Source organism: Actinomycetospora corticicola (genome assembly GCF_013409505.1).
Classification (GTDB): Bacteria; Actinomycetota; Actinomycetes; order Mycobacteriales; family Pseudonocardiaceae; genus Actinomycetospora; species Actinomycetospora corticicola.
Window position 1 is genome coordinate 5,323,295 of sequence record NZ_JACCBN010000001.1, and the last position, 56,146, is coordinate 5,379,440.

The 56,146-nt window shown below is 73.8% G+C and carries 57 protein-coding genes (2 of these 57 cut by a window edge); 42 read left to right on the plus strand and 15 right to left on the minus strand.

Annotated elements, in window-relative coordinates; translation table 11 throughout:
- On the minus strand, positions 1-4 hold the 5' end (the start) of the coding sequence (locus tag BJ983_RS25895) for a DUF202 domain-containing protein (protein ID WP_179796446.1). Its footprint begins 314 nt before the window's first position; 4 of the gene's 318 nt are visible here — the first part of the coding sequence; the start codon lies at positions 2-4; its stop codon lies beyond the left edge, outside the window.
- Positions 1-372: a YidH family protein gene (locus BJ983_RS25900; RefSeq protein ID WP_179796447.1), complete on the minus strand. Its 372-nt coding sequence runs from the start codon at positions 370-372 to the stop codon at positions 1-3. Before BJ983_RS25900 ends, BJ983_RS25895 begins: the two co-directional genes overlap by 4 nt.
- Before the next feature lie 84 nt (positions 373-456).
- Here BJ983_RS25900 and BJ983_RS25905 point away from each other — a divergent pair, with 84 nt between their 5' ends.
- Positions 457-1,377: a DMT family transporter gene (locus BJ983_RS25905; protein ID WP_179796448.1), complete on the plus strand. Its 921-nt coding sequence runs from the start codon at positions 457-459 to the stop codon at positions 1,375-1,377.
- Here the strand turns inward: BJ983_RS25905 and BJ983_RS25910 are convergent.
- Positions 1,337-2,416: a sulfite oxidase gene (locus BJ983_RS25910; RefSeq protein ID WP_246325653.1), complete on the minus strand. Its 1,080-nt coding sequence runs from the start codon at positions 2,414-2,416 to the stop codon at positions 1,337-1,339. The two genes, BJ983_RS25905 and BJ983_RS25910, sit on opposite strands and share 41 nt — an antisense overlap.
- Positions 2,417-2,909: 493 nt before the next feature.
- Between BJ983_RS25910 and BJ983_RS25915 the strand changes: the two genes are divergently transcribed.
- Both BJ983_RS25915 and BJ983_RS25920 read left to right on the plus strand, forming a co-directional pair.
- Positions 2,910-3,506, plus strand: a complete 597-nt coding sequence (locus BJ983_RS25915; protein ID WP_179796449.1) for a hypothetical protein — start codon at positions 2,910-2,912, stop codon at positions 3,504-3,506.
- A 23-nt stretch (positions 3,507-3,529) separates the two neighbouring features.
- Positions 3,530-4,162, plus strand: coding sequence for a flavin reductase (locus tag BJ983_RS25920; protein ID WP_179796450.1), 633 nt, complete (start codon positions 3,530-3,532; stop codon positions 4,160-4,162).
- Here the strand turns inward: BJ983_RS25920 and BJ983_RS25925 are convergent.
- Positions 4,132-4,593: a thioesterase family protein gene (locus tag BJ983_RS25925; protein WP_179796451.1), complete on the minus strand. Its 462-nt coding sequence runs from the start codon at positions 4,591-4,593 to the stop codon at positions 4,132-4,134. The genes BJ983_RS25920 and BJ983_RS25925 overlap by 31 nt on opposite strands.
- Positions 4,594-4,623: 30 nt before the next feature.
- Between BJ983_RS25925 and BJ983_RS25930 the strand changes: the two genes are divergently transcribed.
- From BJ983_RS25930 to BJ983_RS25940, 3 genes are all read left to right on the plus strand, one after another.
- Positions 4,624-5,682: an LLM class F420-dependent oxidoreductase gene (locus tag BJ983_RS25930; protein WP_179798263.1), complete on the plus strand. Its 1,059-nt coding sequence runs from the start codon at positions 4,624-4,626 to the stop codon at positions 5,680-5,682.
- Between the two features lie 68 nt (positions 5,683-5,750).
- Positions 5,751-6,203, plus strand: coding sequence for a MaoC family dehydratase (locus BJ983_RS25935; protein ID WP_179796452.1), 453 nt, complete (start codon positions 5,751-5,753; stop codon positions 6,201-6,203).
- A gap of 150 nt (positions 6,204-6,353) precedes the next feature.
- The gene (locus BJ983_RS25940) at positions 6,354-7,565 is read left to right on the plus strand and encodes an acetyl-CoA C-acetyltransferase (protein WP_179796453.1); all 1,212 of its coding nucleotides are present in this window, start codon (positions 6,354-6,356) and stop codon (positions 7,563-7,565) included.
- Positions 7,566-7,675: 110 nt separating this feature from the next.
- Here the strand turns inward: BJ983_RS25940 and BJ983_RS25945 are convergent, their stop codons facing one another.
- The gene (locus tag BJ983_RS25945) at positions 7,676-8,473 is read right to left on the minus strand and encodes an enoyl-CoA hydratase/isomerase family protein (protein ID WP_179796454.1); all 798 of its coding nucleotides are present in this window, start codon (positions 8,471-8,473) and stop codon (positions 7,676-7,678) included.
- 193 nt (positions 8,474-8,666) lie between these two features.
- On the opposite strand from BJ983_RS25945, the gene BJ983_RS25950 reads away from it, so the two are divergent.
- Together BJ983_RS25950 and BJ983_RS25955 are read left to right on the plus strand one after the other, a co-directional pair.
- Positions 8,667-9,188 carry a MarR family winged helix-turn-helix transcriptional regulator gene (locus BJ983_RS25950; RefSeq protein WP_179796455.1) on the plus strand — a complete coding sequence of 174 codons (522 nt, stop codon included), beginning with the start codon at positions 8,667-8,669 and terminating at the stop codon, positions 9,186-9,188.
- Positions 9,185-11,914, plus strand: coding sequence for a DHA2 family efflux MFS transporter permease subunit (locus tag BJ983_RS25955; RefSeq protein WP_179796456.1), 2,730 nt, complete (start codon positions 9,185-9,187; stop codon positions 11,912-11,914). The genes BJ983_RS25950 and BJ983_RS25955 overlap by 4 nt, the downstream gene beginning before the upstream one ends.
- An 85-nt stretch (positions 11,915-11,999) precedes the next feature.
- Here the strand turns inward: BJ983_RS25955 and BJ983_RS25960 are convergent, their stop codons facing one another.
- A complete protein-coding gene (locus BJ983_RS25960) occupies positions 12,000-12,644 on the minus strand; it encodes a hypothetical protein (protein ID WP_179796457.1) in 645 nt (214 codons plus the stop codon).
- A 177-nt stretch (positions 12,645-12,821) separates the two neighbouring features.
- Between BJ983_RS25960 and BJ983_RS25965 the strand changes: the two genes are divergently transcribed.
- Positions 12,822-13,130 (plus strand): hypothetical protein, encoded by a 309-nt coding sequence (locus BJ983_RS25965; protein WP_179796458.1) that lies wholly within the window; start codon positions 12,822-12,824, stop codon positions 13,128-13,130.
- Positions 13,131-13,257: 127 nt separating this feature from the next.
- On the opposite strand, the gene BJ983_RS25970 is transcribed toward BJ983_RS25965, so the two are convergent.
- Positions 13,258-13,749 carry an inorganic diphosphatase gene (locus tag BJ983_RS25970; protein WP_179796459.1) on the minus strand — a complete coding sequence of 164 codons (492 nt, stop codon included), beginning with the start codon at positions 13,747-13,749 and terminating at the stop codon, positions 13,258-13,260.
- 110 nt (positions 13,750-13,859) lie between these two features.
- Here BJ983_RS25970 and dacB point away from each other — a divergent pair, with 110 nt between their 5' ends.
- The 9 genes from dacB (at position 13,860) to BJ983_RS26015 (ending at position 23,467) form a co-directional block, all read left to right on the plus strand.
- Complete coding sequence (gene dacB, locus BJ983_RS25975; protein WP_179796460.1) at positions 13,860-15,371, plus strand: D-alanyl-D-alanine carboxypeptidase/D-alanyl-D-alanine endopeptidase; 1,512 nt, start codon at positions 13,860-13,862, stop codon at positions 15,369-15,371.
- A 164-nt stretch (positions 15,372-15,535) separates the two neighbouring features.
- Complete coding sequence (locus tag BJ983_RS25980; RefSeq protein ID WP_179796461.1) at positions 15,536-16,603, plus strand: zinc-dependent metalloprotease; 1,068 nt, start codon at positions 15,536-15,538, stop codon at positions 16,601-16,603.
- Positions 16,600-17,565: a tRNA lysidine(34) synthetase TilS gene (tilS, locus tag BJ983_RS25985; protein WP_179796462.1), complete on the plus strand. Its 966-nt coding sequence runs from the start codon at positions 16,600-16,602 to the stop codon at positions 17,563-17,565. Before BJ983_RS25980 ends, tilS begins: the two co-directional genes overlap by 4 nt.
- A gap of 21 nt (positions 17,566-17,586) precedes the next feature.
- Positions 17,587-18,141 carry a hypoxanthine phosphoribosyltransferase gene (hpt, locus tag BJ983_RS25990; RefSeq protein ID WP_179796463.1) on the plus strand — a complete coding sequence of 185 codons (555 nt, stop codon included), beginning with the start codon at positions 17,587-17,589 and terminating at the stop codon, positions 18,139-18,141.
- 93 nt (positions 18,142-18,234) lie between these two features.
- A complete protein-coding gene (locus BJ983_RS25995) occupies positions 18,235-19,848 on the plus strand; it encodes an efflux RND transporter periplasmic adaptor subunit (RefSeq protein ID WP_179796464.1) in 1,614 nt (537 codons plus the stop codon).
- A 29-nt stretch (positions 19,849-19,877) separates the two neighbouring features.
- Entirely contained in the window at positions 19,878-20,567 is a 690-nt protein-coding gene (locus tag BJ983_RS26000; RefSeq protein ID WP_179798265.1) for an ABC transporter ATP-binding protein, read from the plus strand.
- Positions 20,564-21,784, plus strand: coding sequence for an ABC transporter permease (locus BJ983_RS26005; protein ID WP_179796465.1), 1,221 nt, complete (start codon positions 20,564-20,566; stop codon positions 21,782-21,784). The genes BJ983_RS26000 and BJ983_RS26005 overlap by 4 nt, the downstream gene beginning before the upstream one ends.
- Positions 21,785-21,803: 19 nt before the next feature.
- On the plus strand, positions 21,804-22,355 hold the full coding sequence (locus BJ983_RS26010) for a hypothetical protein (RefSeq protein ID WP_179796466.1): 552 nt from the start codon (positions 21,804-21,806) through the stop codon (positions 22,353-22,355).
- Between the two features lie 2 nt (positions 22,356-22,357).
- The gene (locus BJ983_RS26015; protein WP_179796467.1) at positions 22,358-23,467 is read left to right on the plus strand and encodes a glycosyltransferase; all 1,110 of its coding nucleotides are present in this window, start codon (positions 22,358-22,360) and stop codon (positions 23,465-23,467) included.
- Between the two features lie 22 nt (positions 23,468-23,489).
- On the opposite strand, the gene BJ983_RS26020 is transcribed toward BJ983_RS26015, so the two are convergent.
- The gene (locus tag BJ983_RS26020) at positions 23,490-24,101 is read right to left on the minus strand and encodes a Clp protease N-terminal domain-containing protein (protein ID WP_179796468.1); all 612 of its coding nucleotides are present in this window, start codon (positions 24,099-24,101) and stop codon (positions 23,490-23,492) included.
- 276 nt (positions 24,102-24,377) lie between these two features.
- Here BJ983_RS26020 and BJ983_RS26025 point away from each other — a divergent pair, with 276 nt between their 5' ends.
- The 13 genes from BJ983_RS26025 to BJ983_RS26085 all read left to right on the plus strand — a co-directional run bounded on the left by BJ983_RS26025 (position 24,378) and on the right by BJ983_RS26085 (position 37,199).
- Positions 24,378-25,943 carry a helicase HerA-like domain-containing protein gene (locus tag BJ983_RS26025; RefSeq protein ID WP_179796469.1) on the plus strand — a complete coding sequence of 522 codons (1,566 nt, stop codon included), beginning with the start codon at positions 24,378-24,380 and terminating at the stop codon, positions 25,941-25,943.
- A gap of 134 nt (positions 25,944-26,077) precedes the next feature.
- Positions 26,078-28,666 carry an ATP-dependent zinc metalloprotease FtsH gene (ftsH, locus tag BJ983_RS26030; RefSeq protein WP_179796470.1) on the plus strand — a complete coding sequence of 863 codons (2,589 nt, stop codon included), beginning with the start codon at positions 26,078-26,080 and terminating at the stop codon, positions 28,664-28,666.
- Positions 28,667-28,739: 73 nt separating this feature from the next.
- The gene (gene folE / locus BJ983_RS26035) at positions 28,740-29,387 is read left to right on the plus strand and encodes a GTP cyclohydrolase I FolE (protein ID WP_179796471.1); all 648 of its coding nucleotides are present in this window, start codon (positions 28,740-28,742) and stop codon (positions 29,385-29,387) included.
- Between the two features lie 53 nt (positions 29,388-29,440).
- Positions 29,441-30,262, plus strand: a complete 822-nt coding sequence (gene folP, locus BJ983_RS26040; protein ID WP_179796472.1) for a dihydropteroate synthase — start codon at positions 29,441-29,443, stop codon at positions 30,260-30,262.
- Entirely contained in the window at positions 30,259-30,666 is a 408-nt protein-coding gene (folB, locus tag BJ983_RS26045) for a dihydroneopterin aldolase (protein WP_179796473.1), read from the plus strand. The genes folP and folB overlap by 4 nt, the downstream gene beginning before the upstream one ends.
- A complete protein-coding gene (gene folK, locus BJ983_RS26050) occupies positions 30,663-31,256 on the plus strand; it encodes a 2-amino-4-hydroxy-6-hydroxymethyldihydropteridine diphosphokinase (protein ID WP_179796474.1) in 594 nt (197 codons plus the stop codon). The genes folB and folK overlap by 4 nt, the downstream gene beginning before the upstream one ends.
- Positions 31,256-31,726 (plus strand): DUF3180 domain-containing protein, encoded by a 471-nt coding sequence (locus BJ983_RS26055; RefSeq protein ID WP_179796475.1) that lies wholly within the window; start codon positions 31,256-31,258, stop codon positions 31,724-31,726. Before folK ends, BJ983_RS26055 begins: the two co-directional genes overlap by 1 nt.
- A gap of 58 nt (positions 31,727-31,784) precedes the next feature.
- Complete coding sequence (locus BJ983_RS26060; RefSeq protein WP_179796476.1) at positions 31,785-32,441, plus strand: DUF6779 domain-containing protein; 657 nt, start codon at positions 31,785-31,787, stop codon at positions 32,439-32,441.
- Between the two features lie 46 nt (positions 32,442-32,487).
- Positions 32,488-33,801, plus strand: a complete 1,314-nt coding sequence (locus tag BJ983_RS26065) for a PrsW family glutamic-type intramembrane protease (protein ID WP_179796477.1) — start codon at positions 32,488-32,490, stop codon at positions 33,799-33,801.
- A 260-nt stretch (positions 33,802-34,061) separates the two neighbouring features.
- Positions 34,062-34,988 (plus strand): DUF2520 domain-containing protein, encoded by a 927-nt coding sequence (locus tag BJ983_RS26070; protein WP_179796478.1) that lies wholly within the window; start codon positions 34,062-34,064, stop codon positions 34,986-34,988.
- Complete coding sequence (gene panC, locus BJ983_RS26075) at positions 34,985-35,902, plus strand: pantoate--beta-alanine ligase (RefSeq protein WP_179796479.1); 918 nt, start codon at positions 34,985-34,987, stop codon at positions 35,900-35,902. The genes BJ983_RS26070 and panC overlap by 4 nt, the downstream gene beginning before the upstream one ends.
- Positions 35,902-36,336 (plus strand): aspartate 1-decarboxylase, encoded by a 435-nt coding sequence (panD, locus tag BJ983_RS26080; RefSeq protein ID WP_179796480.1) that lies wholly within the window; start codon positions 35,902-35,904, stop codon positions 36,334-36,336. The genes panC and panD overlap by 1 nt, the downstream gene beginning before the upstream one ends.
- Before the next feature lie 14 nt (positions 36,337-36,350).
- On the plus strand, positions 36,351-37,199 hold the full coding sequence (locus BJ983_RS26085) for a type III pantothenate kinase (RefSeq protein ID WP_179796481.1): 849 nt from the start codon (positions 36,351-36,353) through the stop codon (positions 37,197-37,199).
- Positions 37,200-37,431: 232 nt separating this feature from the next.
- On the opposite strand, the gene BJ983_RS26095 is transcribed toward BJ983_RS26085, so the two are convergent.
- The gene (locus BJ983_RS26095; RefSeq protein ID WP_179796483.1) at positions 37,432-38,418 is read right to left on the minus strand and encodes a GlxA family transcriptional regulator; all 987 of its coding nucleotides are present in this window, start codon (positions 38,416-38,418) and stop codon (positions 37,432-37,434) included.
- A gap of 159 nt (positions 38,419-38,577) precedes the next feature.
- On the opposite strand from BJ983_RS26095, the gene BJ983_RS26100 reads away from it, so the two are divergent.
- Positions 38,578-39,795, plus strand: coding sequence for an MFS transporter (locus BJ983_RS26100; protein ID WP_218891592.1), 1,218 nt, complete (start codon positions 38,578-38,580; stop codon positions 39,793-39,795).
- A 33-nt stretch (positions 39,796-39,828) separates the two neighbouring features.
- On the opposite strand, the gene BJ983_RS26105 is transcribed toward BJ983_RS26100, so the two are convergent.
- Positions 39,829-41,313 carry a GAF domain-containing protein gene (locus BJ983_RS26105; protein WP_179796485.1) on the minus strand — a complete coding sequence of 495 codons (1,485 nt, stop codon included), beginning with the start codon at positions 41,311-41,313 and terminating at the stop codon, positions 39,829-39,831.
- Positions 41,314-41,574: 261 nt separating this feature from the next.
- Here BJ983_RS26105 and exaC point away from each other — a divergent pair, with 261 nt between their 5' ends.
- The 6 genes from exaC to BJ983_RS26135 all read left to right on the plus strand — a co-directional run bounded on the left by exaC (position 41,575) and on the right by BJ983_RS26135 (position 47,125).
- Complete coding sequence (gene exaC / locus BJ983_RS26110; protein WP_179796486.1) at positions 41,575-43,098, plus strand: acetaldehyde dehydrogenase ExaC; 1,524 nt, start codon at positions 41,575-41,577, stop codon at positions 43,096-43,098.
- A 35-nt stretch (positions 43,099-43,133) separates the two neighbouring features.
- The gene (locus BJ983_RS26115) at positions 43,134-43,574 is read left to right on the plus strand and encodes a DUF779 domain-containing protein (protein WP_246325654.1); all 441 of its coding nucleotides are present in this window, start codon (positions 43,134-43,136) and stop codon (positions 43,572-43,574) included.
- 92 nt (positions 43,575-43,666) lie between these two features.
- Positions 43,667-44,266, plus strand: a complete 600-nt coding sequence (locus BJ983_RS26120) for an isochorismatase family protein (RefSeq protein WP_179796487.1) — start codon at positions 43,667-43,669, stop codon at positions 44,264-44,266.
- A gap of 165 nt (positions 44,267-44,431) precedes the next feature.
- Positions 44,432-44,803, plus strand: a complete 372-nt coding sequence (locus tag BJ983_RS26125) for an Lsr2 dimerization domain-containing protein (RefSeq protein ID WP_179798269.1) — start codon at positions 44,432-44,434, stop codon at positions 44,801-44,803.
- A gap of 108 nt (positions 44,804-44,911) precedes the next feature.
- On the plus strand, positions 44,912-45,337 hold the full coding sequence (locus BJ983_RS26130) for a MarR family winged helix-turn-helix transcriptional regulator (protein ID WP_179796488.1): 426 nt from the start codon (positions 44,912-44,914) through the stop codon (positions 45,335-45,337).
- A gap of 3 nt (positions 45,338-45,340) precedes the next feature.
- Positions 45,341-47,125, plus strand: coding sequence for an ArnT family glycosyltransferase (locus BJ983_RS26135; RefSeq protein ID WP_179796489.1), 1,785 nt, complete (start codon positions 45,341-45,343; stop codon positions 47,123-47,125).
- A 1-nt stretch (position 47,126) separates the two neighbouring features.
- Here BJ983_RS26135 and BJ983_RS26140 read toward each other — a convergent pair whose 3' ends face one another.
- Together BJ983_RS26140 and BJ983_RS26145 are read right to left on the minus strand one after the other, a co-directional pair.
- On the minus strand, positions 47,127-47,756 hold the full coding sequence (locus tag BJ983_RS26140; RefSeq protein WP_179796490.1) for a glutamine amidotransferase-related protein: 630 nt from the start codon (positions 47,754-47,756) through the stop codon (positions 47,127-47,129).
- Complete coding sequence (locus tag BJ983_RS26145; RefSeq protein ID WP_179796491.1) at positions 47,753-48,214, minus strand: MarR family transcriptional regulator; 462 nt, start codon at positions 48,212-48,214, stop codon at positions 47,753-47,755. The genes BJ983_RS26140 and BJ983_RS26145 overlap by 4 nt, the downstream gene beginning before the upstream one ends.
- 82 nt (positions 48,215-48,296) lie before the next feature.
- On the opposite strand from BJ983_RS26145, the gene BJ983_RS26150 reads away from it, so the two are divergent.
- The 4 genes from BJ983_RS26150 (at position 48,297) to BJ983_RS26165 (ending at position 53,221) form a co-directional block, all read left to right on the plus strand.
- The gene (locus tag BJ983_RS26150) at positions 48,297-48,971 is read left to right on the plus strand and encodes a DUF4386 domain-containing protein (RefSeq protein ID WP_179796492.1); all 675 of its coding nucleotides are present in this window, start codon (positions 48,297-48,299) and stop codon (positions 48,969-48,971) included.
- The gene (locus BJ983_RS26155; protein ID WP_179796493.1) at positions 48,968-49,801 is read left to right on the plus strand and encodes an NAD(P)H-binding protein; all 834 of its coding nucleotides are present in this window, start codon (positions 48,968-48,970) and stop codon (positions 49,799-49,801) included. Before BJ983_RS26150 ends, BJ983_RS26155 begins: the two co-directional genes overlap by 4 nt.
- A 361-nt stretch (positions 49,802-50,162) precedes the next feature.
- Entirely contained in the window at positions 50,163-52,703 is a 2,541-nt protein-coding gene (locus tag BJ983_RS26160) for an ATP-dependent Clp protease ATP-binding subunit (protein WP_179796494.1), read from the plus strand.
- Between the two features lie 95 nt (positions 52,704-52,798).
- The gene (locus BJ983_RS26165) at positions 52,799-53,221 is read left to right on the plus strand and encodes a limonene-1,2-epoxide hydrolase family protein (RefSeq protein WP_179796495.1); all 423 of its coding nucleotides are present in this window, start codon (positions 52,799-52,801) and stop codon (positions 53,219-53,221) included.
- A gap of 1 nt (position 53,222) precedes the next feature.
- Here BJ983_RS26165 and BJ983_RS26170 read toward each other — a convergent pair whose 3' ends face one another.
- From BJ983_RS26170 to BJ983_RS26180, 3 genes are all read right to left on the minus strand, one after another.
- Complete coding sequence (locus BJ983_RS26170) at positions 53,223-54,041, minus strand: VTT domain-containing protein (protein WP_179796496.1); 819 nt, start codon at positions 54,039-54,041, stop codon at positions 53,223-53,225.
- Positions 54,042-54,213: 172 nt separating this feature from the next.
- Complete coding sequence (locus tag BJ983_RS26175) at positions 54,214-55,191, minus strand: WYL domain-containing protein (RefSeq protein WP_179796497.1); 978 nt, start codon at positions 55,189-55,191, stop codon at positions 54,214-54,216.
- Between the two features lie 34 nt (positions 55,192-55,225).
- Positions 55,226-56,146 carry the 3' portion of a YhjD/YihY/BrkB family envelope integrity protein gene (locus BJ983_RS26180; RefSeq protein WP_179796498.1) on the minus strand. It continues 105 nt past the right edge of the window, so only the last 921 of its 1,026 coding nucleotides appear in the window; the start codon falls outside the window, past its right edge; it ends in the stop codon at positions 55,226-55,228.

Consider the following 56,146-nt stretch of genomic DNA (forward strand, 5'->3'; position numbering starts at 1 on the left):
TCACGCCTCGCCGCGCAGCACGATGAGCACGAGCCCGAACAGGGCCAGGACCACCAGACCGGTCGCCATGACCCAGGGGACACGCTGGCGGGGGAGCGGGCGGTCGTGCCGGATCGCGTCCTCGACCGAGCGCCACCGCAGCACGCCCGAGGCGGCCGCGACGACCGCCAGCACCGCGAGCAGGCCGCCGGTGACCCCGCGGGCGTGGGGGATCGGGAACGACGGCACCAGCTGCACCACCGCGACGCCCGCGGCGAGCAGGGACAGCGAGGTCCGGAGCCAGGCGAGGAAGGTGCGTTCGTTCGCGAGGGTGAACCGGTAGTCCGGTTCGCGCTCCTCGTCCTCGGGTGGGGCCGTCCCGGCCTCCGACATCCGTGCTCCTCTCTCCGGCGGCGTGATCCTCCGGCCCGGACCCCGTCGCGGTCCAGTCGACCGCGAGCGACGTACCGTCGCAGGGTGCTCGTGCGACCGCCCCCGCCCGCGGTCGCGGCGCACCCGGTCCTCGCCGTCGGGCTCGCACTCTGCTCCGCCTTCCTCTACGCGCTCGCGGCCGCCCTGCAGCGCCTGGCCGCCGGCCGCACCGGGGACCGCTCGCACGACGGGCGCGCCTTCTTCGGTGCCCTGGTCCGACAACCCGTCTGGTGGGGCGGGGTGGGCTCGATGGCGGCCGGGGCCGGCATCCACGTGGTCGCCCTCGGCCTGGGCTCGGTGACGCTCGTCCAGCCGATCGGGGTGCTCGCGCTCGTCCTCGCCCTGCCGCTCGACGCCCGCTTCGAACGGCGGGTGGTGACGCGCGCCGAGTGGGCGGCGGCGGCCGTCCTCGTCGCGGGGCTCGGCGGCCTGCTCGCCCTCGCCCCGCACCACGGCGGGGGCGGGACGGCCCCGCCGGCGGGTCTCGTCGCCGTGGTGATCGCGGCGGGGGTGGTCCTCGCGCTGCTCGTCGGCACGAGCGCGCGGCTGCGCACGGCCTCCCGGGCGGTCTGCCGGGCGGCCGGCGCGGGGCTCTGCGCCGGGACGACGTCGGGTCTGGTCCGGCCGGTGCTGCACGGGCTGCACCGCGGCCCGTTCGACGTCGGGCTCCTGACGGCGGGGGTGGCGGTCCTCGTCCTGCCCGTGCTCGGCCTGCTGCTGCTCCAGACCGCCTACCGCGACGGCGGGCTCGACGCCGGTCTCGCCACGCAGACCACGATCGACCCGGTGGTGGCCGGGACGATCGGGATCGCGGTGCTCGGCGAGCGGTTCACCGGGGGACCGGGCGGGGCCGTGCTCGCCGCCGGCTGCGCGGTGGTCACCGTCGCGGGGCTGGTGTGGCTGATCCGGTCCGGGCCCGGTGCCGTCACGTCCCGTGCAGCCGCAGCCGCGCCCACGAGTTGTTGACGTAGCCCTTCGGGTTCCACACGTGCTCGGGACGTTCCGGCTGCAGCGCCGCCGAGGAGTCCCAGGCCCGGGCGAGCAGTTCGGTGTCCCCGCGCGGCAGGTCGACCGTGATCGACCAGCGGCGCCAGGCCCACGGGCTGACCTGCTCGTCGAGCTCGGCCTGGGACCAGGTGGAGCCGCCGTCGGTGGAGACGTCGACGCGGGCGACCGTGCGGTCGCCGCCCGCGAACGCGTAGCCCGCGACCGCGACGGGACCGGCCGGGTGGGACGACCCGTCGTCGGGACGGAGGACGTCGCTGTTGACGGCGACCAGCCCGAGCTCGACCCCCTCCCCCGGGGTGGCGGTGACCTCGGCGTCGGGTGGCAGGAGCCGGTAGGTCGAGGCCTGGAAGAAGTTCGCCGACGGGCGGTCGCGCACCTCGATCCGCCGGACCCACTTCACGCTGCGCGCCCCGATGTAGCCCGGCACGACGACCCGCAGGGGCGCGCCGTGGACCGGCGACAACGGCTCGTCGTTCATCGCCCACGCCAGCAGCACCTCGGGCATGCCCGCCTTGCGCAGCGGGACCGACCCGCCGAACTCCTGCGGCGGGTCCGCGATGTCGCTGACGTCGACGCCCAAGAACTCGACGTCCGACGCGCTCGGGGACACACCCGCCGCGGTCAGGACGTCGGCGAGCCGCACGCCGGTCCAGGTGGCCGTGGCGGTCGCCGTGGGGCCCCACGGCGCCTCGCCGGGGATGTCGCGGACCTCGACCAGTCCGGCGCGGCGGTTGCCCGCGCACTGCAGGGTGGCGGTCTCGGTGGCGACCGGGAAGCGGGTCCGCAGGTCGTCGAGCGAGAGCGAGAGCGGGGTGGTCACCAGGCCCGCGACCTCGAGTCGCCAGGTCTCGGGGTCGGCCTCGGGCACCGGGCCGTGGTTGCGGCAGTAGAAGACGTCGAGCGGCGTGATGGTCGAGGCCGCGAGCGCCGCCCGCGGTGGCTCGGCGTTGAAGGGTTCGACCTGGTGGACGGTCATGTCGGGGCGTTTGCCGTACATGGAGACCTCTCGTGACACAGAGTGTCGGGTAGTTCACACTATTCGCCCGATGGCGTGGACTCGAAGGGCGTCGGGGAACTCTCCGCCTCCGAACAGGCGGTCGATCGCCCCCACACGTGCGCGTTTTCCCAGGTCAGACCGGTCGCAAACGGCACCTCCGGGTGGGCGGGGCCGACCGGTTCATCGCGTGTGGTGGTCGTAGGGTCTCCCGGCATGACCCAGACGCCGATTTACGACGAAGTCAGGCGTTCGCTCGGACGGGCCGACCGCTTCTCCGAGCGGCGGTCCTTCCGCGGGGAGGACGGTGCGGCCGGGCCGGAGCGGGCCTCGCGACCCGTCATGCTCCGCGGCTCCGGGGGACGTCATCGACGCTCGGGGGACTGACCCTCGGCCGGGACCGCCGCCCGCCGACGAGTCGGCGACGGTCCTGCTGAGCCCCGCGACCCGTCGTCCGGACGCCCCGGCCCCCGCGGGGAGGCTGTCGGGCCTCCGCGTGACGGGGCAGGCGCTGGCCGCCACGACGACGGCCGCCGCGGGCGGGGTGGTCGGTGGCGCCGCCGGGACGATCGTGGGGGCCGCGGTCGCCTCCGTCGTCACGACCGTCGGGGAGGCCGTGTACCAGCGCTCGCTGGAGCGGACCCGCGACCACGTGCGCAGCCGGCTGGACGCCCGGCGGCCCCCGGCGCCGACCGCGGTGCTGCCGGACGGGCCGCCGCCGGACGACTCGCCGACCGTGCACCTGCGGCCCGTCGCCTCCGGGGGGACCCGGCGCAGTCGCGCGAGGATCGCCGCGCTGGTCGCCTCCGGGCTCCTGGTCTTCCTCGTCGCGATGGTGGTGGTGACCGGGATCGAGCGGGTGAAGGGCTCTCCGCTCTCGGGCGGCGCGGGCACGAGCGTCGGCGAGGTCATCGGCACCCGTCCGTCGGCCGCCGCCACGAGTTCCGGGCAACCGGACGACGCGACCGGGGACCCGGCCACGACGACCACGGCGCCGGCGGGGACCACGACGACGAGTGCCGGGTCACGCACCACGACGTCCCGGTCGCGCGAACCGGCGGAGACCACGACGCTGGTGCCGCCCACGAACTGACCCGAGCAGGAGGACCCCGCGCCGTGCGCACCGACTTCGACCCCGCTGAGCTCGGCCCGGGCGCGTTCTACAAGCTGCTGAACTCGGTGGTGGTGCCGCGCCCGATCGCCTGGGTCGCGACGACGTCGGCCGACGGGGTGGACAACCTCGCGCCGCACTCGTTCTTCACCGTCGCCTGCGTCGACCCGCCGGTCGTGCAGTTCACCTCGGTCGGGCGCAAGGACTCGCTGGCCAACGTCGAGGCCACCCGCGAGATGACCGTCTCGCTGACGCCGGAGTGGCTGTTCGAGGAGGTCAACGCCACCGGGACGAACTTCCCGCACGACGCCGACGAGTTCGCCGAGGTCGGGCTCGAGCGCGAGCCGTCGACCCACGTCCGTCCGCCCCGCGTGGCCCGCTCACCTGTCGTCCTCGAGTGCGTCCTGCACTCCACGGTGTGCCTGGGCGACTCGACGGTGGTGTTCGGCCGGGTGGTGCACGCCGCGGTCTCCGACGACGTCCTGGTCGACGGGCGGCCGCAGATCGACCGCCTCAAGCCGCTGGCCCGGCTCGGCGGCAACCAGTGGTCGACGATCGGCGAGGTCCTGGAGAAGCGCCGGATCGACGTGCAGGACTGGCCGGAGGGCTACGAGGGGTCCGGGGCCGCGGGCGGCTGAATCGTCGCGTCGAACGCGGCGGTGTCCTCGGCGATCGCCCGCAGGCGGCCGTACGGGTCGGCCACCAGGCGCCGGGTGCCGTGGTCGAGCAGTCCCATGACGCCGGTGATCGTGGCGGCGGTGACGCCGTCGCGGGCGCGGACCAGCTCGGCGTCCATCCGGAAGGTCTTCCCGGCGCCGAAGCTCGTCGTCGTGACGACGTCCACCTCGTCGCCGACGACGAGCTCGGCGAGGAAGCGCGCGGTGGTCTCGAGGATCACCGGCCCGATGCCGTCCGCGGAGAGCGCGTTGATGCCGACGGTCGCGGCGCGGAAGGTCTCCTCACGGCCGTGCTCGCCGTACCGGTGGTACTCCGCGTGGTTGAGGTGCCGGTTCGCGTCGGTCTCGTAGCCGCGGACGGTGATGGACTCGTGGTGGCCGGAAGTGCTCACGAGGGCGTGATCGTGGCAGGCTCCCGGGTCGTGCGCATCGGGATGGGGATCAACTACGCCGGCGGGTTCGAGGAGACGGTCGCCGAGCTGGCCGAGCACGAGAAGGCCGGCCTCGACATCGTCTTCGTGCCCGAGGCCTACAGCTTCGACGCGGTCAGCCAGCTCGGGTTCATCGCCGCCCGCACGGAGCGGGTCGAGATCGCCTCCGGGATCCTGCAGATCTACACGCGGACCCCCACGCTCACCGCGATGACGGCGGCCGGCCTCGACTACGTCTCGGGCGGGCGCTTCACCCTCGGCCTCGGGGCGTCCGGCCCGCAGGTCATCGAGGGCTTCCACGGCGTCCCCTACGACGCCCCGCTCGGGCGGACCCGCGAGATCATGGACATCTGCCGGCAGGTCTGGCGCCGGGAGAAGGTGGAGCACGCCGGGAAGCACTACTCGATCCCGCTGCCCGAGGGGCAGGGCACCGGGCTCGGCAAGCCGCTCAAGCTGATCAACCACCCGGTGCGGTCGGCGATCCCGATCCTCGTCGCGGCGCTCGGGCCGAAGAACGTCGCGCTCGTCGCCGAGAAGGCCGACGGCTGGCAGCCGATCTTCTTCGTGCCGGAGAAGGCGCAGGACGTCTGGGGCGACTCGCTCGCCGCCGGGAAGGCCAGGCGCGACCCGTCGTTGGGACCGCTGCAGGTCTTCCTGCAGACCTCGTTCTTCGTCACCGAGGACTCCCACGTCGCCGGGCAGATGCTCGACGGCATGCGGAACATGGTCGCGCTCTACGTCGGCGGGATGGGCGCGAAGGGCAAGAACTTCTACAACGACGTCGCCCGCCGCTACGGCTACGACGACGAGGCCGAGACCATCCAGGACCTGTACCTGTCCGGGAAGAAGGAGGAGGCGGCGAAGGAGGTCCCCGAGGAGCTCCTGCGCGCCATCTCGCTGATCGGACCGCGCTCCTACGTCGCCGAGCGCATGGCGGCCTTCGCCGACGCGGGCGTCACGACGTTGAACATCACGCCGCTCGGGGGCACGACGGCGGAGCGGGTCGCGTTGGTCGGGCAGGCCAAGGAGCTCGCCTCCGAGCTCGGCTAGACCGGTCGACCCCGACGGTCGACACGGTCGACACGTCCAACACGTTCAGCACGGAGCGAGGAGCAGCTTTGCGGAAGTTCGCCGACGTCGAGGAACTGCGCGCCGCGGTGGGGGAGGATCTCGGGACCAGCGACTGGGTCCTCGTCGACCAGGAGCGCATCAACGTCTTCGCCGACGCCACCGACGACCACCAGTGGATCCACACCGACCCCGACCAGGCCGCCGCAGGACCGTTCGGGCAGACCGTCGCCCACGGGTTCCTCACCGTCGCCCTCATGCCCAAGTTCGGCTGGGACACGTTCAAGGTCGAGGGCGTGTCCATGACGGTGAACTACGGGCTGAACAAGGTCCGGTTCCCCTCGCCCGTCCCGGTCGGCAGCCGCATCCGGGGGCACTGCAGGCTCGTCGACGTCGCCGACGTCAAGGGCGGGGTGCAGGCCACCATCGGCGGCACCGTGGAGATCGAGGGCTCGGACAAGCCGGCCTGCGTGGCCGAGGTGATCCTGCGGTACGTGCTGTAGGTGCGCTTCGCGCCTGTGAGCACTAAGGAGGCCTATAGCCCCACTTAGTGCTCACATGCCGCAGGCACCTTCCGCTGTGCGGGATCGCACGGACCGGCCCGACCCCCTATCGGCGTGCTGTCTTGAACTCTGTCGGGAAGGATGGCGGCCGTGGGCGACGCCGTGATCTGTGAGCCGATCCGTACTCCCGTCGGTGGTTTCGGGGGGTCGCTGCGCGACGTCCCGGTCCAGGAGCTGGGCGCCACCGTGATCCGCGAGCTGGTCCGTCGCACGGGCGTGACCGCCGAGGCGATCGACGACGTGGTCTTCGGGCACTGCTACCCGACGATGGACGCCCCGGCGATCGGGCGGGTCGCGGCGCTGGACGCCGGGCTCGACGTGACGGTGCCGGGCATCCAGATCGACCGGCGGTGCGGGTCGGGCCTGCAGGCCGTGCTCTACGCCGCGATGGCCGTCGCCTCGGGCGCGAACGACCTGGTCCTGGCCGGGGGTGCGGAGTCGATGTCGGGCGCCTCGTACTTCACCGACAAGGTGCGGTGGGGCACCAAGGCCGGCGGGTTCGAGATGAAGGACTCCCTGGCCCAGGGCCGCGTGCACGCCGGTGGGGTGAACCACCCGGTGCCCGGCGGGATGATCGAGACCGCGGAGAACGTCCGCAAGAAGTACTCGATCGGTCGCGAGGAGCAGGACCGCCTCGCCGTCCGCAGCCACGAGAAGGCGACGGCCGCGGTCAAGGAGGGTCGCTACGCCGACGAGCTCGTGCCGGTGACGATCCACGGCCGCAAGGGCGACACCGTGGTCGACCAGGACGAGCACATCCGTCCGGACGCGAACCTGGAGTCGCTGGCGAAGCTGCGCCCGATCATGGGCCGACAGGACCCCGATGCGACGGTGACCGCCGGCAACGCCTCGGGCCAGAACGACGGCGCCGCGGTGTGCATCGTGACCACCCCCGAGAAGGCCCGGGAGCTGGGGCTGCGGCCGCTGGCCCGGCTGGTGTCGTGGGGTGTGGCCGGTTGCGGGCCGGAGATCATGGGGATCGGGCCGGTGCCCGCCACGGAGAAGGCGCTCGGGCAGGCGGGGCTGACGCTCGCCGACATGGACGTCATCGAGCTGAACGAGGCGTTCGCCGCCCAGGCACTCGGCGTGGCCCGCGAGTGGGGCATCGACCTCATCGACGACGAGCGGGTCAACCCGAACGGCTCCGGCATCTCCCTCGGGCACCCCGTCGGCGCCACGGGCGTCCGCATCCTGACGACGATGCTGCGCGAGATGGACCGCCGCGAGGCCCGCTACGGGCTCGAGACGATGTGCATCGGTGGCGGTCAGGGCCTCGCCGCGGTGTTCGAGCGGCTGTCGTAGCGCGCTCCTGACGTCAGCGGTGGCACACGGCTGACGCCGGACGACAGCAGGGCGCCACGCCGGACGGCGGGTGCCGCCACCCGCCGTCGGGAACGCGTCCCGACGACGGGTCAGCGGCCCTGCCAGCGCGGGCTCCGCTTCTCCCGCGCTGCGAGCCCGCCCTCCTTCGCGTCCTCGGTCGACCCGGCGACGCGGCGCATCGTCTCGCCGAAGCGGATGGCGTCGGTCTGCGACATCTCCGGGCCCCGGCGGGCGACCTCCTTGATCGCCCGCTGGGCCAACGGCGCGCCCGCGAGGAGGCGCTGCGCGAACGCGTCCACGGCGGACCCGAGCTCGTCGTGCGGCACCACCTGCAGGGCGAGGCCGATCTCCTTCGCGCGCGCCGCCGAGATCGTCTCGCCGGTCAGCAGCAGTTCCATCGCGGGCTGCCAGCCGACGCGGCCGGGGAGCCGGAGCGCGCCGACGATCGTCGGGACGCCGAGCTTCACCTCGGGGAAGCCGAAGGCGGCGCGGTCGGAGGCGATCACGATGTCGCACCACGTGACGAGCGTCAGCCCGTAGCCGAGGCAGAGCCCGTTGACGGCGGCGATCACCGGCTTGTGGATCTCCCACCCGGACTCGAACGAGTTCACCGTCGGGCGCTCCCAGTACGAGCCCGGGAACTCGCCGGCCGGGTTCCGCTCGGAGGTGAAGTCCGCGCCCGCGCAGAAGGCCCGGCCCTCGCCGGTCACCACGCCGACCCAGGCCTCGTCGTCGGACCGCAGCCGGTCGAAGGCGGCGTTGAGACCGTCGCGCATCGCGCCGTCGATGGCGTTGAGCTTGTCCGGCCGGTCGTAGGTGATCGTCGCGACGTGACCCGTGCGCTCGTAGCGGACACGGTCGTGGAAACGCTCGGCGACGTCGGGCATGGGCGCACGGTAGCGGCGGTCCCCCCGTGGCAGGAAAGCGTCGTTGCCGTCACCGGGTGACAGCAACGACGCGTCGCTGTCACACCAGCTGCCTGACTCGCACATCACACCGCCCCGACCGGGTAGCCCCGTTGGCGCCCGTCCGCGCCGAGGTGCATAGTTGTACCGAACAACGGATTGTACGGAGCACGCAATGAACGCAGCAGTCGGTGAGCGCCTCGCGCTCTCGGTCCCCGAGGGGGTCGACGAGCGTTGGGTGACCTCGGACCGGATCGGCCTCCAGCTGATCCGGCTGATCCGCCTCATCGAGCGGCAGCGGGTCATCAAGGCCAAGAAGGACGGTGTCGAGCGGGCGGCCTACGTCCTGCTCGCGCGGTTGGTCATCGAGGGCCCGCACCGGTCGAACGCCCTGGCCGAGGCGGTGCACTCCGACCCGTCCACGGTCAGCCGGCAGATCGCCGCCCTGGTCCGCATCGGCTACGTCGAGCGCCGGCCCGACCCGGCCGACGGCCGGGCGTGCCTGCTGGCCGCCACCGACGAGGGCCACCGGGTCTTCGCCGCGAACCGGGACCTGCGCAACCGCTGGATCTCCGACGTCACGAGCGACTGGGACGACGCCGACCGCGAGCGGCTCGTGGAGCTGATGGACCGCTTCACCACCGCGCTCGAGAACCACCACGAGTCCGGCGCCGCGGGCGCCGAGGAGGACCGATGAGCACGACCACCGCCTCGCCGCCGGCGAGCGCGGCGAAGACGTCCAGCACGGGCGCCTTCACGCACCGCCAGATCCTGACGATCCTGTCCGGGCTGCTGCTCGGCATGTTCCTGGCCGCGCTGGACCAGAACATCGTCTCCACGTCGATCCGCACGATCGCCGACGACCTCAACGGCCTGAACCTGCAGGCCTGGGCGACGACGGCCTACCTGATCACCGCGACGATCTCGACGCCGCTCTACGGCAAGCTCTCCGACCTCTACGGACGCAAGCCGTTCTTCCTCTTCGCCATCGCCGTCTTCGTCATCGGGTCCGTGCTCTGCACGATCTCGACCTCGATGTACGAGCTCGCGATCTTCCGCGCCATCCAGGGTGCGGGCGCCGGCGGTCTGATGAGCCTGGCGCTGACGATCATCGGCGACATCGTCCCGCCGCGGGAGCGCGCCCGGTACCAGGGCTACTTCCTCGCGGTGTTCGGCACGTCGAGCGTCATCGGTCCGGTGGTCGGCGGGTTCTTCGCGGGTGCCGACTCGATCATCGGCGTCACCGGCTGGCGCTGGGTCTTCCTCGTCAACGTGCCGATCGGCATCCTCGCGTTCACCGTCGTCTGGCGGGTGCTGAACCTGCCGCACACGCGCCGCGAGCGGCGGATCGACTGGCCCGGCGCCTCCGCCCTGGCCATCGCCCTCGTCCCGCTGCTGATCGTCGCCGAGCAGGGCCAGACCTGGGGCTGGGGCTCGGCCTGGGCGATCACCTGCTACGCCATCGGCGTCGTCGGGATCATCGGTTTCATCCTCGCCGAGCGGGCCTACGGCGACGACGCGCTGCTGCCGCTGCGCCTGTTCCGCAACGGCGTGTTCTCCCTGACCACGGTCATCGCCGTCATCACCGGTATCGGGATGTTCGGCGGGATCGCGATCGTCCCCCAGTACCTGCAGATCGTCACCGGCTCCAGCCCCACGAAGGCCGGGCTCGAGATGATCCCGCTGGTCGGTGGCCTCATGGTCGCCTCGATCATCTCCGGCCAGCTGACCAGCCGGACCGGGCGCTACAAGGTCTTCCCCGTCATCGGCCTCGGACTGATGACGCTCGGCATGGTGCTGTTCCACTTCCTGCTGCACGCCGACACCCCGTACTGGCAGATCGCGATCCTCATGGTCGTCTTCGGCCTCGGGCTCGGTAACTGCATGCAGACCCTGGTGCTCGCCGTGCAGAACGCCGTCCCGGCGTCCGACATGGGCGTCGCCACCGCGTCGGCGACCTTCTTCCGCCAGATGGGCGGCACGGTCGGCGTCTCGGTGTTCATCTCGATCCTGTTCTCCACGCTCGGCGGGAACATCGCGACGGCCTTCCGCTCGGCGGCGTCCGACCCCGGCTTCCGGGCCGCGGCGGCCGACCCCGCGGTGGCGGCCAACCCGGCGAACGCCGTGGCGCTGAACCCGGCCGTCGGTGCCGCCCGCGTCACCGAGGACTCCTCGGTGCTGCAGCAGATGGACCCGCGGCTGGCCCGTCCGTTCTTCGAGGGCTTCGCGGCCTCGATGGACCTGGTGTTCCTCGTCGCCGCCTGCGTGATCGCCGTCGGCTTCGTGCTGATCTGGTTCCTCAAGGAGGTGCCGCTGCGCACGACGTCGGGCATCCAGGCCCGGCAGGCCGAGGAGGCCGGCCAGGCCCAGGGCCCCGGCAGCGTCGACTCGGCCGCCGAGGTGACCGGCCCGGCGCGCGGTGCGCTCGACGTCCCGACCACCACGCCCCCGGTGGGCGCGGCCGGCGCCGCGGGCTCCGAGCGGGTGCTCCGGCCCTCGCCGGCGCCCCGTCCGCACGGGCGCCACGAGGCGCCGCAGCGCAGCGGTGACTCGGTGGTCCTCGGGCAGCTCTCCGACGGTCCCGTCCCGGACGACGGGTCGGTGCGGTTCACCGACGACGTCGCGGGTGTCCCGATGGCCCTGCACGCCCTCGACGGCACCGTGGTCGACCGGACCTCCTCGGCCGCCGACGGGTCGTTCCGGCTGCACGCCCCGCTGCCCGGCAACTACGTCGTGGTGGCCAACCCGAGCACGTTCAAGCCGCACGCCGAGCTCGTCTCGCTCGACGGCGTGCCCGTGCACCGGCCGCTGGCGCTGCGCCGGGCCACCCCCGTGGGCGGCTCGGTCCGCGACACCGAGGACATCCCCGTGGTCGGCGCGACGGTCACGGTGACCGACGCGGCCGGCGGTGTCCGCGCCGTGCGCCGTACCGGTGCCGACGGCTCGTGGGAGTGCCCGGAGCTCGACCCCGGCACCTACACCGTCGCCGTCCTCGCCCCCGGGCGGGAGCCGGTCGCGGAGCGGCTCGTCGTCGCCGAGGCGTCCCCGGCCGGTCGACGCAGCACCCGCCACGACGTCCGGGTCCCGGTCGCGCGGCACGCGGTGCGCGGTCAGGTCCGGTCGACCTCGGGTGCGGTGGTGCCGGAGTCCCTCGTGGTGCTCATGGGTGCCGACGGCCGGGTCGTGGCCTCCACGGTCACCGACGCGTCCGGGCACTTCGCCGTGGAGGACCTCGCCGAGGGCCGCTACCTGCTCACCGCGAGCGGGTTCGCCCCGGTCTCCGAGCAGGTCGACGTGGCCGCCGGTCGGCACGCGGCCGTCGAACTCACCGTCGACCCGCCGCAGCCGGTGGCCTCCCCGGCCACGACGTCGACGACCTCGACGCCGGACCCGGAGACCGCTCCGCTGCCGGTGGTGCGTTGACCCGTACCCCGCCCTGACCGAACGGCACTCCCGCTGCTGCGGGGGTGCCGTTCGTGCGTTGCGGGCCTCCGTCCGGCCGAGGCCGTCAGCGCAACGGCGGGGCCTCGCGTCCGTCCGGGGCGTGCTCGACGAGCGCTGCGTGGGCGCGCCCGGCGTCGGGGTCGGGCCGCTCACGCAGCACCGCGACGACCGCGTCCACGTCGCCGGACCACGCGAGAGCCGCAGCCTTGCGCCGTACCGACCCGGCGTCGTCGCGGAGCAGCGCCGCCAGGTGCCACGGGACCCGCGCGTCCTCGCCCCCGAACCGGCCGATCAGGTCGAGCGCCTCGCCCCGGACCCGCGGGAGGGGATGCGCCAGGTAGCCGCGGATCAGCACGGTCCGCCGGCGGGCGGGGGAGGCCGCCTCCCAGTCCTGCAGGGCGTCGGCGGCGCCGGGGGCGGTGAGATCGAACGGCGGGGACGGCGCGGCGACGGCGTAGAGGAGGTCGCCCGGCTGCGGCTCGGCGGTCAGCAGCAGGGGGCCTCCCGCGCCGAAGCGGTCGGCCACCTCCAGGGTGTCCGTGGCCGCGTCCGCCCGGTCGGCCGCGGTCGCCACCCGACGACGGGCCGCGGCGCCGCGACGGGCCAACTGCTGCGCGCCCTGCCGCGTCCGGCGGACCGCCCAGATCGTGGCCGTCCCGAGGACGAGGATCGCGATCGCCGCCCCCGACAGGAGCAGGTATCTCTCCACACCGACCTCCCCGGTGGTGATCCAGGGTGTCGGTACCCCGGGCCGGAGTGGATCTCACTCCATGGGCTGACATCGACGCGACACCCGCACCGCAGGCGGATCGGGCGAGTTGAGGACACGTCATCACGACGCACGGAAAACGTGTCGTCGTGGCGCTCCCCGAACCCGAGGACTCTCATGTCGTTCCTGCGCAGGACCGTGCTCGCCACCGCGATGATCTCCGCGGGCCTCACCTCGACCGCCGGCCTCGCGCTGGCGAACGACCACGACGGTGACACCCACCAGAAGGGCGTGGTCAACTCCTCCGACTTCGCCCCGAACACGCCGGTGAACGTCTGCAACAACAACGTGCCGGTCAACGCGCTCGGCGTGCAGGTCCCGGTCCAGGACAACGCGGGCTCGATCCCGATCCTGTCGAAGGCCGGCCACGGCAACGCCGCCACCAACGCCAAGTCGTGCGCGAACCCGATCGACGCCGACAACTGATCGATCGCCCGCCGCGCCGGCCCGGCACCCCCTCCCCGGGGTGCCGGGCCGTCGTGCGTCCGGGGCCCGGGTCGGTGGCCGACCCGGGTCGTCCGGTGCGTCGGTGGGGCCACCGACGCGGCCCGCCCTAGTGCGAGCCCTGCTCCTCGGCGCGCTTGTAGGACTCGCGGATCTCCTGCTCGGCGTCGGAGCGGCCGACCCAGGAGGCGCCCTCGACGCTCTTGCCGGGCTCGAGGTCCTTGTAGACCTCGAAGAAGTGCTGGATCTCGAGCCGGTCGTACTCCGAGAGGTGGTGGATGTCGCGCAGGTGCTCCTGGCGCGGGTCGCCCGCCGGCACGCAGAGCAGCTTGTCGTCGCCGCCCTTCTCGTCGGTCATGCGGAACATGCCGATGGTGCGGGCGAGGATCAGGCAGCCCGGGAAGGTCGGCTCCTGGACGAGGACCAGTGCGTCGAGGGGGTCCCCGTCGAGGCCCAGCGTGTTCTCGACGTACCCGTAGTCGGCCGGGTACTGGGTGGCCGTGAACAGCGTCCGGTCGAGGCGCAGCCGCCCGGACTCGTGGTCCATCTCGTACTTGTTCCGGTTCCCCTTGGGGATCTCGATCAGAACGTCGAACTCCACGGCGGGTCCTCACTGCGATCGTCTGGGGTCGGTCACCCGACCGGGGCCGGTGCCGTCGGCGGTCGCCTCTAGTGTGTCGTACCGGCAGGACCACGTGGCCACGGACGTGCGTGGGGCAGGTCGCACCGGCATCGACGGGGGAGGCACTCCTGACGGCGAGCGAGGTCGACCAGCGGTCCGAGGGCCGGGCGGGGGAGCGGCCCACCAGCCATCGCGCCGAGGTCCCGCGCTCGCGGCGGATCCTCACCCGCGCGCTCGTCGTGCTGGTCGTCCTGGCCCTGCTGGGCGGGCTCGGCACGGCGGCCGTGCTCACCGCGCCGACCCTCGCCCGCACCCTGGGCCTGCCGGTGTCGGCCGCCGTCGACCCGCCCGCTCCCGTGGTGTTCAGCCCGCAGCTCGCCGCTCTCCCGGCGTCCGCGCCCACCCCGACCCCCGCCGGCGTCGCCGCCGCGCTCGACGGTCGCACCGCCGGGCTCGGGGACCTGACCGGCGTCGTGCTCGACCCCGCCTCCCCGCAGACCCCGCTCTGGAGCCGTAACCCGTCCGAGCCGCAGGTGCCCGCCTCGTCCACGAAGCTGCTGACCGCGGCCGCGGCCCTGCTCTCGCTGGACCCCGAGACGCGCCTCGCGACCACCGTGACGGCGGGTCCGACGCCCGACTCGGTGGTGCTCGTCGGCGGCGGCGACGTGTCCCTGTCGTCCCTGCCCGACGGCCGGGAGTCGGTCTACCCGGGCGCCGCGCACCTCGACGACCTCGTCGCGCAGGTCCGGGCCGCGCGCGGCGGACAGCCGCTCGCGACGGTGTACGTCGACACCTCCCGCTACTCCGGGCCCCTGCTGGCGCCCGGCTGGGACCCGGTCGACATCGCCGGAGGCAACCTCGCGCCGATGGGACCGCTGATGCTCGACGGCGCCCGGCTCGACCCCACCGCGCTCGACGGCGCCCGCTCCGAGACCCCCGCCCAGGACGCCGGGGCCGCGCTCGGCGAGCGCCTCGGCGGCCGGGTCACCGTGCGCGACGGCACGGCTCCCGCCGGCGCGGCCGTGCTCGGGCGGGTGGAGTCCCCGCCGCTCACCGAGCTGGTCCACACGGCGATGACCAACTCGGACAACCTCCTGGCCGAGGCGCTCGGGCGGGAGGTCGCGATCCGGGAGAACGCGCCCGCGTCCTTCGAGGGGGCGACCACGTCGATCCGGCGCGTCCTGGCCGCGAACGGGATCGACACGACCGGGGTGACCACCTCCGACGCCTCCGGGCTGTCGACCGAGAACCGCATCCCGGCCGCAACGCTGGCGTCGGTCCTCGCCCCGGCGGCGGCCCCCACCACGACGGACCCCCGCACCGCCACGCTGCGCCCGATCCTCGACGGCCTGCCGATCGCCGCGGGCACCGGCACTCTGGTCGACCGCTACACCGCCGGGTCGACCAACGCCGACGGCCGGGGCTGGGTCCGGGCGAAGACGGGCACGTTGACGGGCACCAACGCGCTCGCGGGCGTCGTCTCGGACACCGACGGGCGCCTGCTCGTGTTCGCCTTCATGTCCAACGGTCCCGATCCGGTCGGTGCCCGTCCGCGCCTCGACGCGCTCGCCACGGCGTTGCGCGGATGCGGCTGTCGCTGAGCGTCAGCGGTGGCACACGGCTGACGTCCGATGTCAGCAGTGGGCCACGGCTGACATCGGCCGCCCGCCGTCCACCTGGCAGGGAAGCGTCGTTGCCGTCACCCGATGAGGGCAACGACGCTTCGCTGTCATCGGGGCCGACCGGAATCCGTACGGTGGAGCACGTGACCGTCACCGAGCGCCCCGCGACCGGACTGCCCGTGCGCTGGGACCTCGCCGTCGCCACCGGCTCCCGCCTCGTGCCGCCCGGACCCGCCGTGGACCGGGCCGAGGCCGCCGCCGAGGTCGCGCGGCTGAGCGAGGGCGCGCGGATCGGCGAGGGCCACGTCCGCGAGCTCACCGGCCTCGGCGCCGGCCACGCCATCCCCGCCGCCGCCGTCGTCGACCGTCCCGGCTGGATCGCCTCCGGCGTCGAGGGCATCCGCACGTTGACCTCCGAGGTCCGGCTCCCCACCGCCGCGCGGACCTCGCCCGGCCTGCTGACCCGGGCCGCCGCGGGCGTCACCTCGACCGTCGCGGGCGCGCAGATGGGCACGTTGCTCGCGTTCCTCTCGACGAAGGTGCTCGGTCAGTACGACCCCTTCGCCGGCCCCGCGAACGCGGGTCACCTGCTGCTCGTCGCCCCCAACGTCACGGCCGCCCGCCAGGCGCTCGAGGTCGACGCCGAGGACTTCGCCCTCTGGGTGTGCGTGCACGAGGCCACCCACCGGCTCCAGTTCACCGCCGTCCCGTGGCTGCGCGACCACTTCCGCGACGAGGTCACCACCTTCGCCTCCGGGATGGAGAGCGGGGTGACCGCGGCCCTCGACCGGCTCCCCGAGATCACGAAGGCCATCCGGTCCCGCAGCGACGTCTCGATGCTCGAGCTCCTCCAGGGCCCCGAGCAGGGCGCGGTCCTCGACCGGTTGCTCGCGCTGACCACCCTGCTCGAGGGGCACGCGGAGCACGTCATGGACGAGGTCGGGCCCGCCGTGATCCCGTCGGTGTCGACCATCCGCGGCCGCTTCTCCGCGCGCCGGCGCGGCGGTGGCCCGATCGACCGGCTGCTGCGGGTGCTGCTCGGCGTCCAGGCCAAGGTCAAGCAGTACGAGCAGGGCCGCGTGTTCGTCGACGAGGTCGTCGGCACGATCGGCATGGAGGGCTTCAACGCCGTCTGGACCTCGCCCGACACGCTGCCCCGCCGCTCGGAGATCACCGATCCGACGGCCTGGATGGACCGCGTTCACGGATGAGCCGCGTGCCGCCCGCGGTCGCCGAGGTCCGACGCGCGCTGCGGCACTCCCTTCCCGACGCCGGGTCGGGGCCGGTCGTCGTCGCCTGCTCCGGCGGGGCGGACTCGCTGGCGCTCGCCGCGGCCGCGGTGGCCGTGCGGGACGAGGTGCACGCCGTCGTCGTGGACCACGGTCTGCAGGCCGGGTCGGGCGCGGTGGCCGAGCGGGCCCGCGCGCAGCTCGCCGGCCTCGGGGTCCGGGCGGCGGTCCGACCCGTCGTCGTCGGGACCGGGCCGGACGGACCGGAGGGGGAGGCGCGCCGGGTGCGGTACGCGGCGTTGCGCGAGGCGTCCGACGCGCTCGGCGGGGCGCCCGTGCTGCTCGGGCACACCCTCGACGACCAGGCCGAGACGGTGCTCCTGGGCCTCGGCCGGGGCGCGGGTGCTCGGTCGCTCGCGGGGATGGCGACGTGGGACCCGCCGTGGTGCCGGCCGCTGCTCGGCATCCGTCGCGCCACGACCCGGCAGGCGTGCGCGGAGGCCGGACTCGAGCCCTGGGAGGACCCGCACAACGCCGACGCGCGCTACACCCGGGTCCGGCTGCGCCACGAGGTGCTGCCCCTGCTCGAGGACGTGCTCGCCGGGGGTGTGGCGTCGGCACTGGCACGCACCGCGGCACAGCTCGCCGACGACGACGCGGCGCTGTCCGCCCTCGCCGAGGACGTCCGCCGCGCGGCCGAGGACGACGACGGGGGCCTCGCCGCACCCGTCGTCGGGAAGGAGCCGGCGGCGGTGCGGCGGCGCGTGCTGCGGTCGTGGCTCGCCGCGCAGGGGGCGCGGGGCTTCGACGAGGCGCAGCTGCGGGCCGTGGACGGTCTGGTGGCCCGCTGGCGCGGACAGGGGCCGCCGTCACTCCCCGGCCGCTTGGAGGTGATCCGCTCCCGTGGGAGGCTGACCTTGCGCAGAGCTCGTTCCGAACGGTAGCGACGAAGGGGTCCGCTCGAGGTGTACGACGGCGACATCGCGTCCGTGCTGATCAGCTCCGAGGACATCCAGACGAAGATCGGAGAGCTCGCGGACCAGATCGCCGCCGACTACGGCTCTCCCGGTCCGGGCGAGCCGGACCTGCTGCTCGTCGGGGTGCTGAAGGGCGCGGTCATGTTCATGACCGACCTGGCCCGCCGCCTCCCGGTCCCCACGCAGCTCGAGTTCATGGCGATCAGCTCGTACGGGTCGGCCACGTCGTCCTCGGGCGTCGTGCGGATCCTCAAGGACCTCGACCGGGACATCTCCGGGCGCCACGTGCTGATCGTCGAGGACATCATCGACTCCGGGCTGACGCTCTCCTGGCTGCGCAAGAATCTCGAGTCGCGGGGGCCGGCGTCGCTGCACGTGGTCACGCTGCTGCGCAAGCCCGAGGCCGCGAAGCTCGACGTCGACGTCAGCTACATCGGGTTCGACATCCCGAACGAGTTCGTGGTCGGGTTCGGGCTGGACTACGCCGAGCGGTACCGCGACCTCCCCTACATCGGCACCCTCGACCCGTCGGTGTACGCCTGAGCGTCACGTCCGTGTCACCTAGCCGGGAGTGCGCTGCCGGATCGTCACCCCCCGGGCGCAACGGAGGGTGCGGCTGGTCCTAGTCTGCGCCGCATGGCGGCTGGTGGATCCCGGCGACTGTGGATCGTGAACGGCCTGGTCGTCCTGCTCGTGCTCCTGGCGGCCGGCGGCACCGTGTACGGGCTCACCCGGACCTCCTCGAGCGAGGACACCTCGCTGCGCACGACCCCGCTGGGCCGCGGCACGGTGGCGGAGACCGTGAGCGCCTCCGGGACGGTCACGAGCGCCACCAGCGCGACGCTCAACTTCTCGACCAGCGGCAGGATCTCCGACGTGCGGGTGCGCCTGGGTGACCGGGTCACCAAGGGGCAGACCGTGGCCGTCCTCGACGGCGAGTACGCGCAGGCCAACCTCGACGCCGCGGACGCCCAGGTCGCCACGGCCGAGCAGCAGCTCGACGACGCCAACTACGCCAAGGACCACCCGCAGTCGACGCAGACGCAGACGGGTACCGGGACGACGGCGGGCCAGGGTGGTCAGGTAATGCCGACCGCGACGGCAGCCCCGAAGGCGGCGACCCCTCCGGCCGCCGCGCCTCCTGCTGCAGCGGTTCCTTCCTCGACCGCACCGAAGTCCGCAGGCCTCTTGCCGATGAACTTCTCCGGCTCCTCGCAGGGCGTCGAGGCCGTCGGTCCCGTCGCGGCGCAGCAGACGCCGACGCCGGGCGGCGGGTCCGGCTCGACGTCTGGAACGGGCCAGACCGGCGCGACCGGTCAGACCGCGCAGACCTCCGAGGACCCGGGCGAGCTCGCCGTCCGGCAGGCCGAGCAGGCCCTCGCGACGGCGAAGGCCAATCGCGTCCAGGCGTTCCAGTCGACCGAGAACCTCGACCTCGTCGCCCCGCAGGACGGCACCGTGGTGAGCCTCGACGGCGTGGCGGGGCAGCTCGCCGGCCCGCAGGGGATCGTGGTCAGCTCGACCGCCACGGGCAACCCGGCCGGCGGGCGACTGCCCGACGGGTCGGCGATCTCCAGCGGCGCCGGGTCGGGGCAGTCGGCCTCGTCGGGGGCCGCCTCCGGAGCGGCCGCCGCGGGTGCGGCCGCCGCCGGGGGAGCGACCGGCGGGGCGAGCGTCACCGCGGCCCCGGCCGCACCCGCCGTCATGACCATCGCGGACCTCGCCTCGATGCAGGTCCTCGCGCAGATCCCCGAGCTCGACGTGGGCCGCGTGCTCGGCGGGCAGCCCGTGACCGTCTCGGTGAACGCGCTGCCCGGCGACAAGATCCCGGGGGCGGTGTCGACGGTCAACGTCCTGCCCGGCTCGGGCTCCACCGTGCAGTACGGCACCGCCGTCGCCCTCACACCGCCGCCGCTGGGACTGCGTCCGGGGATGTCGGCGAGCGTGTCGATCACCGTGCGGCAGGCGAACAACGTGCTGTTCCTGCCGTCGGTCGCGGTGACGCCGCTCGGCGGGACGAACTCGGGCGCGGCGACGGTCAACGTCCTGGCCCCGGACGGCACCACCCAGCAGCGGCAGATCGGGACGGGGCTGTCCTCCGACACGGTCACCCAGGTGACGTCGGGGCTCGCGATGGGCGACCTGGTGGTGCTCCCCGACCCGAACACGCCGAACGTCTTCGGTCAGGGCGGTCCGCCACCGCGCACCCAGGGCGGGACCTCCCAGAGCGGCCAGGGCGGCGGGCGGTGACCGACGTGCCCGTGCTCGACGTGCGGGCGATGTCGAAGGTCTACGGCAGCGGTGAGACTGCCGTGCACGCGTTGCGCGAGGTGAACCTGCTGGTCCGGCGCGGGGAGTACGTGGCCGTCATCGGTCAGTCCGGCTCCGGGAAGTCGACGCTGCTCAACATCCTGGGCTGCCTCGACGCGCCGACCTCGGGGCGCTACCTGCTCGAGGGGCTCGACGTCGCCGACCTCGACGAGCGCCAGCAGTCGATCCTGCGCAACCGGCAGATCGGCTTCATCTTCCAGTCGTTCAACCTCATCCCGCGCACGACCGCGCTGGCCAACGTCGAGCTGCCGCTGGTCTACGCCGGCGTCTCCCGCCGGACGCGCCGGGAGCGGGCGCGGGCCGCCCTGGACCTGGTCGGGCTCGGTCGCCGCGAGGACCACCGGCCCAACGAGCTCTCCGGCGGGCAGCAGCAGCGCGTCGCGGTCGCCCGGGCGCTGGTCACCACCCCCGCGCTGCTGCTCGCCGACGAACCGACGGGCAACCTCGACTCGGCGAGCACCACCGACGTCCTGGGCCTCTTCGACGCCCTGCACCGCGCCGGCCGGACGATCGTGCTGATCACCCACGACGACGAGGTGGCGGCGCGGGCCGACCGCGTCGTCGTCGTGACCGACGGCGTGCTCACCGAGGCCGGTCCGGCCGCGCAGCGGCGGGCCGTCGGCGAGGTCGTCACGTGAACGTCGTCGAGATCGTCCGCTTCGCGGTCGCCGGGCTGCTCGCCAACCGGCTGCGCTCCCTGCTGACGATGCTCGGGATCATCATCGGCATCGCCGCGGTGATCCTGCTGACCGCGCTGGGCAACGGGGCCGCGCAGTACATCCAGGGCCAGATCACGGGGCTCGGCGCCAACAGCATCACGGTCATCCCGCGCACGGCGGGGGCGTCCGCCGGCTCGACGTCGGGGGCCTCCGCCCGTCCGCTGACCGCCGAGGACGCCGCCGCGATCGCGGACCCGCAGGGTGCGCCCGACGTCGCCTACGTGGCCCCGGTGGTGCAGACCTCGGTGAACGCCGCGTCGGGCCGCAACTCGACGACGGCGACGGTGGTCGGCTCCACCCCCGACTACTTCCCCGGCTCGAACACGAAGATCGCGGCGGGGCGGGCCTACGACGCCGCCGACCTCGACGCGGCCCGGAAGGTCGCGCTGATCGGGCGCACCGTGGCCGACGACGTGTTCGGGGTGGACTCGACGCCGCTCGGGCAGGTGATCCTGCTCGACAACGTGCCGTTCCAGGTGATCGGCGTGCTCGAGGCGCGCGGTCAGGGCGGCGGGCTCGCGAACCCCGACCAGAACGTGCTCGCCCCGGTCTCCGCGGTGCAGAGCTCGCTGACCGGCTACGGCAACCTGTCCCAGATCGTGGTCGGGGCGCGCTCGACCGACGCGCAGGCCGCCGCCGAGTCGGAGATCAACTCGATCCTCGACCGACGGCACGGCATCGCCACCCCCGACGACCGGGACTACCAGGTGATCAGCTCCCGGCAGCTGGCCCAGGTGCTGGACCAGACGCTCTCGGCGTTCTCCCTGCTGCTGGCGGCGATCGCGGCGATCTCGCTGGTGGTCGGCGGGATCGGGATCACCAACATCATGCTCGTGTCGGTCACCGAACGGACCCGCGAGATCGGCATCCGCAAGGCCCTGGGCGCCCCGCCGTCCGCGATCCTCGGCCAGTTCCTGGTGGAGTCGGTGATCCTGTCGGTCCTCGGCGGCCTCCTCGGGGTCGCGGTGGGCACCGCGGGGACGCTGATCCCCCTGGGAGACTTCAAGCCCGTCGTCGTGCCCTCGGCCGTCGTGCTCGCGGTCGCCGTGTCGGTCGCCATCGGGGTGTTCTTCGGCGGATACCCCGCCCGCCGGGCGTCGCGCCTGCGCCCGATCGAGGCCCTGCGGCGTGAGTAGTAGTGGAGGAAGGACACCCATGACCGAGCCGAAGGAGTCGGAGAACTCCGACACCGGACCGATCCTGCCGCCGAGCCCGCAGCCGGCGTTCGGCGCCGAGAGCGCGGGCCGCGACGGGGGACCGGCCGCGGGCTGGGAGTCCGAACAGCCCACCCAGGTCGGCGTCCTCGACCGGCCGGTCGACGACGTACCGCTGCGCGACCGGCTCAGCCGGCCCGGCATGGCCCGCTCGACCCGGATCCTGCTGCTGGTGCTGGGTGCGGTCGTGTTCCTCGCGATCGGCCTGTTCGTCGGCCGCGCGACCGCGCCGGCCACCGGACCCGGCTCGGTCGCGCCCGTCCTCGGAACCGTGGAGTCGGTGGACCTCACGCCGAGCGGGTTCCCGGTGCTGACGATCCGTGCCGCCGACGGCACGCTCACCCCGCTGCAGACCACGCCCGGGACGATCGTGGCCACGCCGGTGACGGCGGGGGTCGCGGGGGTGCGGACCGGGCAGCAGGTCACGATCACCGGGGAGCGCGACCAACGCGGTCAGATCATCGCCACCCGGGTCGACCTGCCGGGCCGGTAGCGGTGCGGCTCGTCTGGTTCGACGACGTCCAGGCCCCGTACCGCGAGCCGGTGCTGTGCGAGCTCGCCCGCCGTTGCGAGTTCCGGGCGGTCTTCCTGTACGACGTCGAGCCGGAGCGCCGGATGGCCTTCCGGCCCCACCCCGGCTACGCGGCCGAGGTGCTGCGGGCGTGGCGGCTGCCGCGGGTCGGGCCCCTGCGGCGCCTCGACTCGTACCAGGCCGTGCTCCGGCCCGGCTCCCTGCGACGGGTGCTGGACGCCGACGTGATCGTGATGCTGACGTGGGCACAACTGGCGTCGGTCACGGTCGCACTCGTCGCGCGCCGGCGCGGGGTGCCCTACGTCGTCTTCTCCGAGAGCACGCTGGACAGCCGCCGGGTGGGCGCGGGGCCGATCGACCGGGTGCGGCGCTGGTTCCTCGGCGGGGCGGGCGCGGTCGTCGTGCCGGGGCCGGCCGCGCGGGCGGCGGTGCTGGCCGACGGGGTGCCGCCGGAACGCGTGGTGGAGACGGTCAACGCGGTCGACCACGACGTGTTCGCCCGCCGACCCCGAAAGCTGCGGGCGGGCCGCGACCCCGGCGGGGAGCACCGCTTCGTCGTCGTCGGACAGCTGATCGCCCGGAAGAACGTCGCCGTCCTGCTCACCGCCCTCGCCGCGCTCGACGGGGCACCCCGGCTCGACGTCGTCGGGGACGGAGCGGACGCCGACCGGCTCCGGGCGCTGGCCACCGAGCTCGGCCTCACCGACCGGGTCGTCTTCCACGGCTTCCTCGGCGAGACGGAGGTGGCCGCGGTGCTCGCCGAGACGCACACCCTCGTCCTGCCCTCGACCGAGGAGGTCTACGGGTTCACGGCGATCGAGGCCCGGACGGCGGGCCTGCAGGTCGTGGTGTCGGGGTCCGCCGGGGTGGCGGCCTCGCTGGCGGGGGCCGACGGGGTCTGGACGGTGACCCCCGACGTCGAGGGCGTGCGTGCCGGGCTCGAGGCGGCCCGGCGCGCGTGGACCGGCTGGCGGGGCTCGGTGCCCGACGACGCCGGGTCACCGGCCCGGACGGCGGAGGACCTGGTGCGCGCGGCGCAGGTGAGCAGTAAGTGGGGTCATAGGCCCACTTAGTGCTCACCTGGCCGAAGGCCACCTACGCGGAGCGCGACTCCTCGGCCCGCCACGCGGTCGACAGCAGCGCACCCGGGTCGCGGGGCACGATCCGCCGCACCGGGGACGGGCGCCGCGTCGTGACCTCCGCCGGCACCGGCCCGGTCAGGGCGTCGAGCCCGGTGAGGGCGTCGAGCAGCCGCTCCGCGTCCGCACCCAGGGTGGTCAGCATGTCCGCGGCCTGGTCCCCGCCGTGGCGGAGCAGCGCGGTGAGCAGGTCGGAGACCGACACGTCGCGGTCGGCCCCGGCCGCGCGCACCTGGGCGGCGATCAGCACCTCCCGGACGGCGGCGTTCGCGACGGGCGGCCCGGGCGGCCCCGACGGGTCGGGTTCCCCCGTCGTGGACCACACCGCGAGGGTGAGGGCCGCGTCGCTGCCGCGGTCGGTCACGCCGGCCGCGGCGAGGAGTCCGGCCTCCGGGCCGTCGGCCCGGACGAGGCCCCGCAGCAGGTGTGCGGTGCCGATCCAGTGGTGGCCGCGCTCGGCGGCCTCGTGACATGCGATGTCCAGCACCCGGGCGACCTCGGCCGAGACCTGACGGCGGGGAGTCGCTCCGGGGTCGGGGACCCGGGGCTGGGCGGTGGGGAGCGCCATGTCCGCAGCGTGGCAGGCGTACCGCCGTGATCGCAGCGTGTCTCGGCCGGGAGGGTGACGGTTCCGACCGAGCGTCACCGTGCGCGGTCCCCGACCGGGCTGTACAGGCGGGCCGCGGGGAGCGAGTGGGGGACGACGGGTCCGGCTCGTCGTCGGCCGTCCGCTCCTGGCCGGTCGGCTCGCCCGATCGGTGGGAATCGCGACGCGGCGCGGCGTGTCGCCACCACCCCCGTCGTCGGGACGGACGGGAGGGCGTGACCGGCTACTCTCCCCGCCGTGACCGGGAACGAGGCCGCGACCCAGATCGCCGCCGGGTACGCCACGGACGGGGCCGCACTCGAACTCGGGGCGGTGGTGATCGACGGGGCCACCGATCCGGCGGCGCGGGTGCGCATCCCGTTCGCGACGCTGAACCGCCACGGCCTCGTCGCGGGCGCCACCGGTACCGGCAAGACCAAGACCCTGCAGAACCTCGCCGAGCAGTGCTCCGCGGCCGGCGTTCCGGTGATGCTCGCCGACGTCAAGGGTGACCTCTCCGGGCTGGCCCGCGCCGGCGAGCCGAGCGACCGGACGACCAAGCGCGCGCAGGAGACCGGCGACGACTGGGCGCCGACCGCGTACCCGGTGCGCTTCCTCTCGCTGGGCGCTTCCGGTGTCGGCGTGCCCGTCCGCGCGACGATCACCGCCTTCGGGCCGATCCTGCTCTCGAAGGTCCTCGGCCTGAACGCGACGCAGGAGTCGACGCTCGGGCTGATCTTCCACTGGGCGGACCAGCAGGGCCTCGCCCTGCTGGACACCAAGGACCTGCGGGCGGTGATCCAGCACCTGCTCTCCGACGAGGGCAAGGCCGAGCTCAAGGGCATCGGCGGTGTCTCGACGGCGACGGCGGGCGTCATCCTGCGGGCGCTGGTCAACCTCGAGGCCCGCGGCGGCGACGAGTTCTTCGGGGAGCCGGAGTTCGACCCGGCCGACCTGCTCGCCGTCGAGGAGGGCCGCGGCGTGGTGACGCTCCTCGAGCTCGCCGACCAGCAGGCCGACCCGACGCTGTTCTCCACCTTCCTCATGTGGCTGCTCGCGGAACTGTTCGAGGACCTGCCCGAGGCGGGCGACCTCGACAAGCCGAAGCTCGTCTTCTTCTTCGACGAGGCGCACCTGCTCTTCGCCGACGCCTCGAAGGCGTTCCTGGACCGCATCGAGCAGACCGTCAAGCTGATCCGCTCCAAGGGCGTCGGCGTCTTCTTCTGCACGCAGCTGCCGACCGACATCCCCAACGACGTCCTCTCCCAGCTGGGCGCCCGCGTGCAGCACGCGCTGCGCGCCTTCACCCCGGACGACCAGAAGGCGCTGACGCGGACCGCCCGGACCTATCCGAAGTCGACGGTCTACGACATCGAGACGTCGCTGACCTCGCTCGGCATCGGCGAGGCGATCGTCACCGTGCTCTCCGAGCGGGGCGCCCCGACGCCCGTGGCGTGGACGCGGCTGCGCGCCCCCCGCTCGCTCATGGCGGCGATCGGGGAGCCGGCGGTGACCGAGGCGGCGAAGGCCTCGCCGCTGTGGGCACGCTACGGCGAGACGCTCGACCGGGAGTCGGCCTACGAGCGCCTCTCGGCGCGGACCGGGGCGACGCAGGCACCGCAGGGACAGGCCGAGCCGGTCCCCGCCGACCAGCCGCCGCAGCCGGCGCCCCCGCAGGCCCCGCCGCCCGAGGCCGACGAAGGCCCCGGTGTCTTCGAGAAGATGATGAAGAGCTCGATCTTCAAGCAGATCGTGCGGACGGTCGCCCGCGAGGCGACGCAGCAGATTACCCGCGGTGTGTTCGGGACGGCGAAGCGCCGCTGAGGTCGCGCACGTCACGCCGCGCCCGGGTCGGTGTCGGTGGGCCGGGGTACATTGGCCTCATCAGGGCTTCCCTGGAATGACAGACGGCAGTGAGTCAACCCGGGGAGGGTCGAGGCCGCACCGGCCGCCACCGCATGGACCGCAAGCGCCTGCTCCGCAATCCACTGATCTGGATCGTGGTGCTCTTCGTCGTCTACCTGGTCGTGTCGTCGTTCTTCAGCGACACGCGTGGTTACACCCAGGCCTCGACGTCCCTGGCCCTCCAGCAGATCGACCAGCGCAACGTCGCCGAGGTCACGCTCGAGGACAAGGAACAGCGTCTGCGCATGACGCTGGTGAACCCCGTCGACGTCCCGCCCGCGGACGGCACATCCGGGGCACCGACGCGCACCACGCAGATCTACGCGCAGTACCCGGCCGCCGCCGGGAACCAGATCTTCACGGAGCTGCGGGAGAACCCCGCCCGCAACGGCTTCGACACCCAGGTCACGCAGGAGTCCCTGCTCGGCCAGATGCTGATCTACCTGATCCCGCTGGGCCTCGTCCTGGTGCTGCTGTTCTGGATGATGAACGCGCAGGGCGGCGGCAACCGCGTCCTGTCGTTCGGCAAGTCCAAGGCCAAGCAGCTCAACAAGGACATGCCCAAGACGACCTTCGCCGACGTCGCCGGCGCGAACGAGGCCGTCGAGGAGCTCTACGAGATCAAGGACTTCCTGCAGAACCCGACGCGCTACCAGGCGCTCGGCGCGAAGATCCCGAAGGGCGTCCTGCTCTACGGCCCGCCCGGTACCGGCAAGACGCTGCTGGCCCGTGCGGTGGCCGGCGAGGCGGGCGTGCCCTTCTACACGATCTCCGGCTCGGACTTCGTCGAGATGTTCGTCGGTGTCGGTGCCTCCCGCGTGCGTGACCTGTTCGAGCAGGCCAAGCAGAACTCACCCTGCATCGTGTTCGTCGACGAGATCGACGCCGTCGGCCGCCACCGCGGCGCCGGCATGGGCGGCGGGCACGACGAGCGCGAGCAGACGCTGAACCAGCTGCTCGTCGAGATGGACGGCTTCGACGCCCGCGGCGGGATCATCCTCATCGCGGCCACCAACCGGCCCGACATCCTCGACCCGGCGCTGCTGCGGCCCGGCCGGTTCGACCGGCAGATCCCCGTCGCGGCCCCGGACCTCGCGGGTCGCCGCCAGATCCTCGCCGTGCACGGCAAGGGCAAGCCGCTCGCCCCGGACGCCGACCTCGACGGGCTCGCCAAGCGCACCGTCGGGTTCTCCGGCGCCGATCTCGCGAACGTGCTCAACGAGGCCGCGCTGCTCACCGCGCGCCTCAACCAGCAGCAGATCACCGGAGCCTCGCTGGAGGAGTCGGTCGACCGCGTGATCGGCGGTCCGGCCCGCAAGAGCCGGATCATCTCCGAGCAGGAGAAGAAGGTCGCCGCCTACCACGAGGCCGGGCACGCCCTGGCCGCGTGGGCGATGCCGGACATCGAGCCGGTCTACAAGGTGACGATCCTGCCGCGCGGTCGTACCGGTGGGCACGCCCTCGTCGTCCCGGAGGACGACAAGGAGTTGATGACCCGCTCGGAGATGATCGCCCGCCTGGTGTTCGCCATGGGTGGCCGCTCCGCCGAGGAACTCGTGTTCCACGAGCCGACGACGGGTGCCTCCTCGGACATCGAGCAGGCGACCAAGATCGCCCGGGCGATGGTCACCGAGTACGGCATGAGCGCGAAGCTCGGCGCCGTGAAGTACGGCCAGGAGCAGGGCGAGCCCTTCCTCGGCCGTACCGCGGGCAAGCAGTCGGACTACTCGCTCGAGGTCGCCCACGAGATCGACGAGGAGGTGCGCAAGCTCATCGAGGCGGCGCACACCGAGGCGTGGGAGATCCTCAACACCCACCGCGACGCGCTCGACGCGCTCACCGGTGAGCTGATCGAGCACGAGACGCTGCAGCGCAAGGACCTGGAGCGGGTCTTCGCCTCGGTCACCAAGCGCCCGCGCATCACGGCGTTCAACGACTTCGGGGAGCGCACGCCCTCCGACCGTCCGCCCATCAAGACGCGCCGCGAGATCGCCACCGAGCGGGGCGAGCCGTGGCCGCCGGAGGACGAGCGCCGCGAGCCGGCGCGCGTCGGTGCGGGCAGCAACGGGCACGGCCCGAACGGGCAGACCGCCCACGGGCAGACGACCAATGGCCAGGCCGGCAACGGCCAGGGCCAGAACGGTCAGGGTCAGAACGGCCAGTCCGGCAACGGCCAGTCCGCCCCGGGGCAGAACGGCCACGGCTGGGGCGCGCCGACCACGCCGCCGGTGGGTACGCCCGCCGTCGGTCCGGGCGGCGAGCGGCAGACCGGGCCGGGCACGTCCGGCTGGGGCATTCCCGACGTCTACCGCACCGGAGGCTCGTCGCAGCCGCCGTCGGCGGTGCCGCCGAACTACGGGGCACCCCCCGGGTGGACGCCGGGCACCACGCCCCGCGGCACCTCCTGGGACCCGAACACACGTCCCTACGGGCAGCACGGCTCGGGCTCGGCGCCGCCGAGCTGGGGGAGTACCGGTGGGCAGCACGCGGCGCCGGAGGACGGCACGTCCTCGGGCGCCCGCCGCGGTGGCCCGGACCACGACCCGTCGGGCGGGACCTCCTTCACATCGCCGAGCGAGGGCCCGCAGAACCCGTACGGTGATCCGGACGGCCGTCGCTCAGACGGTCGAACGGAGAGCTGACCAGCGGCGGCCACTCCTCCCGGAGGTGGAGGCACGGGCCGACCCGCGCACCCGAGAAACGGGCGAGGGAAACGTGACCACCAGCCAGGAGACGGAGCGTCCCGTCCAGGACGAGAACGGGCGGAACGGCGCCAGGACGGCGTCGGAGAAGCTCGAGGCGTTCGACGCCGCGCGCGTGGAGGCCGCGGTCCGCGAGCTGCTCATCGGGATCGGGGAGGACCCCGACCGGGAAGGACTCCGCGACACCCCCGCCCGGGTGGCGCGCTCCTACCGTGAGCTGTTCGCGGGCCTGTGGACCGACCCGGCCGAGGTGCTGAAGCGCACGTTCTCCGAGGACCACGACGAGCTGGTCCTCGTGCGGGACATCCCGCTGTTCTCGATGTGCGAGCACCACCTGCTGCCGTTCCACGGCGTCGCCCACGTCGCCTACCTGCCCGGTCCCGACGGTCGGGTCACCGGGCTGTCGAAGCTCGCCCGCCTGGTCGACCTCTACGCCCGACGTCCGCAGGTGCAGGAGCGGCTCACCACGCAGGTGGCCGACGCGCTGGACCACACGCTCGGCGCCCGCGGCGTGCTCGTGGTGATCGACGCCGAGCACCAGTGCATGTCGGCCCGGGGCGTCCGCAAGCCGGGCTCGCGCACCACGACGTCCGCGGTGCGGGGCATCCTCAAGTCGTCGGCCAGCACCCGGGCCGAGGCGCTCGGCCTGATCCGGCACTGAGGCGCCGATCCGTGCCACCCGTCGCGCTGCCTCGTCCCAACCACTGTCTGGTGATGGGCGTCCTCAACGTCACGCCCGACTCCTTCTCCGACGGTGGTCGGTGGCTGAACCGGGACGACGCGGTCGCCCACGGCGTCGCGATGGCGGAGCGCGGGGCGACCTACGTCGACGTCGGGGGTGAGTCCACCCGGCCGGGCGCCGAGCGGGTGGACGCCGCCACCGAGATCGAACGCGTCGTGCCCGTCGTCGCCGAGCTGGTCGCCCACGGCGTCCGGGTCAGCGTCGACACGACCCGCGCGGAGGTGGCGGCCAAGGCGTTGGAGGCCGGCGCGGAGCTGGTCAACGACGTCTCGGGTGGCCTCGCCGACCCCCTCATGGCGCGGGTCGTCGCCGACGCCGGCTGCGGCTGGGTGCTCATGCACTGGCGCGGCCCGTCGGACCGCATGGCGAACCTCGCCAGCTACGAGGACGTGGTGGGCGAGGTGCTCGCCGAGATGATCGAGCAGATCGACCGGGCGGTCCTCGCGGGGGTCGACCCGGCCCGTCTCGTCCTCGACCCCGGCCTGGGCTTCGCGAAGACCGCCGCCCACAACTGGCAGCTGCTCCGCAAGCTCGACGTGTTCACCTCGATGGACTTCCCGGTGCTCGTCGGCGCCTCCCGCAAGCGGTTCCTCGGCGCGCTGCTCGCCGACGACGACGGCACCCCCCGGCCGCCCGCCGGACGCGAGCACGCGACGGCGGCGGTCTCCGCCCTCGCCGCGAACGCCGGCGCCTGGGGCGTACGGGTGCACGAGGTGGGGGCATCGCTCGACGCCGTCGCCGTCGCGGCCGCCTGGCACTGGGGTACCTCCCGGGCCGCGAGGGCCGACTCGTGACCGACACGATCGAGCTGCGCGGCCTACGGGTCCGCGGCCGTCACGGGGTGTTCGAGCACGAACGGCGTGACGGCCAGGACTTCGTCCTCGACCTCGTCCTGCACGTCGACCTCGCGCCCGCCGGGCACAGCGACGACCTCGCCGACACCGTGGACTACGGCGCGCTCGCCGAGGCGGCGGCGGTCGTGGTCGAGGGCGCGCCGCGGTCGCTCATCGAGGCGGTGGCGGCCGACGTCGCCGCGGTGGTCCTCGACGATCCGCGGGTGTCCGAGGTCGAGGTCACCCTGCACAAGCCGCAGGCCCCCATCGAGCGGCCGTTCGACGACGTGGCGGTCCGCATCCGACGGAGACGCAGCGGAGCGGAGCTCGACCCCGGTGGTCCGATTCGTCCGGAGAGCCGGTGACCCGGGCGGTGCTGTCGCTGGGTTCGAACCTCGGCGACCGGCGCGCCCACCTCGCGGCCGGCCTCGCGGGACTCGCGCCCTGGACGCGGGCGGTCTCCTCGGTCTACCGCACCGCCCCGTGGGGCGGGGTCGACCAGGACGACTTCCTCAACCTCGTGGTCACCGTGGAGGACCCGCAGGCGGGCCCGTGGGAGTGGCTCGACCGCGCCCGCTCCGCGGAGCAGGCCCGCGACCGCGACCGCGGCGAAGGTGCCGTCCGCTGGGGTCCACGCACGCTCGACGTGGACGTCCTGCTGGTCACCGACGCCGACGGCGAGCCCGTGACCAGTACCGATCCCGAGCTGCTCCTGCCCCACCCGCGCCTGCAGGAGCGGGCCTTCGTCCTCGTGCCGTGGGCGGAGATCGCCCCGGACGACGAGGTCCCGGACCACGGCCGGATCGCCGACCTGCTCGCGGCGCTGCCCGACGACGAGCGTGCCGGGGTCGTCCCGGACACCGGAGGACCGGAGACGCAGCGGAGCGGAGCTCGACCCGGAGGACCGGAGACGCAGCGGAGCGGAGCTCGACCCGGAGGACCGGAGACGCGCTGATGACCACGCGCACCAGCCCCTCGGTCCTGCTCGTCATCGCGGTCGCGGCGGGGCTCGCCACGAAGCTCGCGCTCGGGCTGCTCTACGGCTCGATCCCGCCGCTGCCGGCGCCCGCGGGCCTGACGTTCCTGGTGCTCGGCCTCGTCGAGGGCGGGATCGCGATCGTGCTGTACCGCCGGATCCAGCGCCGTCCCGGCGCCCGCCCGGTGGACGCGCTCGCCGCGGCCCGCGCCGTCGCGCTGGCCAAGGCCTCGGCGCTCGCCGGGTCCCTGGTCGGCGGCGCGTGGTGCGGGGTGCTCGCGCACGTGCTGCCCCGGCGGTCCGAGTTCGCCGCCGCGGCGTCGGACACGACGGCCGCAGTGATCGGGATCGTCGGTGCCGCCGTGCTCGTCGGCGCGGCGCTGGCGCTGGAGTGGTGCTGCCGCACGCCGGAGGACCCGGAGTCGCGCATCCCGGAGGACCGTCGCTGACCAGGTCGGTCATCGGCCCACACCGTGGTCGTGCGGGCACGGTCGGTACAGTTCGGACATGGCCAACCCCGGGGCCGACCGGCGTCGCGGGTCGCGCCCGTCCCCTGCCACGGGTGGTGGACGGCCGGGCGACCCCGTCGTCCGCGTGCTGCTCGTCGCGACGGCGGTGTGCGCCGCGCTCGCCGCGGCCACCGTGGTGTTGGCCGACGACGGGCGCATGCTCCGGCTCGGCGTGGTCGCGGGACTCTGGGCGGCGCTGCTCGCGGTGGCGGCCCTCGCCCGCCGCAGCGGGGGCGGCGGAGCCGATCCCGAGCGCGAGCTCGAGTCGATGCGCCGCACCTACGAGCTCGAGCTGGCCGCCGAAATCGACGCCCGCCGCGAGCACGAGCTGACCGTCGAGCAGACGGTGCGCCGCGAGGTCGCCGCCGAGGCCGGTCAGGAGCTGGCGGCCCTGCGCGGCGAGGTCGAACGGCTCCGCTCGCACCTGGAGAACGCCGAGACCCGCGCGGCGCCCCTGCCGCCGCACCTGCACGTCGTCGCGGGCGAGGGGCCCGCCCGGGGCGCCCCACCCGGCGTCGGGAACCCTCCGCGCCTGCCGCGCCAGCACGTCAACGAGGTGTCGCACCCGTCGGCGTCGGGCCGCGGGACGGGCGGTCGCACGGTCGCCGAGCTGCTCGCCGCGCACGCGCAGGACCGCCGCCGCCCGCCGCGCTGATCGGCCGACCCGCCGTCCGCGGCCGGACCCACTACCCTGCGGCAGGGTGATCGCCTCCCCGGTCCGGCTCGCCCCGCAGCAGCGCCGCACCCTCGTCTGGCCCGTGGTCGGGCTGATCGTGCTCGGCATCTGCGCACTGGTCGCCGTGGGCTTCGCGAGCACCGAGATCGGGACCGGCGGGGTCGTCGTCGGGGCGATCTGCGCGCTGCTCCCCGTGGGGCCGGTGCTGCTCGCCTTCGCCTGGGTCGACCGCTGGGAGCCCGAGCCGCCGCGCCTGCTGCTCACCGCGTTCCTGTGGGGAGCGGGCTTCGCCGCACTCGTGGCGCTGATCATCAACTCGAGCGCCGTGCTCGCCGCGGAACTGCTCCTCGGGCAGGGACAAGGCGACTTCATCGGCGCCGTCATCTCGGCACCGCTGGTCGAGGAGTTCGTCAAGGGCGCGTTCGTGGTGGGGCTGCTGCTGTTCCGACGGCGGGAGTTCGACGGGATCGTCGACGGCGTGGTCTACGCGGGCTTCGTCGGCGCGGGCTTCGCCTTCACCGAGAACATCATCTACTTCGGCCGCGCCTTCACCGACGACGGCACGGCCCCGGTGGCCGGCGTCATCGTCACCTTCATCCTGCGCGGCGTGCTCTCCCCGTTCGCCCACCCGCTGTTCACCGCGATGACGGGGATCGGGGTCGGGATCGCGGCCAGCGTCCGGTCGCGGGCGCTCGGGGCCCTCGCGATCGTCGTCGGCTACGCCCTCGCCGTGATCCTGCACGCGCTGTGGAACTCCGCGACCCAGCTCGGCCCCGGCTTCTTCGGCGTCTACATCCTCATCATGGTGCCGCTGTTCCTGGCGCTGATCGGCCTGGTCGTGTGGCAGCGACGCCGGGAGCGCGACGTGCTGGCCCGCCAGATGCCGGGCTTCGCCGCGGCCGGGTGGATCGCCGAGAGCGAGGTCCCGCTGCTCGGCAGCATGTCCGGACGCCGCCGCTGGCTCTCCGCCGTCCGCCGGACCGCGGGCAAGCCCGCCGCCCACGCCGTCGTGCACTACCAGCACGCGGTGTCCGAGCTCGCGTTCCTGCGCGCCCGCGCCGAGCGCGGGGCGATCCCGCCCGACCCGCGCTGGCACGCCGAGCTGCTCGACAACGTCGTCCGCACGCGCATGGCCGCGGTCACCGCCCCGGGCGTGCCCCAGGGGCAGCAGCCGCCACCCGGTCCGCCCCCGGGCCCGCGCCCGCCGTCGGGACCCTTCCCGACGCCGGGTCCTCCCGGACCTGGCTGGGGACAGCAGCCCCCGCCGTACCAGGGCGGGCCGTACCAGGGCCAGCAGCCGTACCCGCCGTCCCAGCCCTGGCAGCGGCCGCCGGGGTAGCGGGCATGCGTCGGTGGACCCATCGACGCGTCGGGTGACACCGATGGGCCATTCCTGTCGGACGGGGCGGATGCGTCGGTGGCCCCTCCGACGCGTCGGGTGACACCGATGGGCCATTCCTGTCGGGCGGGGCACCCCGGTGTCATCCCGATCACCTGCGGCCACCCCTCCGCCGGCGCGCGTCTACCCTCGCGTCCGCATCGTCCGGTACCCGCTCCGCTGAGCGGGACGGGAACGACGAGTGGTGAAGGGGTGTCCTCGTGAGCGCCTCCGGCAGCGACGCCGGGCCCAGGCCCGCACGTCTCGACGTCGGCGTGGTCTCCGCCGGGCGGGTCGGCGCCGTGATGGGTGCCGCGCTGGCGGGCGCCGGTCACACGGTCGTCGCCGCGTCCGCCGTGTCGCGCGCCTCCCGGGCCCGCGCCGAGGCCCTGCTGCCCGGCGCCGAGATCCTCCCGCCGGACGAGGTCGTGCGCCGCTCGGACCTGGCCCTGCTCGCCGTGCCCGACGACGTCCTGCCCGGCCTCGTGCGCGGGCTCGCCGCCTCGGAGTGCCTGCGGCCCGGCCAGATCCTCGTGCACACCTGCGGCTCCCACGGCGTCGGCGTACTCGGCCCGGCCGCGGAGCACGACGTGCTGCCGATCGCCCTGCACCCGGCCATGACGATCACCGGCCGCCCGGAGGACGTCACCCGGCTCGCGGGCGCGTGCGTCGGGGTCACCGCGCACGACGGGCCGAGCGAGGACGCCGAGGCGGCCTGGCTCGTCGGCGAGGCGCTCGTCGTCGAGATCGGGGCGGAGCCCGTGCGCATCCCCGAGGCGATGCGCCCGCTCTACCACGCGGCCCTCGCCCACGGCGCGAACCACCTGATCACGCTGGTCCGGGAGGCCGCGGACCTGTTGCGCGACGCGGGGATCGAGCCGGCCGAGCGGGTGCTCGCGCCGCTGCTGTCGGCCGCGCTCGACAACGCCCTGCGTCTCGGCGACCGCGCCCTCACCGGGCCTGTCGCGCGCGGCGACGCGGGCACCGTCGCCACCCACCTGCGCCACCTCGACGCACGGGCGCCGGAGTCGGCCGAGCTCTACCGCGCCCTCGCCCGCCGCACCGCCGAGCGCGCCCACTCCGGCGGGCTCATCGGCGACGACGAGTTCACCGCCGTCATCGACACCTTCGAGAGGCACACGCCGTGACCCGCCCCTCCAGCCTGCGCACGCACGACCTGCTCGGGCGCTCCAGGCCGAAGTACGCCAAGGACAACCTGACGGTCCACACCGACCCGAACACGCTGCGCCGCGTGACGAAGGCGATGCGCGGGGGCGGCCGCCGGGTCACCCTGGTCCCGACGATGGGCGCGCTGCACGACGGCCACCGCGAGCTGATGCGCCGCGCCCGCTCGATCCCCGGCTCGTCCACCGTCGTCTCGATCTTCGTGAACCCGCGCCAGTTCGGGCCGACCGAGGACTTCGACCGCTACCCGCGCGCGTTCGAGGCCGACCTCGAGATGTGCCGCGAGGAGGGCGTCGAGCTGGCCTTCGCGCCCGACGTCGACACCATGTACCCCGCCGGGTTCACCACCTCGATCGACCCGGGCCCGCTCGGCGACCAGCTCGAGGGCGCCGCCCGTCCCGGCCACTTCGCCGGGATGCTCACGGTGGTCAACAAGCTGTTCGCGATCTGCGTGCCCGACGTCGCGTTCTTCGGGGAGAAGGACTACCAGCAGCTCGCCCTGATCAAGCGGATGGTGCGGGACCTCGACATCGACGTCCACGTCGTCGGTGTCCCCACCGTCCGCGAGACCGACGGGCTCGCACGGTCCAGCCGCAACGCCTACCTCGACGAGACCCAGCGGCAGCAGGCGGTCACGATCTCCGCCGCGCTGTCCGCCGGCCAGTACGCCGGGGAGCAGGGGCCGGGCGCGGTGGTGGCCGCGGCCCGCGAGGTGCTCGCGTCGGAGCCGGCGCTCGACGTCGACTACGTCGAGCTGCGCGACCCCGAGCTCGGACCCGCCCCGCAGATCGGCGACGCCCGCCTGCTCATCGCCGCCCGCCTGGGCGCCACCCGCCTGATCGACAACGCCCACGTCTCGGTGACGGAGAGAGTCTGATGCTGCGCACGATGCTCAAGTCCAAGATCCACCGGGCGACGGTCACCGACGCGGACCTGCACTACGTCGGGTCGGTCACCGTCGACACCGACCTGATGGCGGCGGCCGACCTGCTCGAGGGCGAGCAGGTCGCGATCGTCGACGTCACCAACGGCGCCCGCCTGGAGACCTACGTGATCCCCGGCGAGGCCGGCTCCGGCGTCATCGGGATCAACGGCGCCGCCGCGCACCTCGTGCACCCCGGCGACCTCGTCATCCTCATCGCCTACGGGCAGATGGACGACGCCGAGGCCCGCGCCTACGCCCCGCGCGTCGTGTTCGTCGACGATCGCAACCGCGTCCTCGACCAGGGCTCCGACCCCGCGTACGTGCCGGCCGACGCCCCCGAGGCGTCGCTGCTGGTCCCGGGCACGCGGGCCGCCGCCCTGAACTGACGCCGGAGGGTCTGGTGCTGCTCTGCATCGACGTCGGCAACACGCAGACGGCACTGGCGCTCTACCCGTCGTCGGGAGAGGTTCCCGACGACGGGGCCGCGGTCGCCTCCCGCTGGGACGCGCGCATCCGCACCGAGCGGCGGGCCACCGCCGACGAGCTCGCGCTGAGCGTGCGCGGGATGCTCGGGCCGCTGCTCGCGCAGGTCGACGGCGTCGCGGCGCTCTCGACCGTCCCCGCCCTGCTCCGCGAGCTGCGCGGCATGCTCGACCGGCACTTCCCCGGGGTCGCCCGGGTGCTCGTCGAGCCCGGGGTGCGGACCGGGGTGCCGCTGCTCGTCGACAACCCCAAGGAGGTCGGCGCCGACCGGGTGGTGCAGGCCCTCGCGGCGCACCAGCGCGTCGGCGGTCCGTGCGTGGTGGTGACCTTCGGGACCTCCACGACGGTCGACGGCGTCTCCGCCGCGGGCGAGTTCCTCGGCGGGGCGCTCGCCGCGGGCGTCGCGGTGTCGGCGGACGCGCTGGCGGTGCGCGCGGCCGGGCTGCGCCCCGTGGAGCTCGTGGCGCCGCGGACCGTGCTCGGGCGCTCGACCGTGGAGAGCATGCAGGCGGGCCTCGTGCTCGGCGCCGCCGCGATGGTCGACGGGCTCGTCCGCCGGATCGGCGAGGAGATCGCGGCGAAGGACACGGCGGGCCGGGGTCCCGTGGCCGTGGTCGCCTGCGGTGGCCTCGCCCCGGTCGTCGCGCCGGAGTGCACGACGATCACGCACCACGTCCCCGACCTCACGCTGCAGGGCCTGCGTCTGGTCTTCGGTCGGGTCCAGGAGGCGGCGCGTGCCCGCGAGGAGCGCCGCACCCGGCGGTGACGGTGGCAGCACGGCCGGCGCGACCGGCGCCGACCGTGTGCGTCGCGCACTGCGAGGTCTCGCCGGGCACGAGCGTGGTCGGCTACGTGCGCACCAGCCCGACGACGGCGGCACCGACGAGTCCGCCGCCGGTCAGCGTGAACGAGACGACGCCCAGCACCTGATGCCACGCGCGTGTCCGCGTCGGCGCCGCTGTGCCGCGTGCGATGCGCGACCACACCGAGCACATCCGTCAGGTGGCAGTCCGGTTCGTCGCCGTCCGCGGCGACGCCCGGTAGGTGCGGCGGTAGGCGACCGGGGAGAGCCCGACGTCCGCGGCGAGGTGCGCACGCAGAGACGACGTCGTGCCCAGGCCGGCGTCGGCGGCGACCCGGTCGATCGCGAGGTCGGTGGACTCCAGCAGGTGCCGCGCGTGCGCGATCCGCTGCGCGAGGATCCACGCGTGCGGTGACGTGCCGGTCTCGGCGCGGAAGCGGCGGGCGAAGGTCCGCGGGCTCATGGCCGCGTGCCGGGCGAGGGTCGCGACGTCGAGCGGCTCGGACAGCCGCTCCCGGGCCCAGGTCCGGGTGGGGCCGGTGGACCCGTCGTCGTCGACGGGCACCGGCCGCTCGATGAACTGTGCCTGCCCGCCGTCGCGCCACGGCGCCACCACGAGGTGCCGGGCGACCTCGTTGGCCACCGCCGCGCCGTGGTCGCGGCGCACCACGTGCAGACAGAGGTCGAGGCCCGCAGCGAGTCCGGCGGAGGTCGCGAGGTCGCCCTCGTCGACGAACAGCACGTCCTCGTCGACCTCGACGTCCGGGTAGAGCCGCCGGAACTGGGCGGCGCGGGCCCAGTGCGTGGTGGCCCGGCGCCCCGCGAGCCGTCCGGCCGCGGCGAGCACGAAGGCGCCGGTGCAGATCGACATCCAGCGGGCGCCCTCCGGCACCCGCGCCAGCGCCTCGTGCACCTCCGCCGGGAGCACGCCGTCCCGCCGGGCCGGGACGAAGTGCGTCCCGGGCACGAGCACGGTGTCGGCGGCCGCGAGGGCCTCCGGCCCGTGCTCGACGTGCAGTGCGTAGCCCGCCGTCGTCGGGACCGGCCCGGGTGCCAGGCCGCACACACGGACGTCGTAGAGCGGCTCGCAGTCGCGCTCGGCGGTGCCGAAGACCTGCGGCGGGATCGCGAGGTCGAAGCCGACCACCGGGGGCAGCGCGAGCACGGCGACGACGTGGGTCATGGCCGGATTCTGGCATCTCGTGGCGTTCCTGCCACTGGTCCGCTCCGGGAACGCCGGGCATCCTCTCTCCTCGTGACCGACGTCAGCGCGCCGGAGACCCGGCGAACGCGCTCCTCGTGGTGGCCGTGGGCCGTCGCCGCGACCGCCTTCGTCGCCCTCATGGGCGCCGCGGGCTTCCGCTCCGCGCCCGGCGTGCTGATCGCGCCGCTGCACGAGGAGTTCGGGTGGTCGACGGCCACGATCTCCACGGCGGTGTCGATCAACCTCGTGCTCTACGGCGTCATCTCCCCGTTCGCGGCCGCGCTGATGGAGCGGTTCGGTATGCGCCGGGTGGTCGGCGGGGCGCTGCTCCTCGTCGCGGCCGGGAGCGGGCTGACGGTGTGGATGACCCAGGTCTGGCAGCTGATGCTGCTGTGGGGGGTGCTCGTCGGGGTGGGCACCGGCTCGATGGCGCTCGCGTTCGTCGCGACCGTCACCGGTCGCTGGTTCGTCCGGCGCCGCGGGCTCGTCAGCGGGGTCCTGACGGCGGCGCAGGCCGCGGGCGGCCTCGTGTTCCTGCCGCTCATGGCGGCGCTGTCGGAGAGCGTCGGGTGGCGGGCGGCCTCGCTGGTGGTGGCGGCGGGCGCGCTCGTCGTCGTCCCGGTGGTGATCCTGTTCCTGCGGGACTCGCCGTCCGACGTCGGCACCGTCGCGCACGGCGCCGACCCCGGCTCCGTCGCGGCCGCTCTCCCGACGCCGGGTGCCTCGGGCGGTGCGGCCCGCCGCGCGGTCTCCGTGCTCGGCGAGGCGGTCCGCACCCGCACGTTCTGGCTGCTCGCCGGCGGGTTCGCGATCTGCGGCGCGACGACCGTGGGGCTGCTCGGGACACACTTCGTCCCCGCTGCGCACGACCACGGGATGCCGGCGACCACCGCGGCGGGCCTGCTCGCGGTGGTCGGGGTCTTCGACGTGGCCGGGACGATCCTGTCGGGCTGGCTCACCGACCGGTGGGACCCGCGACGGCTGCTCGCCGTCTACTACGTGCTGCGCGGCGCGTCGCTGCTCGTGCTCCCGCTGCTGCTCGCCCCCACCGCGATCCCGCCCATGTGGGCCTTCATCGTGTTCTACGGGCTGGACTGGGTGGCGACCGTGCCGCCGACCGTGGCGCTCTGCCGGGAGTGGTTCGGCGACCGCGGGCCGATCGTGTTCGGCTGGGTCTTCGCCTCGCACCAGATCGGCTCCGCCATCGCCGCGTTCGGCGCGGGCGTCATCCGGGACACCACGGGCAGCTACGACGGCGCCTGGTGGGGCGCGGGGGCGCTCTGCCTGGTCGCGGCGGTGCTGTCCCTGGCGATCACGCGGGCGGTGACCCGGTCGGAGCCGGTCGGCGCCGGCTGACCCGCGACCCGTCGTCGGGAGCCCGGGGTGCGATCAGGGTGCGCCGGCGGCCTCGTCCGGCAGCTCGGCGTGCCGGGGATCGCTCACGGGCAGCAGGTGGCGCAGGCGCTCGACGAGTTCGAGGTCGTCGCGACCGGCCGGAGTCCGGGCCAGGGCCCAGAGGGCGGCGGTGTCGCCCGCGCGCAGGACCGCGCGGCGGACCCCGACGTCGAGCTCGTCGCGTAGTGCCCGGATGCCGGGGGCGTCGGAGGTCGGCAGCAGCTCCCCGCGCCCGACCAGGGCGGTGTCGGGCACGGCGCCGGACCGTAGGGCGTCGCGCAACGTCAGGAAGTCGGCGTCGACGCGGGCCTCGATCCGATAGGGCTGCGTCTTGACCACCCCCGCGCCGTTGGGGAGCGACTCGAGCAGGTGGCGCAGGCGGTGCATCTCGGCGCGCACCGTGACGGGATTGCCGCGCTCGCCGTAGATCTCGAGGGCGAGCGCGTCGGCGGAGAGGCCCTCGGGGTGCAGGGCGAGCAGGGCGAGCAGCTCGGCGTGGCGGGCGCCGAGTCGGACCGGCCGTCCGTCGAGCCGCGCGACCGGGCGCGGGACGCCGAGGAAGGGCAGCGCGAGCGTCGGGCGGCCCCGCATCCCGGACGGGCGCTCGAGGCGGAGCAGCCAACCCTCGGCGAGGGGCTCGACGACGCCCTCGCCGTGCTCGCCGAGCGAGACCCGGTCGCCGGCCCCGGGCAGCACGATCCGGTCGTCGATCCAGCCGTGCGGGGTGGCGGCGAGCACCCGGCCCGCCGGGCTGAGCAGCGCGCCGGGCGCGTCGAGACCGGAGAGGTGGGGGAGGTTCAGCGTGCGCAGTCGCTCGTCGCGGATCGCCTGGCGGGTGGCGAGGTGGTTCTCCGCGAGCCGCGCCGCCGCCGTGACCAGCGCCAACGTGCTCGGGTGGAACGTGCGGACCGGGCCGGTGAGGTCGACCGCGCCCACCGCCTCCCCGGTGTCGGGATCGTGGATCGGCGCGGCCGCACAGGTGAACCGGTGGTACTGCGCGACGAGGTGCTCCGAGGAGTGGATCTGCACCGCGGCGTCCGAGGCGAGGGACGTGCCCATCGCGTTCGTGCCGGCAGAGTCCTCGCTCCAGCGGAACCCCTCGGCGAGCTCGAGGTCGTCGGCCAGGTGCAGCATCCCGGCCGCACCCTCCCGCCACAGGATGTGGCCCTGGGCATCGGTGACGATCATGACGTGCATCGCCTCGTCGGCGATCTCGAGCAACGTGGTGCGCAGCAGCGGGAGCACGGGGGAGAGCGGGTGGTGCTCGCGGACCGCCGCGAGCTCGCCGTCGTCGAACACGTGGGCAGGGGCGCCGTGCTCGGGATCGACGCGGGCGGCCAGCGAGCGGCGCCAGGAGTCCGAGACGACCGACCGCGGGTCGACCTCGGCGCGTCCCCCGCCCAGCACGGCGTCGCGCACGCGCGCGAGGACGGCCGCCCGCTCGACCGGGTCCCCCCAGCCGTCCACGTGTCCCGTCATCCACCACCCCGTGGACCTCTCCCGCAGCCCCGGCGGGCCGAACGTCCATCGTGCGCCCGATCACGCGGTGAGGCAACCCTTACTCGAACGGTGCAGAGCCCCTCATCTGCGGGCACAGGCCGTCCGCGCTGCTCGCATCTGCGTGCAACGTCCGTGCAACCCCTGCGCTCATAGCGTCCTGGGTCACAGGGGCGAGGCCCGCCGTGCGGCGCCGCCCCTCCGAAGGAACAGGCACGGCCGACCACTTTGGGAGGACCAACGATGGCCGTCTACGCAGCCCCCGGGACCGAGGGCTCGGTCGTCAGCTTCAAGCCGCGGTACGACCACTGGATCGGCGGCGAGTACGTCGCCCCGGCCAAGGGTCAGTACTTCGAGAACCCGACCCCCGTCACCGGTCAGACCTTCTGCGAGGTCGCCCGCGGCACCGCCGAGGACGTGGAGAAGGCCCTCGACGCCGCCCACGCGGCCGCGCCGGCCTGGGGCCGCACCTCGGTCGGCGAGCGCGCCAACATCCTCAACAAGATGGCCGACCGCATCGAGGCGAACCTCGAGAAGATCGCCATCGCGGAGAGCTGGGAGAATGGCAAGGCCTGCCGGGAGACCCTGGCCGCCGACATCCCGCTCGCGATCGACCACCTGCGCTACTTCGCCGGCGCGATCCGCGCGCAGGAGGGCTCGCTCTCCCAGATCGACGAGGACACGGTCGCCTACCACTTCCACGAGCCGCTGGGCGTCGTCGGTCAGATCATCCCGTGGAACTTCCCGATCCTCATGGCGATCTGGAAGCTCGCCCCGGCCCTGGCCGCGGGCAACGCCGTCGTCCTGAAGCCGGCCGAGCAGACCCCGGCCTCGATCCACGTCCTCATGGACGTCGTCGGCGACCTGATCCCGGCCGGTGTGCTGAACATCGTCAACGGCTTCGGGGTGGAGGCGGGCAAGCCGCTCGCGTCGTCCCCGCGCATCCGGAAGATCGCCTTCACCGGTGAGACCACCACGGGTCGGCTCATCTCCCAGTACGCCTCGGAGAACCTGATCCCGGTCACGCTCGAGCTCGGCGGCAAGAGCCCGAACGTCTTCTTCGACGACGTGTCGGCGCAGAACGACGCCTTCTACGACAAGTGCCTCGAGGGCTTCGCGATGTTCGCCCTCAACCAGGGCGAGGTCTGCACCTGCCCGTCGCGCGCGCTGATCCAGCAGGGCCACTACGACGAGTTCCTGGCCCAGGCCGTCAAGCGCACCGAGCAGGTCAAGCAGGGCAACCCGCTCGACACCGACACGATGATCGGCGCGCAGGCCTCGAACGACCAGTTCGAGAAGATCCTCTCCTACATCGACATCGGTCGGCAGGAGGGCGCGAAGGTCCTCACCGGCGGCGAGAAGAGCGACCTCGGGGGCGACCTCTCGGGCGGCTACTACATCCAGCCGACCATCTTCGAGGGCGACAACTCGATGCGGATCTTCCAGGAGGAGATCTTCGGGCCGGTGCTCTCGGTCGCGAAGTTCACCGACTACGCCGACGCCATGCGGATCGCGAACGACACCCTCTACGGCCTCGGCGCCGGTGTGTGGTCGCGAGACACCAACACCGCCTACCGCGCCGGGCGTGAGATCCAGGCCGGCCGGGTGTGGGTGAACAACTACCACCAGTACCCGGCGCACGCCGCCTTCGGCGGGTACAAGCAGTCGGGCATCGGCCGCGAGAACCACAAGATGATGCTCGACCACTACCAGCAGACGAAGAACCTGCTGGTGAGCTACTCGCAGAACGCGATGGGCTTCTTCTGATCGAGCCCGCGCCGACGAGAACCGGGAGGCCTCCGATGAGCGAGATCAGCACGAGTACCGACGTCACCGAGACGGTGCCGGAGGTGCCCGGATCGGGGACGACCGCGCGGGTCGCGCTGTCGCCGCAGGCGGCCGAGCTGCTCGTGACGCTGACCGACCTCCACGGCCCGTTGATGTTCCACCAGTCCGGCGGATGCTGCGACGGCAGTGCCCCGATGTGCTATCCGGACGGGGACTTCAAACTCGGCGGGCAGGACGTCCACCTCGGGGATCTCGAGGTGGCCGGGCTGGAGAAGCCGATCGGGTTCCACATGTCGGCGTCGCAGTTCGAGTACTGGAAGCACACCCACCTCACCGTCGACGTCGTCAAGGGACGCGGGAGCGGATTCAGCGTCGAGGCGCCCGAGGGCGTCCGGTTCATCATCCGCTCGCGCCTGTTCACCGACGACGAGTGGCGGGCGCTCGAGGGGGCCTGAGGCTTCCGCGCACGACCGCACGAGGGGCACCCTGGCCGACGGGCCGGGGTGCCCTTCGTGCGTCCGCACCGTCTCGACGAGGAGAACAGACCGTGACCGAAGCCAGCACCACGCTCCGCGAGCTGACCGGGATGCCCGGAGACCCGGCGTCCCTGACCGGCTCCGCGCTGGTGATGATCGACCTGCAGAACACCTACACCCACGGCGTGATGGCGCTGGAGAACGTGGAGCCCGCCATCGAGGAGGCCGCCCGCCTGCTCGAGCGTGCGCGCGCCGCCGGGTCGACGATCGTGCACGTCCAGCACGAGGCGGGCGCCGGCACGCCCTACGACACGAACGCCGAGATCGGCGCGATCGTCGCCGCGGTCGCCCCGCGGGACGGTGAGCACCGGGTGGTGAAGAACTTCCCGAGCTCGTTCGTGAACACCGACCTCGAGGAGTACCTGCGGGGCGCCGGTGTCACGAATCTCGTGCTCGCGGGGTTCATGACGCACATGTGCGTCAACTCGACCGCGCGCAGCGCGTTCAACCTCGGCTTCGCCCCGACCGTCGTGGCGGGCGCCACGGCCACCCGTGCGTTGCCCGGTCCGGACGGCGTCGTGGAGGCCTCGGCGTTGCAGTCCGCGAGTCTCGCCGCCCTGTCCGACATGTTCGCGGTGGTCGTTCCCGACTCGTCGGCCGTTCCCGACTGAGTCGTTCACGACTTCCACACCATTCCATTGTGCGCGGGGCGTCACGGTGGACCCGCCTCGACACGGCGACGCGCGCACAATTACGCTGCGCCGCGAACCATTCCGGTTCACGGCGCGCGGGGACGCGTGACCGCCGTTCGGGGGGTCGTGGAAGGAATTCATCGCGTGGCGCAGAAAGTGGTCGTGAGCCTCGTCGACGACCTCGACGAGACCGAGGCCGACGAGACCGTCGAGTTCGGTATCGACGGGACGACGTACGAGATCGACCTGTCGGACGCGAATGCCTCGAAGCTCCGCGACGAGCTCGCCGACTACGTGGCGCACGCCCGCAAGGTGTCGGGCCGTCGTCGTTCGGGCGGGGCGCGCGCCGCAGCGGCCCCGGCCGCACCGGTGCGCAAGGGCGGTGGCCGTGCGTCGGTCGACCGCGAGCAGAACCAGGCCATCCGGGAATGGGCGCGCAAGAACGACTTCACCGTCTCCGAGCGCGGCCGCATCCCCTCCGAGGTCAGCGAGGCCTACCACAAGGCCCACGCCTGATCCCGACGCTCCACCACGGACGGGCCGTCCGTCACCTCCCAGCGGTGGCGGGCGGCCCGTTCGTCGTCCCGGGAACCACTGCCGCGCTCAGGTCGTACGCTGATGTTTATGACCGATGAGGCGGCCGACCTGCGGCGGGCGGTGCAACGTCTCGCGCGCCGACTCCGCGACGAGCGCCCGCGCGGCCCGCTCACGGACGTCCAGCGGGGAATCCTCGCCCAGATCATGGACCACGGTCCGCAGACCCCCGCCTCGTTGGCTCGTCGTGCGCACACCACGCCGCAGGCGCTGACCCGGCCACTCTCGACCCTCGTCGAGGCCGGCGTCCTCGAGCGGGCTCCGGATCCTCACGACGGTCGTCAACATATGTTGACGATCTCACGGTCCGGGTGGACGCTCTTGCGCGAGGACGCCGCGCCCCGGGACGCGTGGCTCGCGGCGGCCCTCGCGGAACTGACCGAGGCCGAGCAGGGGCTGCTCGGCCTCGCCGCCCGCCTGCTCGCGGGGTTGGCGGAGCGACCGGGAGCGGAGTGAGCGATGCGCGGCGAGCGGGGGACCCGGACCTGGTGGCTCGGAGTGGGGGCGGCGACGGCGTTCGCGGTGGTGGCCGGGGCCTGGGGGATCGCCCGCCAGCCCCTCGAGCCGTACTACGCGGCGTCCGTGCGGTCGATGGCCGGGAGCGGGCACGCGTTCTGGTTCGGGGCCTTCGACCCTGCCGCCACGCTGACCATGGACAAGCTCCCGGGCGCCTTCTGGGTGCAGGCGCTGGTCGTCGCCGTGGCCGGGCCCTCCACGACGGCGATGGTGCTCCCGCAGGTGGTCGCGATGGCCCTGGCGGTGGTGGTTCTCGCCGTCGCGGTGCGGGCGCTGACCGGCAGCCCGGCGGCCGGCGTCGTCGCGGCGATGGTCCTCGCCGTGAGCCCGGCAGCGGTCGGGGTCGCGCGGGGCAACGTCGCCGATCCGCTCATGATCCTGCTCCTGGTGACCGCGGCCTGGGCCGTGGCGCGGGCCCTGCACACCGGGCGTCCGACGCCGTGGCTCGCGGTGGCGGGGCTCGCCGTCGGGCTGGCGTTCCAGGCCAAGATGCTCGCCGCATGGCTGGTCCTCCCGGCGCTGGCCGTCGCGTTCCTGGTGGCCGCCCCGGTCCCGCTCGGGCGGCGGATCGCCGCCACCGCGGTCGGCGGCGTGGTCACCGCCGTCGTCTCCTTCGCGTGGATCGCGGCCGTCTCGCTCGTCCCGGCGGGGCAGCGTCCCTGGGTGGACGGGAGCACGGACGACTCCGAGCTCGCGCAGGTCTTCGTCTACAACGGGCTGGGTCGGCTGGGCGCGCAGAACCCGCTCCAGGAACTCGCCGGACAGGGACTGGCACTGACGGCGCCGGGCACGGGGGCCGAGGGCCCGTCGATCGCGCGGCTCCTCGTCGGCGACCTGGGCCGCTCGACGGGCTGGCTGGCCCCGGCGGCCCTGCTCGCGCTCGTCGTCGGGCTGTGGGCGGTCCGCCGGTCCCCGCGCACCGACCCCCGGCGGGCGGCCTACCTGCTGTTCGGGCTGTGGCTGCTCGTCTACGGGGTCGCGTTCAGCGCCGGCGCGGTGGTCAACGTCTACTACGTCGCCACGCTCGCTCCGGCGATCGCGGGGCTGCTCGGGACGGCGTTCGCCCACCTCCTCGAGGTGCGGGGAGGAGCGGGTGCACGCCTGGCGGCGGGCGCGGCCGTCGTCGTCACGATCGCCTACAGCGCCGTGCTCGTGCTGCGCTCCGAGCACCCGGTGGTGACGCCGGTGGTCGTCGCCGTGCTGCTGGGCGTGGGGGCGGTCGGCCTGGTGGCCACCGCGCGGCGTGGCGCGCTCGTGACCGCCCTGGTGGCCGTCCTGGTCCTGCCCGTGGCCGCCACCGGCTGGCTGCTCGCCCTCGGTGGCGGTGCCTTCGACACGCCGTACGAGTCCGTCCGCGAGATCCGGGCCGTGCGGGTGCTCCTGGTGGCGGCGCCGCGCCTGGCCGCGGGCACCCTGCCCGGGCTGGAGCGGTCGCGGGCCGGGGCCCCGGACCTCATGGCGGTCCAGTCCGCCGCCGTGGCGTCGGTGTTCGCCGCCCCGACCGGCGACGAGGTGCTCCCGATCGGCGGCTTCACCGGCATCGGGCCCACGCCCACGCTCGACCAGCTCCGCGCGGACATCGCCGCCGGCCGCTTCCACGTGGTGCTCTCGTTCCCGAGCACGGATCCCCGGTTCGTGTGGGTCGCAGAGCACTGCCGGGCGCAGCGGTCGCTGGACCCGACCTTCCAGGTGCACGTCTGCGTCCCTGCCGACGCGACGCGTCCCTGACTCACCCGAACAGCGCGGCGAGCAGCGCCGGGACCGCGGCGGCCGCGGCCGGCGCGTGGCGCGCGGTGGCGAGCCGCAGCCCGTCGTCAGGTGGGGCGCCCGGCGGTGAGAGCCAGCGGTCGAGCAGGTCCGGCGTCATCTCCGGGTGGAACTGCACCCCCGCCCAGCGGCCGTGGCGGAAGGCGGCGACGCCGGCGTCGTCGGTCGCGAGGATCTCCGTTCCCGACGGCGGGTCGAGCTGGTCGGCGTGCCAGGAGAACCAGGGTCCGGGCGCGATGCGCGCGTCGTGCGGGACGACCGGGAACCAGCCCACGCGGGGTTCGTCGAGGTGCCGGATCGAACCGCCGAGCACCTCGGCGACGAGCTGGGCGCCGAAGCAGATGCCGAGCACGCGGGCCCCGGCGTCGTGGGCCGTCGTCAGGAAGCGCCGCTCCCGGTCGATCCAGTCCATCGCCGAGCGCGGCCACGGGGCGCCGAGGACGACGACGAGGTCGTACGACGACGGGTCGGGGAAGACGGCGTCGGTGTCCGGCAGCGCGGTGAACCAGGTGACGTCGCCGAACTCGGGGCGGCCCTCGAGACAGCCGAGGCCCGCGACGGCGTCGTGCCCGACGACGAGGGTCCGGGTCACGACGGCAGGTCCCGGTAGCCGGGGTGGACCCCGGCGGTGAGGCCCTCGGCGGCCGCCACCCGGCCGAGGAGGGACGCCAGGGAGCGTCGTTCGTCGGCGTCGAGGCTGCTCAGGAGGGCGTCCTCGTGCTCGGCGGCCAGGCGCCCGAGGTCGCGCACCAGCTCCTCGCCCGCGGCCGTGAGGTGCACGGCGTACAGCCGCCGGTCGCCGGGGTTGCGGCGCCGCTCGAGCACCCCACGCGCCTCCAGGGCGTCCACCAGCGCGACGAGCCGGGTGGCCGGTGTCCCGAGCCGCCCGGCGAGCGCCTGCTGGCTGCGACCCGGCTCCCGGGCGACCGCGCGGAGCAGGCCGGCCTGGGGCGGGGTCAGGTCGAGGTCCGCCACCCGCTCGCCGAAGCGGCGTGCGGCGTGGGTGCCGAGCTGGGTGAGGAGGAAGGCGGCTCCGGAGGGGCGGTCCACGCGCCGGACGATAGCTCTTGACAAACAATGCAGATGGAAGACGATGACAACCTGTAACGATTACCTCGTCGGAAGAGTCGTCATGTCCACTCCACACACCCGCCGCGGCGGCCCACCCCTCCTCGCGCCGGCCCTGGCCTGGGTCGCCCTCACCGTCGCCGCCGCGGTGCTGCACCCCGGGACACGGCCGTCCGCCGACCCGGCGACGACGCTGACGCTGCTGGCCGACCATCCGGTGTCCGCCCAGCTCTCCGCCCTCGTGCTGCTCGCGTCCGCGGCGCCGTTCGCGGTGTGGGTCGGCGCCGTCCACCACCGGCTCGGGCGACTCGGCCTCCGGGTCGCCGGGCCGACCCTGGGTCTGGCCGGAGGGTTGCTCGCGGCAGCGGCCCTGGCCCTGTCCGGTGCAGCGCAGTGGGCGGCCGTCGCCGCCGCCGTGCCGGGCGGCGAGGCCGCCGTCACGGGGCTGAACGCCCTGTCGTTCGCGCTCGGCGGCCCGACCTTCGCGGTGATGTTCGGGCTGCTCATGGCCGGGGTGTCGGTGCCGACCCTGCTCGCGAGCGTCGTGCCGCGCGGCCTGGCGTGGGCCGGGCTCGTGCTCGCGGCGGTCGCCGTCGTGGCCGTGGTCGGTCTCGCCGTGCCGCCGCTGCAGTACCTGCTGCCGGTCGTGCGCTTCGGCGGGCTGCTCTGGCTGGTGTGGTTCTCGGCCGTGCTGCCGGTGAGCCGCCGCCGGGTGGCCGACCCCGAGCTCGTCGCGTGATCGCGGTCGTGGGCGCGACCGGCCACGTGGGCGGGGAGGTGGTCGCGCAGCTCGCGGCGACGGGCGTGCCGGTCCGGGCCCTGACCCGCCGTCCGGACGGCTGGACCGGCCCGGCGGTCGAGGTGGCCGACGTCGCCGCATTCGGGGCCTTCGCCGGAGCCCGCGCGGCCTTCCTCATGACGGCCGAGCCGATCGTCCCCGGTGGGCGCCCCGAGGTGCTCGGGTCACTGGTCCGTGCCGCCGTGGACGCGGGGGTGGAGCAGCTGGTGCTGCTGAGCGTGTTCAGCGGATCCGCGGGCGACGACGTCCTCGGCTACTGGAACGCCGCCTGCGAGACCCTCGTGGTCGACAGCGGCGTGCCGTGGACGCTGCTCCGCCCCGGGCGGTTCTTCTCCAACGCGCTGGCGTGGGCCCGGTTCGTGGGCGACGGCTCCGTGCCGGTCGGGTTCGCGCGCCGGGCGGCCGCGGGGATCGACCCGGCGGACGTCGCGGCGGTGGCGGTGCGGGGGTTGACCGGCGACCTCGTCGGCGCGGCGCCCCGGCTGACCGGCCCCGAGTCGCTCACGCCGCTCGAGGAGCTGCGGGTCCTCGGCGAGGTGCTGGGGCGTCCGCTCACCGCCTGCGAGATCGACCCCGACGCCGTCGCCCGCGGCATGCTCGCCGGCGGGACCGCACCCGAGGTGGTGGACGCCGTCGTGGCGCGCACGCTGCACGACGACGAGGGTGCCGAGCCGCTCCCGGCCGTGCGCACCCTGCTGGGCCGCGAGCCGCGGCGGTTCGCCGACTGGGCGCGGGCGCACGCAACGGCGTTCGCGACCCCTGCCGACTGAGCGCACGGCCGCTCCGGACGGTGCCGGGCGCGTGCAACATCTGCTCGTGGGCCACCGAAACACCCGATCCGGCGTTTCTCCGGTAGCGAACGCCTTCCCGGAACAGCGGTGGACCGGGCATCGTTGGACCGAGCACGGTCGCGACTGGCGGCCGTGCGAGCAGAATCGGGCATCCCGGTTCGACGTGGCTGGCGTCACGGTGCGGCAACCGCCGACACCGGATGGTGTCGGTCCCGGCGACTAGGATGGGTCGTACGGTGCTCGGTCACGGTGTGAGCATCAGCCAGGGTCCGCGGGCCCGTCGTCGGTGACGACGGGGGAGTGCGCGGGTGTCCGCCGGCGCAGCAGTCAGGAGTGACGAATGTTCGAGAGGTTCACCGACCGCGCGAGGCGGGTGGTCGTCCTGGCCCAAGAAGAGGCCCGGATGCTCAACCACAACTACATCGGGACCGAGCACATCCTGCTCGGACTGATCCACGAGGGCGAGGGCGTCGCCGCCAAGGCCCTCGAGTCGCTGGGCATCGCCCTGGAGGGCGTGCGCCAGCAGGTCGAGGAGATCATCGGCCAGGGTCAGCAGGCCCCCTCGGGGCACATCCCGTTCACCCCGCGCGCCAAGAAGGTGCTGGAGCTGTCGCTGCGCGAGGCGCTGCAGCTCGGCCACAACTACATCGGCACCGAGCACATCCTGCTCGGGCTGATCCGTGAGGGCGAGGGCGTCGCCGCCCAGGTCCTCGTCAAGCTCGGCGCGGACCTCAACCGCGTGCGCCAGCAGGTGCTGCAGCTGCTCTCGGGCTACCAGGGCAAGGAGCCCGCGGAGTCCGGCGGCCAGCGCGGCGAGGGCACGCCGTCGTCGTCGCTCGTGCTCGACCAGTTCGGTCGCAACCTCACCCAGTCCGCCCGCGAGGGCAAGCTGGACCCGGTCATCGGCCGGGAGAAGGAGATCGAGCGGGTCATGCAGGTCCTCTCCCGGAGGACCAAGAACAACCCGGTCCTCATCGGGGAGCCCGGCGTCGGCAAGACCGCCGTCGTCGAGGGCCTCGGTCAGGCCATCGTCAAGGGCGAGGTCCCCGAGACGCTGAAGGACAAGCAGCTCTACACGCTCGACCTCGGGTCGCTCGTGGCGGGCTCGCGCTACCGCGGTGACTTCGAGGAGCGCCTGAAGAAGGTCCTCAAGGAGATCCGCACCCGCGGCGACATCATCCTGTTCATCGACGAGCTCCACACCCTCGTGGGTGCCGGTGCCGCCGAGGGCGCGATCGACGCCGCCTCGATCCTCAAGCCGATGCTGGCCCGCGGTGAGCTGCAGACCATCGGTGCGACGACGCTCGACGAGTACCGCAAGCACGTCGAGAAGGACGCCGCGCTCGAGCGCCGCTTCCAGCCGATCCAGGTGGGCGAGCCCTCGGTGGCGCACTCCATCGAGATCCTCAAGGGCCTGCGGGACCGGTACGAGGCGCACCACCGCGTCTCGATCACCGACCCGGCGCTGGTCGCGGCGGCCACCCTGGCCGACCGCTACATCAACGACCGGTTCCTCCCGGACAAGGCGATCGACCTGATCGACGAGGCCGGCGCCCGCATGCGCATCCGCCGGATGACCGCGCCGCCGGACCTGCGCGAGTTCGACGAGAAGATCTCCGACGTCCGTCGCGAGAAGGAATCGGCGATCGACGCGCAGGACTTCGAGAAGGCCGCGCGCCTGCGCGACGAGGAGAAGCAGCTCCTCGGCCAGAAGTCCGAGCGCGAGAAGCAGTGGAAGTCCGGTGACCTCGACGTCGTCGCCGAGGTGGACGACGAGCTGATCGCCGAGGTGCTGGCCAACTGGACCGGCATCCCCGTCTTCAAGCTCACCGAGGAGGAGACGACCCGTCTGCTCCGCATGGAGGACGAGCTCCACAAGCGGATCATCGGACAGGAGGAGGCCGTCCGTTCGGTCTCCCAGTCGATGCGCCGTACGCGGGCCGGCCTCAAGGACCCGAAGCGTCCGTCGGGGTCGTTCATCTTCGCGGGGCCCTCGGGCGTCGGGAAGACGGAGCTGACCAAGGCGCTCGCCGAGTTCCTGTTCGGTGACGACGACGCGCTCGTCCAGATCGACATGGGCGAGTTCCACGACCGCTACACCGCCTCGCGGCTCTTCGGTGCCCCTCCCGGGTACGTCGGCTACGAGGAGGGCGGCCAGCTCACCGAGAAGGTGCGCCGCAAGCCGTTCTCGGTGGTCCTCTTCGACGAGATCGAGAAGGCCCACTCGGAGGTCTACAACACCCTCCTGCAGGTGCTCGAGGACGGCCGCCTGACCGATGGCCAGGGTCGGGTCGTCGACTTCAAGAACACGGTCATCGTGTTCACGTCGAACCTCGGCACGCAGGACATCTCGAAGGCCGTGGGCCTGGGCTTCCAGTCCGGCGCCGACACGTCGTCGAACTACGAGCGCATGAAGAACAAGGTCACGGACGAGCTGAAGAAGCACTTCCGTCCCGAGTTCCTCAACCGCATCGACGACATCGTCGTGTTCCACCAGCTGCGTGAGAACGAGATCGTGCAGATGGTCGACCTGATGATCGGTCGCACCGAGAAGCAGCTGCAGAACAAGGACATGTCCATCGAGCTGACCGACACCGCGAAGAAGCTGCTCGCCCAGCGCGGCTTCGACCCGGTGCTCGGTGCCCGCCCGCTGCGTCGCACGATCCAGCGGGAGATCGAGGACCAGCTCTCGGAGAAGATCCTGTTCGGGGAGATCGAGCCCGGCCAGATCGTGCTCGTCGACGTCGAGGGCTGGACCCCCGAGCTCGACGACAAGGGCGTCACCAGGCCCGCTCCGGAGTCGGCCAAGTTCACCTTCCGGGGCGAGCCCAAGCCCACCCCGGTGCCGGACACCCCCGAGGTCGCGACGGCCTCGGAGTAGTCCTCCCGCACGGCACGCCCCGGTCGCCTTCGTGGTGGCCGGGGCGTTCGTGTGTCCGGCGTTCGTGTGCGCGGAGCAGCGGGCACAGGTCTGGCATGACCGCACCCACGAGCACGGAGGCGCAGGTCGTCGAGACCTTCCTCGCCGCACTCGCCCGGCTCGACGTCGAGGCGGTGGGGGAGCTGCTCGACCCCGACGTCGTCTACCAGAACGTCTCCCTGCCGGCCGCCCACGGGCGTGCGGCCACCCTACGCGTCCTCGGCTCGATGGCCCGCCCGCTCACCGGGTTCGAGATCCACACCCACCGGCTCGCCGCGACCGGGTCGACGGTGCTGACCGAACGGACGGACGTGGCGATCGCGGGCCGCGTCCGGATCGCCTTCTGGGTGTGCGGCACGTTCGAGGTCCGCGACGGCCGGATCACCCTGTGGCGCGACTACTTCGACTGGGCCGACGTCACCCGCGCCGCCGTGACCGGCATGGTGCGTGGCGCCTGGGCCGCCCTGCGCCGCCGCTGATTCAGCGCTTCGCGGCAGCCTTCTGCTTCTTGTTCTGCGCCCGCCCGGCCTGGAACGCGATGAGGACCGCGATGGACAGCGTGATCCACAGGGCGTACCGGTCGACCAGGAGCACCACGTCGACCGCGGACTGGCCGAGCGTGTAGCCCAGGCCCGCGACCAACTCGGTCATCAGGCCCGCACCGATGATGCTGGCCAGGAGGAACCCGACGAGGGACAGCCCGGCCAGCCCGGCGAGCAGGTAGACCAGCACCGACGGGACGCCGGGCAGGGCCGCAGCGATGACCAGCAGGAACATCGCCCACAGCGGCCAGGACCGCACCCGCTCCACGAACCGCTGCGCGCGGTCGGTCGGCACGAACAGCTTCACGCCCTTGGCGCCCCAGCGTCGACCGGCCCACCACCACAGCCAGTCGAACTTCGCCTTCCCGACGATGCCCGCGACGATCACCAGCCACAGGTCCGCCTGACCGATCCGCGCGAAGGCGGACCCGGCACCGATCGCCGAGGAGCTGCCGGTGACGGCGGCCAGCAGGGTGGGGTGGGACGCCAGGAGGAACGGCCGGATCGGCAGGGTGGCCAGACCGAGCACGAGGGCCCCGACGAGGCAGCCCATGAGCACCTTGTCGGCCCGCGGCATCGGGCTCTCCCACGGGCGCATGTCCCGCCACTGCTGCTTGGCGGCCTCGATCTCCTCCGGGGAGTACTCCCGGCGCCACCGCGAGCGGCGCTTCACGGGCTCGGTCGGGCGCTCGGTCCCGCCGGAGGTCGGCTCGGGGGCGGTGTCGGGCGCGGTCGGCGCCTCGTCCCGGTCGGACACGTCGCCCCCCCGATCCCGCGGCGGCCCGTCCGCCGTCGGCATGAACAGTAGCGGACGGGCGTTTCATACGCGTGTGTCGTGATCGTCCACCGGCGACTGGTGGGCGTTGCCCGGCGCACCCTGACCAGGGACCCGACCGGACCGCGTGCGTGCCGCAGGACCGCGTGCCGCGCTACGCCTCGTACAGCGCCGCGAGCCCCTTCGCCGCCGAGGCCATCTGCTCGCGCAGCATCGAGGGCGACACCACCTCGACCTCGGGCCCCAGCCCCAGCAGCTCCGACCGGGTCGCGGCGATCGACTCCATCGGGATCACCGCGCAGGTCCAGCCCTCGTCGTCGGTCGGCCAGGAGCGCTCCGCGAGGGCCCGCGCGGTGTGCGGCCGCAGCGCCACCGGGGCCAGCTCCATCGCGCACGGCGAGAGCCGGACCGCGGCCTCGGCCTGGTAGAGCGAGGCGGTGAGGGACGCGGCGGCCGAGGTCCAGTAGCGGAACAGGTCGAAGTCGGCCGGGCGGTCGAAGTGCGCGTCCAGGGTCTCGAGCTGCAGCACCCGTGACACGCGGTAGGTCCGGGGCTCTCCGCCCCCGGCCGGCTGCGCCGCGAGGTACCAGACCCCGGCCTTGAGGACGATGCCGAGCGGCTCGAGGTCGCGCTCGACCTCCTCCTCGCCCCAGCGCAGGTACCGGAGCCGCACCATCCGCTGGTTCCACACGGCGTCGGCGATGCCGGTGAGGGTCGGGACGTTCTCGGCCTCCCGGAACCAGCCGGGCGCGTCGAGGTGGAAGCGCTCGGCGATGCGGCGGGAGCGCTCCGCGAGCTCGTCGGGCAGCGCCGCCTGGACCTTGAGCTGGGCGGCCGCGAGCACCCGCCCGAGCCCGAGCTCCGCCGCGGCGGCCGGCATGCCCGCGAGGGCCAGCGAGTCCGCCTCCTCGGCCGACATCCCCGTCAGCCGCGTGCTCCAGCCCTCCAGCAGGGAGTACCCGCCGTCGGGACCGCGGTCGGCGTAGACCGGCACCCCGGACTCGGCGAGCGAGTCCATGTCGCGGTAGATCGTGCGGATCGAGACCTCGAGCTCGTCGGCGAGCTCGCGCGCCGTCATACGCCCGCGTGTCTGCAGGAGGAGCAGCACGGAGAGCAACCGACTGGCGCGCACGCCTCAGTCCTACCCGATGAGCTGACAGGTCATGTCAGCTACCCGTCGTCGCGCGCTCGTCGGGGACCCCGTCGTCGTCGGCGTCGACCAGGAGCGGGTCGAGCACGCCGGCACGGACCGCCTCGAGCTGCGCCGACACCGCCATCCCGGCCAGGAGGGCGACGCCGGTGACGAACGCCCAGAGCAGCAGCACCATGATCCCGGCGAGCGGTCCGTAGGTCGCCGAGAACTCCCCGGAGACCGACACGTAGAGCGCGATGGCGCCGGAGGCGACCAGCCAGAGCCCGACCGTCAGCCCGGCGCCCAGCGCCAGCCACGACAGGCCGGGCTGGTGGCGCCGCGGGGCGAAGCGGAAGAGCGTCGTCACGGCCAGGACGAGCGCGGCGAGCCCGACCGGCCAGCGCACGACGTCCCACACGGTCTCCGCCACGTCCCCCCAGTGATAGGCCTCCTCGATGGCGTCCCCGAACGGCCCGCCCGCCACGATGAGGACGAGCCCGACGCCGAACGCCACGCCCGCCGTCGCCGTCAGGACCGCGGCCCGCGAGTACTTCCGCAGGGCCGGGCGGTCCCGCTCGACGCCGTAGACCCGGTTGGCGCCCCGTTCGAGCTGGGCGAACGCGCTCGTCATGGCGACGAACGCCGTCACGAGCCCGAACGCGACCGCCAGCTCGCCGAGGTTCTCGCCCGGCCCGTCGTCGTCATCGTCGGTCCCGACGACGGGGCCTTCCGCGCCGCGCGCGACGACGTCGGCGAGCAGTTGGTCGCCGGTCCCGGGGGAGACCGCGACGACCGTGCGGGCGACGACCTGCGCCACCGACTCGGCGCCGATCGCCGTGGCGAGGCCGCTGCCGGCGATGATCAGGGGCACCGTCGCGAGAGCGAGCTGGAGGGCGAACGCGCGGGCGTGGCTGAAGCCGTCGCCGTAGCGGAAGCGCAGGAACGACCCCCGTAG

Bases quoted from the DNA above. Each gene is read 5' to 3' on its own strand.
- BJ983_RS25900 (WP_179796447.1), bottom strand. From the start codon at position 372: ATGTCGGAGGCCGGGACGGCCCCACCCGAGGACGAGGAGCGCGAACCG.
- BJ983_RS25910 (WP_246325653.1), bottom strand. From the start codon at position 2,416: ATGTACGGCAAACGCCCCGACATGACCGTCCACCAGGTCGAACCCTTC.
- BJ983_RS25945 (WP_179796454.1), bottom strand. From the start codon at position 8,473: ATGCCCGACGTCGCCGAGCGTTTCCACGACCGTGTCCGCTACGAGCGC.
- BJ983_RS25950 (WP_179796455.1), top strand. From the start codon at position 8,667: ATGAACGCAGCAGTCGGTGAGCGCCTCGCGCTCTCGGTCCCCGAGGGG.
- BJ983_RS25955 (WP_179796456.1), top strand. From the start codon at position 9,185: ATGAGCACGACCACCGCCTCGCCGCCGGCGAGCGCGGCGAAGACGTCC.
- BJ983_RS25965 (WP_179796458.1), top strand. From the start codon at position 12,822: ATGTCGTTCCTGCGCAGGACCGTGCTCGCCACCGCGATGATCTCCGCG.
- tilS (WP_179796462.1), top strand. From the start codon at position 16,600: ATGAGCCGCGTGCCGCCCGCGGTCGCCGAGGTCCGACGCGCGCTGCGG.
- BJ983_RS25995 (WP_179796464.1), top strand. From the start codon at position 18,235: ATGGCGGCTGGTGGATCCCGGCGACTGTGGATCGTGAACGGCCTGGTC.
- BJ983_RS26000 (WP_179798265.1), top strand. From the start codon at position 19,878: ATGTCGAAGGTCTACGGCAGCGGTGAGACTGCCGTGCACGCGTTGCGC.
- BJ983_RS26010 (WP_179796466.1), top strand. From the start codon at position 21,804: ATGACCGAGCCGAAGGAGTCGGAGAACTCCGACACCGGACCGATCCTG.
- BJ983_RS26020 (WP_179796468.1), bottom strand. From the start codon at position 24,101: ATGGCGCTCCCCACCGCCCAGCCCCGGGTCCCCGACCCCGGAGCGACT.
- ftsH (WP_179796470.1), top strand. From the start codon at position 26,078: ATGGACCGCAAGCGCCTGCTCCGCAATCCACTGATCTGGATCGTGGTG.
- folP (WP_179796472.1), top strand. From the start codon at position 29,441: ATGGGCGTCCTCAACGTCACGCCCGACTCCTTCTCCGACGGTGGTCGG.
- BJ983_RS26055 (WP_179796475.1), top strand. From the start codon at position 31,256: ATGACCACGCGCACCAGCCCCTCGGTCCTGCTCGTCATCGCGGTCGCG.
- BJ983_RS26060 (WP_179796476.1), top strand. From the start codon at position 31,785: ATGGCCAACCCCGGGGCCGACCGGCGTCGCGGGTCGCGCCCGTCCCCT.
- panD (WP_179796480.1), top strand. From the start codon at position 35,902: ATGCTGCGCACGATGCTCAAGTCCAAGATCCACCGGGCGACGGTCACC.
- BJ983_RS26095 (WP_179796483.1), bottom strand. From the start codon at position 38,418: ATGACCCACGTCGTCGCCGTGCTCGCGCTGCCCCCGGTGGTCGGCTTC.
- BJ983_RS26100 (WP_218891592.1), top strand. From the start codon at position 38,578: ATGGGCGCCGCGGGCTTCCGCTCCGCGCCCGGCGTGCTGATCGCGCCG.
- BJ983_RS26105 (WP_179796485.1), bottom strand. From the start codon at position 41,313: ATGACGGGACACGTGGACGGCTGGGGGGACCCGGTCGAGCGGGCGGCC.
- exaC (WP_179796486.1), top strand. From the start codon at position 41,575: ATGGCCGTCTACGCAGCCCCCGGGACCGAGGGCTCGGTCGTCAGCTTC.
- BJ983_RS26115 (WP_246325654.1), top strand. From the start codon at position 43,134: ATGAGCGAGATCAGCACGAGTACCGACGTCACCGAGACGGTGCCGGAG.
- BJ983_RS26130 (WP_179796488.1), top strand. From the start codon at position 44,912: ATGACCGATGAGGCGGCCGACCTGCGGCGGGCGGTGCAACGTCTCGCG.
- BJ983_RS26135 (WP_179796489.1), top strand. From the start codon at position 45,341: ATGCGCGGCGAGCGGGGGACCCGGACCTGGTGGCTCGGAGTGGGGGCG.
- BJ983_RS26150 (WP_179796492.1), top strand. From the start codon at position 48,297: ATGTCCACTCCACACACCCGCCGCGGCGGCCCACCCCTCCTCGCGCCG.
- BJ983_RS26160 (WP_179796494.1), top strand. From the start codon at position 50,163: ATGTTCGAGAGGTTCACCGACCGCGCGAGGCGGGTGGTCGTCCTGGCC.
- BJ983_RS26165 (WP_179796495.1), top strand. From the start codon at position 52,799: ATGACCGCACCCACGAGCACGGAGGCGCAGGTCGTCGAGACCTTCCTC.